At 71.6% G+C, this 45366-nt stretch carries 51 protein-coding genes and 5 tRNA genes; 40 read left to right on the forward strand and 16 right to left on the reverse strand.

Features of this window, described 5'->3' with window-relative positions; genetic code table 11:
- The first annotated feature begins 86 nt into the window (after positions 1–86).
- Positions 87–377: an HNH endonuclease signature motif containing protein gene (locus PKE79_RS15655; protein ID WP_271174642.1), complete on the forward strand. Its 291-nt coding sequence runs from the start codon at positions 87–89 to the stop codon at positions 375–377.
- 24 nt (positions 378–401) lie between these two features.
- Here PKE79_RS15655 and PKE79_RS15660 read toward each other — a convergent pair.
- A protein-coding gene (locus PKE79_RS15660) for an IS3 family transposase (RefSeq protein ID WP_271174689.1) occupies positions 402–1675 on the reverse strand; the annotation gives its coding sequence in 2 pieces (ribosomal slippage) (positions 402–1405 and positions 1405–1675; 1275 coding nt in all).
- 132 nt (positions 1676–1807) lie between these two features.
- On the opposite strand from PKE79_RS15660, the gene PKE79_RS15665 reads away from it, so the two are divergent.
- From PKE79_RS15665 to PKE79_RS15675, 3 genes are all read left to right on the forward strand, one after another.
- Complete coding sequence (locus PKE79_RS15665; RefSeq protein ID WP_271174643.1) at positions 1808–2338, forward strand: GNAT family N-acetyltransferase; 531 nt, start codon at positions 1808–1810, stop codon at positions 2336–2338.
- Between the two features lie 20 nt (positions 2339–2358).
- Entirely contained in the window at positions 2359–2982 is a 624-nt protein-coding gene (locus PKE79_RS15670; protein ID WP_271174644.1) for a metallophosphoesterase family protein, read from the forward strand.
- 80 nt (positions 2983–3062) lie between these two features.
- Positions 3063–3509, forward strand: a complete 447-nt coding sequence (locus tag PKE79_RS15675) for a hypothetical protein (protein ID WP_271174645.1) — start codon at positions 3063–3065, stop codon at positions 3507–3509.
- Between the two features lie 267 nt (positions 3510–3776).
- Here the strand turns inward: PKE79_RS15675 and PKE79_RS15680 are convergent.
- The 3 genes from PKE79_RS15680 to PKE79_RS15690 form a co-directional block, all read right to left on the reverse strand.
- Positions 3777–3849: transfer RNA gene (locus PKE79_RS15680), tRNA-Phe, on the reverse strand.
- Between the two features lie 65 nt (positions 3850–3914).
- A tRNA-Asp gene (locus PKE79_RS15685) sits at positions 3915–3988 on the reverse strand.
- A gap of 44 nt (positions 3989–4032) precedes the next feature.
- Positions 4033–4105 (reverse strand) — tRNA-Glu (locus tag PKE79_RS15690).
- A 209-nt stretch (positions 4106–4314) separates the two neighbouring features.
- Here PKE79_RS15690 and PKE79_RS15695 point away from each other — a divergent pair.
- On the forward strand, positions 4315–5820 hold the full coding sequence (locus PKE79_RS15695) for a M23 family metallopeptidase (protein WP_271174646.1): 1506 nt from the start codon (positions 4315–4317) through the stop codon (positions 5818–5820).
- A 64-nt stretch (positions 5821–5884) separates the two neighbouring features.
- Here PKE79_RS15695 and PKE79_RS15700 read toward each other — a convergent pair whose 3' ends face one another.
- Positions 5885–6421: an inorganic diphosphatase gene (locus PKE79_RS15700; RefSeq protein WP_271174647.1), complete on the reverse strand. Its 537-nt coding sequence runs from the start codon at positions 6419–6421 to the stop codon at positions 5885–5887.
- A 119-nt stretch (positions 6422–6540) separates the two neighbouring features.
- Between PKE79_RS15700 and tilS the strand changes: the two genes are divergently transcribed.
- From tilS to lysS, 13 genes are all read left to right on the forward strand, one after another.
- Positions 6541–7563 carry a tRNA lysidine(34) synthetase TilS gene (gene tilS, locus PKE79_RS15705; RefSeq protein WP_271174648.1) on the forward strand — a complete coding sequence of 341 codons (1023 nt, stop codon included), beginning with the start codon at positions 6541–6543 and terminating at the stop codon, positions 7561–7563.
- Positions 7560–8756 carry a hypothetical protein gene (locus PKE79_RS15710; protein ID WP_271174649.1) on the forward strand — a complete coding sequence of 399 codons (1197 nt, stop codon included), beginning with the start codon at positions 7560–7562 and terminating at the stop codon, positions 8754–8756. The genes tilS and PKE79_RS15710 overlap by 4 nt, the downstream gene beginning before the upstream one ends.
- Positions 8757–8766: 10 nt before the next feature.
- Positions 8767–9318: a hypoxanthine phosphoribosyltransferase gene (gene hpt, locus PKE79_RS15715; protein ID WP_271174690.1), complete on the forward strand. Its 552-nt coding sequence runs from the start codon at positions 8767–8769 to the stop codon at positions 9316–9318.
- Between the two features lie 99 nt (positions 9319–9417).
- Positions 9418–11421 carry an ATP-dependent zinc metalloprotease FtsH gene (gene ftsH, locus PKE79_RS15720; protein ID WP_271174650.1) on the forward strand — a complete coding sequence of 668 codons (2004 nt, stop codon included), beginning with the start codon at positions 9418–9420 and terminating at the stop codon, positions 11419–11421.
- A gap of 11 nt (positions 11422–11432) precedes the next feature.
- Positions 11433–12044, forward strand: coding sequence for a GTP cyclohydrolase I (gene folE / locus PKE79_RS15725; RefSeq protein WP_271174651.1), 612 nt, complete (start codon positions 11433–11435; stop codon positions 12042–12044).
- Positions 12041–12832, forward strand: a complete 792-nt coding sequence (gene folP / locus PKE79_RS15730; RefSeq protein ID WP_271174652.1) for a dihydropteroate synthase — start codon at positions 12041–12043, stop codon at positions 12830–12832. Before folE ends, folP begins: the two co-directional genes overlap by 4 nt.
- Positions 12833–12850: 18 nt before the next feature.
- Positions 12851–13213 carry a dihydroneopterin aldolase gene (folB, locus tag PKE79_RS15735; protein WP_374727764.1) on the forward strand — a complete coding sequence of 121 codons (363 nt, stop codon included), beginning with the start codon at positions 12851–12853 and terminating at the stop codon, positions 13211–13213.
- Complete coding sequence (folK, locus tag PKE79_RS15740; RefSeq protein ID WP_271174654.1) at positions 13210–13761, forward strand: 2-amino-4-hydroxy-6-hydroxymethyldihydropteridine diphosphokinase; 552 nt, start codon at positions 13210–13212, stop codon at positions 13759–13761. The genes folB and folK overlap by 4 nt, the downstream gene beginning before the upstream one ends.
- Positions 13758–14243: a DUF3180 domain-containing protein gene (locus PKE79_RS15745; RefSeq protein ID WP_271174655.1), complete on the forward strand. Its 486-nt coding sequence runs from the start codon at positions 13758–13760 to the stop codon at positions 14241–14243. The genes folK and PKE79_RS15745 overlap by 4 nt, the downstream gene beginning before the upstream one ends.
- 82 nt (positions 14244–14325) lie before the next feature.
- On the forward strand, positions 14326–14904 hold the full coding sequence (locus PKE79_RS15750; protein ID WP_374727780.1) for a PH domain-containing protein: 579 nt from the start codon (positions 14326–14328) through the stop codon (positions 14902–14904).
- The gene (locus PKE79_RS15755; protein WP_271174656.1) at positions 14901–16553 is read left to right on the forward strand and encodes a PH domain-containing protein; all 1653 of its coding nucleotides are present in this window, start codon (positions 14901–14903) and stop codon (positions 16551–16553) included. Before PKE79_RS15750 ends, PKE79_RS15755 begins: the two co-directional genes overlap by 4 nt.
- Positions 16554–16558: 5 nt before the next feature.
- The gene (locus PKE79_RS15760) at positions 16559–17263 is read left to right on the forward strand and encodes a DUF2520 domain-containing protein (RefSeq protein WP_271174657.1); all 705 of its coding nucleotides are present in this window, start codon (positions 16559–16561) and stop codon (positions 17261–17263) included.
- Between the two features lie 69 nt (positions 17264–17332).
- Positions 17333–18850 (forward strand): lysine--tRNA ligase, encoded by a 1518-nt coding sequence (lysS, locus tag PKE79_RS15765; protein ID WP_271174658.1) that lies wholly within the window; start codon positions 17333–17335, stop codon positions 18848–18850.
- A gap of 2 nt (positions 18851–18852) precedes the next feature.
- Here the strand turns inward: lysS and PKE79_RS15770 are convergent, their stop codons facing one another.
- Positions 18853–19980: a DUF4192 family protein gene (locus tag PKE79_RS15770; RefSeq protein ID WP_271174659.1), complete on the reverse strand. Its 1128-nt coding sequence runs from the start codon at positions 19978–19980 to the stop codon at positions 18853–18855.
- Between the two features lie 145 nt (positions 19981–20125).
- Here PKE79_RS15770 and PKE79_RS15775 point away from each other — a divergent pair, with 145 nt between their 5' ends.
- Genes PKE79_RS15775 through PKE79_RS15785 form a run of 3 tightly spaced genes read left to right on the forward strand, consistent with a single transcriptional unit; the run spans position 20126 to position 23008 of the window.
- Positions 20126–20314 (forward strand): hypothetical protein, encoded by a 189-nt coding sequence (locus tag PKE79_RS15775; RefSeq protein ID WP_271174660.1) that lies wholly within the window; start codon positions 20126–20128, stop codon positions 20312–20314.
- Positions 20315–20357: 43 nt separating this feature from the next.
- Complete coding sequence (locus PKE79_RS15780; protein ID WP_271174661.1) at positions 20358–21335, forward strand: TIGR03557 family F420-dependent LLM class oxidoreductase; 978 nt, start codon at positions 20358–20360, stop codon at positions 21333–21335.
- On the forward strand, positions 21332–23008 hold the full coding sequence (locus PKE79_RS15785; protein ID WP_271174662.1) for an alpha-amylase family protein: 1677 nt from the start codon (positions 21332–21334) through the stop codon (positions 23006–23008). Before PKE79_RS15780 ends, PKE79_RS15785 begins: the two co-directional genes overlap by 4 nt.
- A gap of 52 nt (positions 23009–23060) precedes the next feature.
- On the opposite strand, the gene PKE79_RS15790 is transcribed toward PKE79_RS15785, so the two are convergent.
- On the reverse strand, positions 23061–23474 hold the full coding sequence (locus PKE79_RS15790; RefSeq protein WP_271174663.1) for a CBS domain-containing protein: 414 nt from the start codon (positions 23472–23474) through the stop codon (positions 23061–23063).
- Positions 23475–23643: 169 nt separating this feature from the next.
- Between PKE79_RS15790 and PKE79_RS15795 the strand changes: the two genes are divergently transcribed.
- The 7 genes from PKE79_RS15795 (at position 23644) to cls (ending at position 30170) form a co-directional block, all read left to right on the forward strand.
- The gene (locus PKE79_RS15795; RefSeq protein ID WP_271174664.1) at positions 23644–24795 is read left to right on the forward strand and encodes a type III polyketide synthase; all 1152 of its coding nucleotides are present in this window, start codon (positions 23644–23646) and stop codon (positions 24793–24795) included.
- Positions 24795–25502: a methyltransferase domain-containing protein gene (locus tag PKE79_RS15800; protein WP_271174692.1), complete on the forward strand. Its 708-nt coding sequence runs from the start codon at positions 24795–24797 to the stop codon at positions 25500–25502. The genes PKE79_RS15795 and PKE79_RS15800 overlap by 1 nt, the downstream gene beginning before the upstream one ends.
- Complete coding sequence (locus PKE79_RS15805) at positions 25499–26611, forward strand: FAD-dependent oxidoreductase (protein WP_271174665.1); 1113 nt, start codon at positions 25499–25501, stop codon at positions 26609–26611. The genes PKE79_RS15800 and PKE79_RS15805 overlap by 4 nt, the downstream gene beginning before the upstream one ends.
- Before the next feature lie 91 nt (positions 26612–26702).
- Entirely contained in the window at positions 26703–27155 is a 453-nt protein-coding gene (locus PKE79_RS15810) for a DUF4383 domain-containing protein (protein ID WP_271174666.1), read from the forward strand.
- The gene (locus PKE79_RS15815) at positions 27155–27670 is read left to right on the forward strand and encodes a transglycosylase SLT domain-containing protein (protein ID WP_271174667.1); all 516 of its coding nucleotides are present in this window, start codon (positions 27155–27157) and stop codon (positions 27668–27670) included. The genes PKE79_RS15810 and PKE79_RS15815 overlap by 1 nt, the downstream gene beginning before the upstream one ends.
- The gene (locus PKE79_RS15820; RefSeq protein ID WP_271174668.1) at positions 27667–28647 is read left to right on the forward strand and encodes a cation efflux transmembrane domain-containing protein; all 981 of its coding nucleotides are present in this window, start codon (positions 27667–27669) and stop codon (positions 28645–28647) included. The genes PKE79_RS15815 and PKE79_RS15820 overlap by 4 nt, the downstream gene beginning before the upstream one ends.
- A 62-nt stretch (positions 28648–28709) precedes the next feature.
- Complete coding sequence (cls, locus tag PKE79_RS15825) at positions 28710–30170, forward strand: cardiolipin synthase (RefSeq protein ID WP_271174669.1); 1461 nt, start codon at positions 28710–28712, stop codon at positions 30168–30170.
- A gap of 4 nt (positions 30171–30174) precedes the next feature.
- Here cls and PKE79_RS15830 read toward each other — a convergent pair whose 3' ends face one another.
- The gene (locus tag PKE79_RS15830; RefSeq protein ID WP_271174670.1) at positions 30175–31173 is read right to left on the reverse strand and encodes a diacylglycerol/lipid kinase family protein; all 999 of its coding nucleotides are present in this window, start codon (positions 31171–31173) and stop codon (positions 30175–30177) included.
- Between the two features lie 58 nt (positions 31174–31231).
- Between PKE79_RS15830 and serS the strand changes: the two genes are divergently transcribed.
- The 8 genes from serS (at position 31232) to PKE79_RS15870 (ending at position 37203) form a co-directional block, all read left to right on the forward strand.
- The gene (serS, locus tag PKE79_RS15835) at positions 31232–32497 is read left to right on the forward strand and encodes a serine--tRNA ligase (RefSeq protein ID WP_271174671.1); all 1266 of its coding nucleotides are present in this window, start codon (positions 31232–31234) and stop codon (positions 32495–32497) included.
- Positions 32494–33342 carry an HAD family hydrolase gene (locus PKE79_RS15840; RefSeq protein ID WP_271174672.1) on the forward strand — a complete coding sequence of 283 codons (849 nt, stop codon included), beginning with the start codon at positions 32494–32496 and terminating at the stop codon, positions 33340–33342. The genes serS and PKE79_RS15840 overlap by 4 nt, the downstream gene beginning before the upstream one ends.
- 93 nt (positions 33343–33435) lie before the next feature.
- Positions 33436–33520: transfer RNA gene (locus PKE79_RS15845), tRNA-Ser, on the forward strand.
- A 60-nt stretch (positions 33521–33580) separates the two neighbouring features.
- A complete protein-coding gene (locus PKE79_RS15850) occupies positions 33581–34900 on the forward strand; it encodes an LCP family protein (RefSeq protein WP_271174673.1) in 1320 nt (439 codons plus the stop codon).
- A 13-nt stretch (positions 34901–34913) separates the two neighbouring features.
- The gene (locus PKE79_RS15855; protein WP_271174674.1) at positions 34914–36197 is read left to right on the forward strand and encodes an LCP family protein; all 1284 of its coding nucleotides are present in this window, start codon (positions 34914–34916) and stop codon (positions 36195–36197) included.
- A 64-nt stretch (positions 36198–36261) separates the two neighbouring features.
- Positions 36262–36354, forward strand: a tRNA-Ser gene (locus PKE79_RS15860).
- Between the two features lie 142 nt (positions 36355–36496).
- Complete coding sequence (locus PKE79_RS15865; RefSeq protein WP_271174675.1) at positions 36497–36994, forward strand: pyridoxamine 5'-phosphate oxidase family protein; 498 nt, start codon at positions 36497–36499, stop codon at positions 36992–36994.
- A 17-nt stretch (positions 36995–37011) separates the two neighbouring features.
- A complete protein-coding gene (locus PKE79_RS15870) occupies positions 37012–37203 on the forward strand; it encodes a hypothetical protein (RefSeq protein WP_271174676.1) in 192 nt (63 codons plus the stop codon).
- A gap of 3 nt (positions 37204–37206) precedes the next feature.
- Here PKE79_RS15870 and PKE79_RS15875 read toward each other — a convergent pair whose 3' ends face one another.
- Positions 37207–37683 (reverse strand): hypothetical protein, encoded by a 477-nt coding sequence (locus PKE79_RS15875; RefSeq protein WP_271174677.1) that lies wholly within the window; start codon positions 37681–37683, stop codon positions 37207–37209.
- Between the two features lie 39 nt (positions 37684–37722).
- On the reverse strand, positions 37723–37923 hold the full coding sequence (locus PKE79_RS15880; RefSeq protein WP_271174678.1) for a hypothetical protein: 201 nt from the start codon (positions 37921–37923) through the stop codon (positions 37723–37725).
- A gap of 161 nt (positions 37924–38084) precedes the next feature.
- Between PKE79_RS15880 and PKE79_RS15885 the strand changes: the two genes are divergently transcribed.
- Positions 38085–38228 carry a hypothetical protein gene (locus PKE79_RS15885; RefSeq protein ID WP_271174679.1) on the forward strand — a complete coding sequence of 48 codons (144 nt, stop codon included), beginning with the start codon at positions 38085–38087 and terminating at the stop codon, positions 38226–38228.
- Here the strand turns inward: PKE79_RS15885 and PKE79_RS15890 are convergent.
- Positions 38192–38407 carry a hypothetical protein gene (locus PKE79_RS15890; protein ID WP_271174680.1) on the reverse strand — a complete coding sequence of 72 codons (216 nt, stop codon included), beginning with the start codon at positions 38405–38407 and terminating at the stop codon, positions 38192–38194. The genes PKE79_RS15885 and PKE79_RS15890 overlap by 37 nt on opposite strands.
- 25 nt (positions 38408–38432) lie before the next feature.
- On the opposite strand from PKE79_RS15890, the gene PKE79_RS15895 reads away from it, so the two are divergent.
- Positions 38433–38966 (forward strand): CGNR zinc finger domain-containing protein, encoded by a 534-nt coding sequence (locus PKE79_RS15895; protein WP_271174681.1) that lies wholly within the window; start codon positions 38433–38435, stop codon positions 38964–38966.
- Between the two features lie 9 nt (positions 38967–38975).
- On the opposite strand, the gene PKE79_RS15900 is transcribed toward PKE79_RS15895, so the two are convergent.
- The 4 genes from PKE79_RS15900 to PKE79_RS15915 all read right to left on the reverse strand — a co-directional run bounded on the left by PKE79_RS15900 (position 38976) and on the right by PKE79_RS15915 (position 42018).
- Positions 38976–39488, reverse strand: a complete 513-nt coding sequence (locus PKE79_RS15900) for a hypothetical protein (RefSeq protein ID WP_271174682.1) — start codon at positions 39486–39488, stop codon at positions 38976–38978.
- Positions 39485–40666 (reverse strand): serine/threonine-protein kinase, encoded by a 1182-nt coding sequence (locus PKE79_RS15905; RefSeq protein ID WP_271174683.1) that lies wholly within the window; start codon positions 40664–40666, stop codon positions 39485–39487. Before PKE79_RS15905 ends, PKE79_RS15900 begins: the two co-directional genes overlap by 4 nt.
- A 6-nt stretch (positions 40667–40672) precedes the next feature.
- Positions 40673–40936 carry a DUF6458 family protein gene (locus PKE79_RS15910; RefSeq protein WP_271174684.1) on the reverse strand — a complete coding sequence of 88 codons (264 nt, stop codon included), beginning with the start codon at positions 40934–40936 and terminating at the stop codon, positions 40673–40675.
- A gap of 161 nt (positions 40937–41097) precedes the next feature.
- Positions 41098–42018, reverse strand: coding sequence for an aldo/keto reductase (locus tag PKE79_RS15915; protein WP_271174685.1), 921 nt, complete (start codon positions 42016–42018; stop codon positions 41098–41100).
- Positions 42019–42095: 77 nt separating this feature from the next.
- Between PKE79_RS15915 and corA the strand changes: the two genes are divergently transcribed.
- Positions 42096–43094, forward strand: coding sequence for a magnesium/cobalt transporter CorA (gene corA / locus PKE79_RS15920; protein ID WP_271174686.1), 999 nt, complete (start codon positions 42096–42098; stop codon positions 43092–43094).
- Here corA and PKE79_RS15925 read toward each other — a convergent pair.
- The gene (locus PKE79_RS15925; RefSeq protein ID WP_271174687.1) at positions 43072–44571 is read right to left on the reverse strand and encodes a hypothetical protein; all 1500 of its coding nucleotides are present in this window, start codon (positions 44569–44571) and stop codon (positions 43072–43074) included. The two genes, corA and PKE79_RS15925, sit on opposite strands and share 23 nt — an antisense overlap.
- Positions 44572–44651: 80 nt before the next feature.
- On the opposite strand from PKE79_RS15925, the gene PKE79_RS15930 reads away from it, so the two are divergent.
- Entirely contained in the window at positions 44652–45215 is a 564-nt protein-coding gene (locus tag PKE79_RS15930) for a TetR/AcrR family transcriptional regulator (RefSeq protein ID WP_271174688.1), read from the forward strand.
- Positions 45216–45366: the final 151 nt, after the last annotated feature.

Here is a 45366-nt window from a genome sequence, read left to right on the forward strand (position 1 = left end):
TCCGACGCGCTTCCCGCGCCACCTTGTCGATCGCCAAGTGCGTGCTTCCTTTCGTAAGGAGAACCAGCACCCCTTACACACACCATTTGACACGCTCCCGGTTCCCGGGCTGCTCGCGCCCGGCCCCGGGGTGCGAGAAGGACCATGTCCGGGAGTACTCCCGCGGCGGGCCGACGAGCGCGGAGAACCTCGAGGCCCTGTGCCGGCCGCACCACTACCTGCGGCACCACACGAGGTGGTCTCCGCGGGCGCTCGAGGACGGCGGCATCGAGTGGACCAGCCCGCTCGGGCACGTGTACGTCACCGAGCCCGAACCCCGAAGACGACACCACGCCATCCACGACCCCCAGCCCCCACCCGAACCCCCACCCTTCTGAACCGTCCCCGGTTCTCTGCCGCTCCTATGCGGGTGCCAGCACCGGGTGGGATGGCGTTTCGAGGTCAGCGTAGTGGACGGCTTCGAACTCCTCGGGAGGGACGTCCCCGAGCGTGGAGTGCAGGCGTCGATGGTTGTACCAGTCGACCCATTCGGCGGTGACCCATTCCACGTCGTCGACGGTCCGCAGCGGCCCGTTGCGGAATGGGGAGTCGTCGCGGATGGCTTCGTTCTTGAACAGCCCGATCGTCGACTCGGCGAGGGCGTTGTCGTAGGCGTCGCCGATCGACCCGATGGACGCGGCTATGCCCTCGAGGGCGAGGGTCTCGGCGAAGCTGATCGAGGTGAACTGGCTGCCGGCGTCGGAGTGGTGCACGAGCCCGTCACCGGCGGGGTGACCGGCACGGTCGCGCCGCCAGAGACCCATCCGCAGCGCGGTGGTCACCAGCGGGGTCGTCTTGCTCGTGCTGGCATACCAGCCCACGATCGTCCGGGAGAAGCAGTCGATCACGAAGGCCACGTAGACGAACCCGGCCCAGGTGCGCACATACGTGAAGTCCGCGACCCAACGCCGATTGGGTGCCTCGGCGGAGAAGTCCCGCTCCAGCAGGTCCGGCGCGCGCTGCGCGTTCCGATCTGGGATCGTCGTCCGCACGCGCTTGCCTCGCACGAGCCCGCCTATGCCGAGTTGCCGCATCAGCCGGTCCACGCGCCGCTTCGACACGGCCAGACCGCGTCGCCGCAGGAGCGCGGTCATCTTCCGCCGGCCATACATCGACTCCGGCGTCGCCTTCCCGTTCTCGTCGACGCGAGCGGCGAGGATCGCGTCGATCACCGCCGCGTCCTCCAGATCGCGGTTGCTGGGCTGGGCAGTCTTCCAGGACCGATAGGTTCGCGCGGCGACCTGCACGCCCTGCTCCCGCAGGACATCGCAGATCGACTCGACCGCGCAGCCCTTGGCGCGCTGCTCGTCGATGAACGAGACGATCAGCGCTTTCGGGGGTCGAGCTCCCCGGCGAAGAAAACCGCCGCGTCCCGCAGGATCGCGTTGGCCTCACGCAGCTCGCGGTTCTCGCGCTCGAGCTTGCGGATCCGCTCCGACTCGGTCGTGCTGACCCCCTGCCGGTCGCCGGCGTCGACCTGCGCCTGCCGCACCCACCGGCGCAAGCTCTCAGCGCCGAAACCGAGCCGCTTCGACACCGTCTCACACGCGGTCGTGAGGTTCGGGTACTCATCGAGGTGATCGAGCACGAGCCGGATAGCGCGCTGCTTCGTCTCCTCCGGAATCCTCTTCGGCATGATCATCATCTTCCTTCCAGACTCGAAAGGAAGCGGCATCAAACCGGGGACGGTTCATTCTGAGACACCCAGCCCCCACCATCCGCCACGCGCGCCTTTGCGTGGGTAGCCCGGATCTGCTGTGCTGGGCGGATGGCGATCACCCTCATGCGACCCACGCTGGAGCTGTTCGACAGCTGGTCGGCCGCGATCGACGAGTTCGGCGGCGTGCATGTGGATGGGTCGGGGCTGACGCCGCCGACGTCGGGAGACCGGGCGACGTGCGAGAAGCTCGTCGCCAAGGCCGCGGAGATCGCGGACACCTCGCGCGTCCTCCCGGGCGGTCTCGTGCACAACGACCTCTACTGGATCGTCGACGAGGGCGAGGTCGTGGGCTTCGTGTCGTTCCGGCATGCTCTGAACGACTACCTGCGCCGGGTCGGCGGGCACATCGGCTATTCGGTCCGCCCCTCCCGCCGACGGCGTGGCTACGCGTCGCGGGGGCTCGCTCTCGCGCTCGAGCGTGCGCGCGAGATCGGCCTCGATCGGGTGATGCTCACGTGCGATGACGACAACGTGGGCTCCGCGCGGACGATCGAGGGCGCCGGGGGAGTGCTCGAGGATGTCTCGGATCAGTCGGCGCACGGCCATCCGCTGCTGCGCCGGTACTGGATCGAGCTGTAAGGCGGAGTAGGCGGGTTTCGGTGACCTTCTTCGCCCCCGATGGCGGCTTCGACTTCGACGTGGTCGATTTCGTGACCTCGGACACGCATTTCGGGCACGCTCGCATCAGCGAGCTGGCAGGGCGGCCCTTCGACGCGGTCGAGACGATGGATGCAGAGCTCGTCCGGCGGTGGAATGACGCCGTCGCTCCGAACGCGGTTGTGCTGCACCTCGGGGATGTCGCGCTCGGCCCGATCGAGCAGAGCCTCGAACTCACGCGCAGGTTGCACGGACGCCGTTGGCTCGTGCCGGGCAACCACGACCGCGTCTCATCGGCGACGCAGACGAAGCGGGCGATCGAGCGCTTCCGGCCGATCTACGAGGACGCGGGCTGGACGGTGCTTCCAGAGCTGCTGATCGGGGAACGTCATGGACGGCCGCTGCTCGCATCGCATTATCCGTATCGCGGCGACTCGACGGAGACCGAGCGCCATGGGAGGCACCGCCCGGTGGACGAGGGGCTGCCCCTGATCCATGGCCACACTCACGCTCGCGATCGCGGCGCGGATGGCCGCCAGTTCCATGTCGGGGTCGATGCCTTCGGCTTCGCGCCCATCCCGTTCTCCGTCGTCGACGCGTGGCTGGACTCGCTCGAGCGCCTGTGAGAGACGCGTCGCACGCCGGGTGCGCTTGAATCATCGGATGACCGGCGCACACAAGCGGTACGACGCGGCGCGACGAGACCGTGCGCTATCACGAGGAGCTCTATACATCGAAGGCACTCGGAGAGCCCGGATCGTGGCTGGCCAGGCCGCACCGCCTTCTCGCTGATGCCCTTGCTCATCTACCGTGTCGCGGACCGGTCATCGCCTACGATCTCGGCGCAGTCCGTTCTCTCCTGAACCGCATCGAGGCCGCACTCCGGCCAGGTGGCGTGGCCGCGATCGCGATCGTCGCGGACCGTTTTGAGGTCACCGAAGACGGCCGCCGCAGACCCGCCCTCCTGGAGAGCGAGATCTCGAGCCGAGACGCTGACCGTCTGCTTCGCGAGGTCTTTGGCGGTTATGACGTCATCAAGACGGAGCGGAAGCCCACCGAGGTCGCCGAGACACGTGACGGCGAACGCTATGCGCTGCGGTCCACCCTCGTTTCCCGGCTCGCGGTCAAGCCGAGGGGTAGCGAGGGATCGTGACCGGCCGGAGCAGCGCGTTTCGTCTCGCTCCGCTCGCTCAACGACCGGGGGAGGAACTGGCCCTCAACGTCCGGAGGTGGAACCCGCCCTCAACGACCGGGGAGGAGCCCGCCCTCAACGACCGGGGAGGAGCCCGCCCTCAACGACCGGGGGAGGAACTGGCCCTCAACGCCCGGGGCGGAACCCGCCCTCACCAGGGCAAAGCAAAACCCCCGCGATGTAGAAGCTACGCGAGGGTTTCTGGGGTGATTGTAACGATCACCCTTGTGGCTCCGACGGGCGTCGATCCCGTGACCTCACGATTTTCAGTCGTGCGCTCTACCAACTGAGCTACAGAGCCGAGCTGCAGATAACTGCCGCTTCCTAGACGAAAGGCCTTCTCGAAAGAAGGCCCGTCGCTTGGAGCGACCCTGACGGGACTTGAACCCGCGACCTCCGCCGTGACAGGGCGGCACGCTAACCAACTGCGCTACAGGGCCATGAATGTGCTTTCGCACACGATTTTCAATTGTATCAGCTTGAGTGACCCCAACGGGATTCGAACCCGTGCTACCGCCGTGAAAGGGCGGCGTCCTAGGCCGCTAAACGATGGGGCCGCGGTGTGAACCCGGGGCTCACGCTTGCCGACGATCAAGCATACGCAGACGCTCTCCGAAAATCCAAACCGCGCCCGCGCGCCGGGCGTGCCGCGCCGCCGATCCGGGTGAGGATGGCTCTGTTCCGCGCCCCGAAGCGGATCTTTCATAGTGCCAGAAGTGAACGATGTTGCTACTGTTGCGGATGTGATTGGCTGGAGAAGGGTGTGATGGAAGCCGAGAAGAATCTCGCGGAAGAGTGCGGCTGTGCGCCCACCGCCGCTGAGCGACGCATTCTCTGGAACCCCATCTCGCGGCGCAACGCCCTCGTGATGGGCGCGCTCGGCGTCGCCGCCATCGGCGCGGCGACCGCCACGAGCCCCTTCGGCCCCGGTGTCTCCGGCGCGTTCGCCGCGTCGTACAACCCCGACGACTACCCCTCGTGGGAGGACGTCGAGGCAGCCCGCAACAACGAGGCCGCCAAGGCGGCCGAGGTGCAGCGCATCGAGGGCCTCATCGCCGGTCTCAAGCAGCGCGTCGCCGAGACCCAGGCGGCCGCAAAGGCCGCGGCCGACGCCTACTACGCCGCACAGCAGGCCTTCTACGAGGCGGCCTACCGCGCCGACGAGCTCCAGAAGCAGGCTGACGAGCAGGCCGAGAAGGCTGATGCCGCCGCGCTGACCGCGGCCCGCCTCGCCGCGCAGCTCTCGCGCTCGGGCGGAGACGACACCTCGCTCGAGCTCCTCTTCGCCGGCTCGGCCGAGAACGCCGACCAGCTCCTCACGCAGCTCGGCCAGATGGACAAGCTCATCGAGCGCAACGAGTCCGTCTACGCCGAGGCCGCGTCGGCACGCGACTCCGCGCAGTCCCTGAGCGATCAGGCCGAGGTGGCCCGCGCCGAGCGCGACCGCCTGCAGAAGATCGCCGAGGAGAAGATGGTCGCCGCCCAGGAGGCGCAGCAGGCCGCCGAGGCCGCGCTCGCCGACCAGGAGGAGAACCTCATCACCCTCGAGGCGCAACTCGCGGCCCTCAAGGACACGACGAGCAAGACCGTCCAGGAGTACCAGGAGGGCGTCGAGGCCAAGCGGAAGTACGAGGAGCAGCTCCGCCGCGAGGCCGAGGAGCGCGCCCGCAAGGAGGCCGAGCGGCAGCGCGAGCTCCTCCGCCAGCAGCAGCTCGAGCAGCAGCGCCAGCTCGAGCAGCAGCAGCAGCAACAGCAGCAGAACAGCGGCGGTGGCGGCGGCGGCGGTGGTGGAGGCGGCGGCCAGCAGGCACCCGCCGACAATGGCGGCGGGGGCGGCACGACCCAGCCCGGAACGGGCGGATGGGTGCGCCCCAACAACGGCACGCGCACGTCGGGCTACGGCCCGCGCTACCAGATCTGCGGCTCGAGCTACTGCTCGTCGTCCTTCCACGCGGGGGTCGACCTCGCCGCCGGCTGCGGTGCGGGCATCTACGCGGCGCACTCGGGCACGGTCGTCTACGCCGGCTACAACGGCGGCTACGGCAACTACATCCATATCGACAACGGCGACGGCACGGGCACGGGCTACGCCCACATCGTCGACGGCGGCGTCCTCGTCGGCTACGGACAGTGGGTCGAGGCCGGCCAGCTCATCGCGCTCGAGGGCAACACGGGCAACTCGTTCGGCTGCCACCTCCACTTCGAGGTCTACGTCAACGGCGCGACGGTGAACCCGATCGACTTCATGGCGGCGCGCGGCATCTGGGTCTGACCGCCGGACACGCGAAGGGCGCCTGCCGGCCGGCAGGCCCCCTTCGCGTATCCGCAGCGCGGGATCAGGAGCGGGAGTCGGGCAGCTCGCCCTCGCCCTGCGTGCGCGTCTGGCCCTCGTGCTCCTCGAAGCGCTCGAACGCCTCCTTGACGAGGCGCTCGGCCTCGGCGGCGTTCGCCCACTCGTCGACCTTGACCCACTTGTTGGGCTCGAGGTCCTTGTAGTGCTCGAAGAAGTGCTCGATCTCCTTGCGGGTGTACTCCGGGAGGTCGTCGACGTCCTGGATGTGGTCCCAGCGCGGGTCCTTCGCGAGCACGGCCACGACCTTGTCGTCGCCACCGGCCTCGTCGCTCATCTTGAGCACGGCCACGGGGCGGACCTTGGCGCTCACGCCCGGGTAGATCGCGTGGTCGAGCAGCACGAGCACGTCGAGCGGGTCGCCGTCCTCGCCGAGGGTGTTGTCGAAGAACCCGTAGTCGGTCGGGTAGCCGAAGGTCGTGTAGAGCACGCGGTCGAGGTACACGCGCCCCGTGCCGTGGTCGACCTCGTACTTCACGCGGCTGCCGCGCGGGATCTCGATGACTGCGTCGTACGCGCCCATGCGAGTGGTGTCCTCTCGTAAGGAAATCTGACGTCAGCAAGCGTAGCCGCGCCCGCGAGCCGCGACGAAGCGGGGTGCGCGAGGAGGGCGATCCGCCGCGGGCGGACTACCGTTGACGCGTGCTCGATCCCGCCATCGCCGCCGTCCGCCTCGCCGTGCGCACCGCGCTCGCTCCGCTGGAGGGGTCGGCCGCGACCGTCCTCGTCGCCCTGTCCGGCGGCGCCGACTCGCTCGCGCTCGCAGCGGCGGCCGCCTTCGAGGCCCCGCGGCTCGGCCTCCGCGTCGCGAGCGTCACGGTCGATCACGGGCTGCAGGACGGGTCGGCGGAGGTCGCCGCGCGAGCCGCCGAGCAGGCGCGGATGGCCGGGGTGGCGGATGCCCGGATCGTGCGCGTCGAGGTGGTCGCGGAGGGCGGGCCCGAGGCCGCGGCCCGCACGGCGCGCTACGCGGCCCTGCGCGAGGCTGCGGCGGAGACCGGCGCCGTCGCCGTGCTCCTCGGCCACACCCTCGACGACCAGGCCGAGACCGTCCTCCTCGGGCTCGCGCGCGGCGCGGGCGCCGGGAGCCTCGCGGGCATGGCGCCGCGCCGCGACGAGCGCGGACTGGCCTGGATCCGCCCGCTCCTGGCCATCCGACGCGAGCAGACCCACGGCTTCTGCGAGGCCTCGGGGCTCGAGCCGTGGCACGATCCGCACAACGCCGACGCGCGCTTCTCCCGCGTGCGGGTGCGGCGCGCGGTCCTCCCCGTGCTCGAGGCCGAGCTGGGCCCCGGCGTCGCGCTCGCGCTCGCCCGGACGGCCGAGCAGCTGCGGGAGGACAACGAGGCCTTCGCCGAGATGATCGACGAGACGATCGAGGACATCGTCGAGCACATCGAAGCGGGCATCGCGATCTCGGTGTCCGCGCTCGCCGCCAACCCGCCCGCGCTCCGGCACCGGATCATCCGCCATGTCGCGCAGAGCGAGTTCGGCGCGAGCCTCACGCGCACGCAGACCCTCGAGGTCGCGCGGCTCGTCTCCGACTGGCAGGGCCAGGGGCCGATCGACCTCCCGGGCTTCGTCGCCGACCGGCGCGGAGCGCTCATCGCGTTCACGGCCCGCAGCACGGAGCAGGGGAGCGAGGAGCAGGGGAGCGCGGGGTGAGCGGACCGCGCGACACCGAGCCGCTCCCGGTCGGGCCGGCGCTCGCGTTCGCGGCAGGCCTCGCGCGGACGACGGGCGGGGCCTTCGTCGCCTCGGGGATCGTCTTCGTCGTCGTGCTCGTCACGGGCATCATCGGCGAGGAGGCGTACTCCCTCCCGTCGGTGTTCGACGCGATGCTCCGCGCGCTCATGGGCGGCGTCCTCGTCGTCACGGGCGCCGCGCTCCTCGTCGAGCTGCTCCGCGGCATCGCCGAGCGGAGGATGCGGCTGCGCGCGGCCGAGCGCCGGCACGCACAGCCGACCGCGCCGCGCGTGCCGGTCGTCGAGGCGCGGCGCCTCCGCGAGGATCCGTACGGCGGCATCATGGTGCTCGCCTGGTTCGCCGTCGTCCTCGGCCCCGTCACGGCGCTCGTCGACCTCGTCTCGGGCTTCGACTACGACGGCATCGCCCTGCTCGCCGGAGTGGGGATCACCCTCGCCGCGGTCGGGCTCTTCGCGCTGCGCGGCTGGCTCGGCCGGCGCTGGGAAGCGCGGGCGAAGCGCCTGCCGGGGCCCGGCGGCGGCGCGCGGATGGCCCATCCGCGGCCCGCAGGCGCGAAGCGGCGCGAAGGGCGGTGGGCCGCAGCGGGCTTCGCGCTGCAGCTCGGCGCCTACGTGTTCTTCGCCGGCGTCCTGCTGCGTCAGCCGTGCCGCGACTGCGACCCCGTCGACTACGGCGGCGGCCCGATCGAGGGCGTCATCGATGCGCTGGTGAGCGTCGGCGGGGTGCTGATCCTCATCCCGATCGCCCTCCTGCTGCTCTCGACGGTCCCGTTCCTCGTCCGCACCGCGGTCCTCGAGCGGCGGACGCTCCGGGCCGCGCGCGAGGACGCCCTCTCGCCATCCGCGGACGTCGACGCGCAGCTGACCGGAGCCGGCGCGCTCTCGCACCTCGCGTCGGGCCTCACCGTGACCGGCTTCCTGCTCGTCATCCTCGGCGCGACCCCGTGGACCGTGCTCGCGAACGACTCGGCGGGCGACGACGACATCGCGGCGCTCGCGGCCTTCCAGCCGCTCCTCGCCCCCGGCTGGGCGCTCATCGCCGCCGGGCTCGCGGTGGGCATCGCCGGGGTCGTCGAGACGCGTGCGCGCAGGGCCGCGATCCACCGCGCGCTCCCGCAATACGACGTCGGGGTCGCAGCGGAGGAGTCGTAGGATGGCCTCCATGCGTGCTGCCGACATCTCCGGTGACCTCGACCGCGTTCTCGTGACCGAGGAGGAGATCCAGGCCAAGCTCCGCGAGCTCGCCGCGCAGGTCGAGAAGGACTACGAGGGCAAGAAGCTCCTCCTCGTCGGCGTGCTCAAGGGTGCCGTCATGGTGATGGCCGACTTCATGCGCTGCCTCACGCGCGAGGTCGTCATGGACTGGATGGCGGTGTCGAGCTACGGCACGAGCACGAAGTCGAGCGGCGTCGTGCAGATCCGGAAGGACCTCGACACCGACCTCGAGGGCTACCACGTGCTCATCGTCGAGGACATCATCGACTCCGGCCTCACCCTCAGCTGGCTGCTCAGCAACTTCGCCTCGCGCGGCGCCGAGTCGATCGAGGTGCTCGCGCTCCTGCGCAAGCCCGACGCGGCCAAGGTCGAGATCGACTGCCGCTACCTCGGGTTCGACATCCCCAACGAGTTCGTGGTCGGCTACGGCCTCGACTACGCCGAGCACTACCGCAACCTGCGCGACGTCGCCGTGCTCGCGCCGCACGTCTACGCCTGACGTACGCCGTGGGCGAATCCCAGTCGGCGCATAGACGCGCCGGGGTAGCCTGAGACGACTACGCGCTCGTCGCGTCGACGGGAGGAAGTCACCCCAGGTATGGACGTCAAGAAGCTCACTCGCAACCCGCTGATCTACATCCTGCTGGTCGGCGTGCTGCTGATCGTCGGGTTCTCGCTCGTGTCCAACCTGGGCGCCCCGCGCCAGGTGTCCACGCAGGAGGGGCTCGAGCTGCTGGACGGCGACACCGTCAGCAAGGTGCTCATCACGGATGGCGACCAGCGCGTCGACATGACCCTCACGAAGGCCTACGAGGGCGCCACGGACGTGCAGTTCTACTACGTCTCGGCGCGTGCCGAGGAGGTCGTCGACGCGGTCGAGGCGGCGGCTCCCGCCGACGGCTACGACGACGCCGTGCCGCGCGCGACGATCTGGGACAGCCTGCTGTCGCTGGCCATCCCGATCCTCCTGCTCGGCCTGCTCTTCTGGTTCCTCATGTCGAGCGCCCAGGGCGGCGGTCGCGGCGTCATGCAGTTCGGCAAGTCGCGCGCGAAGCTCATGAGCAAGGAGCACCCCGACGTCACGTTCGGCGACGTCGCGGGCGCCGACGAGGCCATCGAGGAGCTCCAGGAGATCAAGGAGTTCCTCAAGGACCCGGCGCGCTTCCAGGCGGTGGGCGCGCGCATCCCGAAGGGCGTGCTGCTGTACGGCCCTCCCGGCACCGGCAAGACGCTGCTCGCGCGCGCGGTCGCGGGCGAGGCGGGCGTGCCGTTCTACTCGATCTCGGGCTCGGACTTCGTCGAGATGTTCGTCGGCGTCGGCGCGAGCCGCGTGCGCGACCTCTTCAACCAGGCCAAGGAGAACTCGCCGGCGATCATCTTCATCGACGAGATCGACGCCGTCGGCCGGCACCGCGGCGCCGGCATGGGCGGAGGCCACGACGAGCGCGAGCAGACGCTCAACCAGATGCTCGTCGAGATGGACGGCTTCGACCCCAAGGTCAACGTCATCGTCATCGCGGCGACGAACCGCCCCGACATCCTCGACCCGGCCCTGCTGCGCCCCGGCCGCTTCGACCGCCAGATCGGCGTGGACGCGCCCGACCTCAAGGGCCGCCTGCGGATCCTCCAGGTGCACAGCCGCGGCAAGCCGCTCGCCGACAACGTCGACCTCGAGGTCGTCGCGCGCAAGACGCCCGGCTTCACGGGCGCCGACCTCGCGAACGTGCTCAACGAGGCGGCCCTCCTCACGGCGCGCTCGAACGCCCAGCTCATCGACGACCGCGCGATGGACGAGGCGATCGACCGCGTCATCGCGGGCCCCCAGCGCCGCACGCGCGTCATGAAGGACAAGGAGAAGCTCATCACGGCGTACCACGAGGGCGGCCACGCTCTCGCCGCCGCGGCGATGAACCACTCCGACCCCGTCACGAAGATCACGATCCTGCCGCGCGGCAAGGCCCTCGGCTACACGATGGTGCTGCCCCTCGAGGACAAGTACTCCGTGACGCGCAACGAGCTCCAGGACCAGCTCGCGTACGCCATGGGCGGCCGCGTCGCCGAGGAGATCGTCTTCCACGACCCCACGACCGGCGCATCCAACGACATCGAGAAGGCGACGAGCATCGCCCGCAAGATGGTCACGGAGTACGGCATGACGACCGCCGTCGGCCCCGTCAAGCTCGGCAGCGGCAGCGGCGAGGTCTTCATGGGCCGCGACATGGGTCACGGCCGCGACTACTCGGAGCGCATCGCCGAGCACATCGACGAGGAGGTGCGCGCGCTCATCGAGCTCGCGCACAACGAGGCGTACGAGGTGCTCAACGCGAACCGCGACATCCTCGACAAGCTCGCCCTGGCCCTCCTCGAGCACGAGACGCTCGATCACGTCCAGATCGAGGAGATCTTCAAGGACATCAAGAAGCTGCCCGAGCGCCCCCAGTGGCTCTCGTCGAGCGATCGACCGGTGTCGGCGCTGCCGCCCATCGATGTCCCGCGCAAGCGCCAGCACGACGGGATCGCCGCGTCGACGACGGCCGAGAGCTCGCCGTCGCAGCCCGCGACCCGGCCGGCGTCCGGTCACGCGCGGCCCGCGACGGCCTGAGGACGCGACGCGTGACCGTCGATCGGGAGCGCGTCGCGGCGCTCACCCGCGAGCTGCTCGTCGCGATCGGGGAGGACCCCGATCGCGCGGGTCTGCGGCAGACCCCGCAGCGCGTCGCCGACGCGTACGCCGAGTTCTTCGCGGGCGTGGGCCAGGACGCCGCCGAGCCCCTCGCGCACACCATCAGCGTCAGCCGCGGCCCCGCGCCGGACACGCTCCCGTCTGGCGCGGTCCTGCTCCGGGGCGTGCGCTTCCGCTCGGTCTGCGAGCACCATCTGCTGCCGTTCATCGGGCACGCCCATATCGCGTACCTCCCCGGTGAGCAGGTGGTCGGCCTCGGCGCGCTGCCGAAGGTCGTCGACGTGCTCGCCGCGCGCCCGCAGGTGCAGGAGCGGCTCGGCGAGCAGATCGCCGACACGATCGCGGGCTCGCTCGACACCCGCGGCGTCGTCGTCGTGCTCGACGCCGTCCACCAGTGCGTGACGATGCGCGGCGGCCGTCAGAGCGACAGCTCGACGGTGACGGTGGCGGCCCGCGGAGAGCTCGCCGAGCCCGCGGCGCGGGGCGAGATCGTGTCGCTCATCGCGCTCGGGGGCGGAATCGCCCACGAGGACCTCGCATGACCTCCATCTGGGGCATCGTCAACGTCACGCCGGACTCGTTCTCGGATGGCGGCGCCCACTACGCGGCCGACGACGCGATCGCGCACGGCCGGCTTCTGCGCGAGGGCGGCGCGACCGTGCTCGACGTCGGCGGCGAGTCGACCCGTCCCGGCGCGGAGCCGGTGGGCGCGGAGGTCGAGATCGCGCGCATCCTGCCCGTCATCCGCACCCTCGCGGCCGACGGCGCCACCGTGAGCGTCGACACCTACCGCGCCGCCACCGCCGAGGCCGCGATCGACGCAGGGGCCGCGATCGTCAACGACGTCTCGGGCGGCCTGGCCGATCCGGCGATCCTCGATGTCGTCGCCGAGCGGGGCGTCGACATCGCCCTCGGCCACTGGCGCGGCCCGTCATCCGACATGTACGCGCAGGCGACCTACACGCACATCGGCCGCGAGGTCGCCGACGAGCTCTCGGCGCGCGCGGAGGCCGCGATCGCCGCGGGCGTCGCGCGCGAGCGGGTCATCCTCGACCCGGGCATCGGGTTCGCGAAGCGCGGCGAGCAGAACTGGGCGCTCCTGCGGGAGCTCGACGCGATCGTCGGCCTCGGGTACCGGGTGCTCGTCGGGACATCGCGCAAGCGGTTCCTCGCCTCGGCGCTCGGCGAGGAGACGACCCTCGAGCGGCGGGATCTCGCGACAGCGGTCACGAGCGTGCTCGCCGTGCAGGCCGGTGCGTGGGGCGTGCGCGTGCACGACGCGGCGGCGACCCGCGACGCGCTCGCGGTCGCACGGGAATGGAAGGGCTGAGGGATGAATCCATTCGACATGATCGAGCTCCGCGGGCTCACCGCGTTCGGGCGCCACGGCGTCTACGAGGCCGAGCGCGCGGAGGGGCAGGACTTCACCGTCGACCTGCGGCTGCACGTCGACACCGCCCGTGCCGCCGAGACCGACGACATCGCCGACACCGTGCACTACGGCGAGCTCGCCGAGAAGGTCGTCGCGATCGTCGAGGGCGAGCCGGTCGATCTCATCGAGACGCTCGCGCACCGCATCGCCGACGCGGTGCTCGAGGACGAGCGCGTGCACGGCGTCCTCGTCACCGTGCACAAGCCGCACGCGCCCATCCGCGCGCGCTTCTCGGATGTCTCGGTCACGGTGCACCGCCTGCGTCAGGAGCGCGCATGACCGCCGGCCGCCGCCCCGACCCGCCGCTGCGCCCCCTCGCGGCGCCGCCCGCGCCTCGCCGCCGTGAGCCCGTGACCGCCGTCGTCGCGCTCGGCGCGAACCTCGGCGACCGCGCGGCAACCCTCGCCGCCGCCGTGCGCGAGCTCGACCGGCTGCCGCTCACGGATCGGGTGGTCTGCTCCTCCGCCCACGAGTCCGTCGCCGTCACGCTGGACGGCCCCGATGCCGAGGCGCCGGCGTACCTCAACGCGGTGGCCCTCGTGACGACGCGCCTCGCGCCGAGCGTGCTCCTCGGGTTCCTGCACGCGATCGAGGAGCGGCACGGGCGTGTGCGCCGCGAGCGCTGGGGCGACCGGACCCTCGACCTTGACCTCGTGGCCTACGGCGACGTCGTCTCCGACGACCCCCGGCTCACCATCCCGCACCCGCGGGCAGCCGAGCGCGACTTCGTGCTCGGCCCGTGGCTCGAGGTCGACCCCGACGCCGAGCTCCCTGGTGCCGGACGCGTCGACGCCCTCCTCGCGCGACTCCGCGGAGCCGCGCCGTGAGGCGGACGAGCCTCCTCGCGCTCCTCGTCGCCGCCCTGCTGGGCGGAGGCGGCGGCTTCCTGCTCGACCACCTCCTCACCTCGTCGGGGCGCTCGACCTTCGCGCCCTCGCTCATGCTGCCCGTGCTCCTCGTGCTCCTGGGCGCCCTGTGCCTCGCGCTCGCGTGGCCCGTGCGCCGCTCGGTGCGCGACCCCGACGCACCGCGCATCGACCCGTTCCGCGCACTGCGGATCGCGATGCTCTCGAAGTCGGCGAGCATCGTGGGGGCCGCGGTCACGGGCGCGGCGCTCGGCCTCCTCCTGTACGGCGCGACGCGTCCTGTGGCCCCCGCGCTAGGGTCGTTGGGGACGACCATCGCGAGCGCGATCGCGGGCGCACTGCTCGTGGGCGCGGCGCTGCTCGCAGAGCATTTCTGCACGCTGCCGAAGGATCCAGATGAGCGACAGCCCGACGACACCCCAGCCGGACTCGAACCAGACTGACCCCCAGACCCCGGCCCCGCTCACGCGCGCCGAGGCGCGCGCGGCCGCAGCCGCGCCATCCGCAACCGCACCGGCCGCAGCCGTGCCATCCGCACCCGCGCCGGAGGCACCCGCCGGACCCGCACAGCCCGAGGTGCTCGACGCCGGCACCTTCACCGCGATCCGCGAGCCCCGCGGCGCCGGCCGACTCGCTCTCGACGGGGCGTGGCATCAGATCTCGCCCAAGTACGTCGTGTCTCAGCTCGTGCAGAACGCGATCTTCCTCGCGATCGTGTGGGCCGCGGCTTTCGTCGTGGCCGAGGTCGCGCGCCTGGGCATGTGGGCGTGGATCGTCGCGGGTGCGATCACGGTCGTCACGCTCCTGACCCTGATCGTGCTGCCGCGGCAGGCGCGCGCGCTCGGGTACATGCTGCGCGACGACGACATCGTGTTCCGCAAGGGCATCCTGTGGCAGCGGATGGTCGCGGTGCCCTACGGCCGCATGCAGCTCGTCGACATCACGCACGGGCCCATGGACCGCGCGTTCGGCATCGCCAAGCTCAAGATGGTGACCGCCGCCGCGACCACGGGCGTGGAGATCCCCGGGATCAGCCAGGCGGCGGCCGAGGCGCTGCGCGACACGCTCATCGAGGTCGCCGAGACCCGCAGGACCGGGCTGTGACCGGTCAGCCTCCCAGCGCGGCGGAGACGGCCGAGGCGCCCGTCCTGCCCGGCGGCGGTTCGTCGTCGCTCGCCGACGGCGCCTGGCACCGGCTCCACCCGCTCACGCCCCTGTTCAAGGGCGGGCTCGTGCTGCTCATCGTCGCGGGCATCGCGATCGGGAATGCGCGCGACCGGATCATCTTCTGGGTCGTCTCCCTCTTCACCCCCGAGGAGGCGCACGTCGAGGACTACGCGGGAGGGGCCCCCTTCGACTGGGTGCTCGCGAACAACCTCATCCTCGTGGCGCTCCTCGCCCTTGTGGGCGTGCTCGCGGTGCTCGTCCTCGCGTTCTGGCTCGTCTGGAGGTTCCAGCAGTTCCGGATCACCGACGAGCACGTCGAGGTGCGCAAGGGCATCGTGTTCCGCTCGCACCGGCGGGCCCCGCTCGACCGCGTGCAGGGCGTGAACCTCACGCGCCCGTTCCCCGCGCGCCTCATCGGGATGGCCAAGCTCGAGGTCGTCGGCGCGGGCACCGACGCGAACGTCGCCCTCGAGTACCTCGCCACCCCGCGCGCGGAGGCCGTGCGCGCCGACATCCTCCGCCTCGCCTCGGGAGCGCGGGCCGCGCGGGAGGCTGCGCGCACCGGGCAGCCGGCGCCGCGCACCAGTGCGCGCGGACAGCTCGTCGGGCACCTCAACGACGGCGTGAGCGGCCTCATCGAGGGGGTCGACCTCTCCGACGTCGCGCCCGAGAGCGTCGTCAAGATCCCCACGGGCCGCCTCATCGGCTCGCAGGTGATCAGCGGCGTGCTGTGGCTGGTGTTCTTCGGCCTCCTGTTCGCCGTCGTCATGGCCTTCCTGCTCCCGATCGCCCTGGCCGACGGCGAGGGGCACATCGTGCTCCTCGGCGCGGGCCTCGGCACCGGCATCCCGCTCGTCCTCACGGCGGTCGCGATCACGTGGGCGCAGATCTCGAAGTCGCTGCGCTACGCGATCGCCCCGACGCCCGACGGTGTCCGCATCACCTACGGCCTGCTCACCACGGTCACCGAGACGCTCCCTCCGGGCCGCATCTTCGCGGTCGAGGTCTCGCAGTCGCTCCTGTGGCGGCCGTTCGGATGGTGGACCATCAAGATCAACCGGATGTCCGGCAAGAGCGCCGCGCAGCAGCAGTCGGGCAGCGCGCAGCAGTTCAACGTCGTCCTGCCGGTCGGCAAGCGCGCCGACGTCGAGCGCGTGCTCGCGCTCATCCTCCCCGACGCCCCGGTCGAGGATCTCCCGCTCGTCTGGGAGCACGGCATCCTCGGCCCGATCGAGGGCGACCCGTACCGCACGATGCCCGCGCGCGCCTGGTGGCGCCGCCCGGTCTCGTGGCGGCGCCACGGATACGCGATCACCGACTTCGGGCTCCTGCTGCGGCGTGGGCGCGTCTGGCGCAAGCTCGCGATCTTCCCCCTCGCGCGGCTCCAGGGCGTCTCGATCGCGCAGGGCCCCGTCGACCGCCTGCAGCGCGTCGCATGGGGGCAGGCGCACACGGTCGCCGGGCCCATCTCCGGCCAGGTCGTCGGCCTCGAGCGCGACGACGCCATCGCGCTCCTGCAGCGCGCGAGCCGCGGGGCGGTCGAGGCGGCATCGCGCGATCACACGCATCGCTGGGGCGAGAGGTAGGGGGCGTGCGACGAGACGGACGTCTGGGGGTCGGCATCATCGGGGCCGGTCGGGTCGGGCCCGTGATCGGCGCCGCGCTCGCGGGCGCGGGCCACGCCATCACCGGCATCACCGGCGGATCCGACGACGATCGCGCGTCGGCCGTGCTGCCCGACGTGCCGGTGCTCGACCCGCTCGAGGTGGTGCGCCGGTCGGAGCTCGTGGTCCTGGCCGTTCCGCGCGCGGAGCTGCCCGGCCTCGTGCAGGGGCTCGCCGACATCGGCGCGTGGCAGATGGGGCAGCTCGTCCTGCACACGGACGCGTCGTTCGGCATCGAGGTGCTCCGCCCCGCGGCCGAGAAGGGCGCCATCCCGCTCGCCGTGCATCCCGCGATGGCGTTCACCGGGACGACGATCGACCTCCGTCAGCTCGCCGCCTCGTACGCCGCCGTCACGGCGCCGCCCGCCGTGCTGCCGATCGCGCAGGCGCTCGCGGTCGAGCTCGGCTGCGAGCCCGTCGTCGTCGCGGAGGACGACCGGCCCGCCTACGCCGAGGCGATCGAGACGGCGTCGGCGTTCTCGCGTCAGATCGTGCACCAGGCCACGGGCCTGCTCCGGGGGATCGGCGTCGAGAACCCGGGCGGCTACCTCTCCGCGCTCGTGCGCTCGACGGTCGACCAGGCGCTCACCGAGGCGACCCCGGCCATCCCCGATCTGCCGCCCGAGGACTGAGCCCGCCCGCAGGGAGCGCCGAGGCCTGCTGACTAGACTTGACGGCAGACTTTCCTGAGGAGCTTTTGCATGTCTGAGACGCCCGCCGAGAACGCCCCCGAGACCGAGGAGGACGTGTTCGAGCAGAAGGCGGTGCGCCTCGCCAAGCGCGAGCGCCTGATCGCCGAGCGCGCCTCCGCCGCGGGCGGCGCCTACCCGGTCACCGTGCCCGTCACGACGACGATCCCGGCGCTGCGCGCGGAGTACGGCGACCTCGAGCCGGGCGCTGAGACGGGCGTGACCGCGGGCGTGGCCGGCCGCGTCGTGTTCAGCCGCAACACGGGCAAGCTCTGCTTCGCGAGCCTGCAGTCGGGCGATGGATCGCGGATCCAGGCGATGGTCTCCCTCGCGAACGTCGGCGACGAGTCGCTCGCGCGCTGGAAGGAGCTCGTCGACCTCGGCGACCACGTGTTCGTGACGGGCGAGGTCATCTCGAGTCGCCGCGGAGAGCTCTCGATCATGGTGACGGACTGGCAGATCGCCGCCAAGGCCGTGCTGCCGCTGCCGAACATGTACACGGAGCTCAGCGAGGAGAGCCGCGTCCGCAGCCGGTTCCTCGACCTCATCGTGCGGGATCAGGCGCGCACGACCGTGCGGGCACGCGCCAAGGTGAACGCGAGTCTGCGCGCCACCTTCGAGCAGCACGACTTCGTCGAGGTCGAGACGCCCATGCTGCAGGTGCAGCCGGGCGGCGCGACCGCGCGCCCGTTCATCACGCACTCGAACGCGTTCGACACCGAGCTGTACATGCGCATCGCGCCCGAGCTCTACCTCAAGCGCGCGGTCGTCGGCGGCATCGACCGGGTGTTCGAGATCAACCGCAACTTCCGGAACGAGGGCGCCGACTCGACCCACAGCCCCGAGTTCGCGATGCTCGAGGCGTACCAGGCGTACACCGACTACAACGGCATCGCCGACCTCACGCAGGAGCTCATCCAGAACGCCGCGATCGCGGTCGCCGGCGACACGAAGGTGACGTGGGCCGACGGCACCGAGTACGACCTCGGCGGGCAGTGGGACCGCGTGCCCATGTACCCCTCGCTCTCGGAGGCCGCGGGCGTCGAGATCACGCCTGAGACCTCGCTCGACGAGCTCGTGAAGCTCGCCGAGGCGAACGGCGTGGACGTGCCCCCGCACGCGACCCACGGCAAGCTCGTCGAGGAGCTCTGGGAGCACTTCGTCAAGCAGCACCTGACGCGCCCGACGTTCGTGATGGACTTCCCCGTCGACACGAGCCCCCTCGTCCGCGAGCACCGCACGACACCCGGCGTCGTCGAGAAGTGGGATCTCTACGTGCGCGGCTTCGAGCTCGCGACCGGCTACTCCGAGCTCGTCGACCCGGTCATCCAGCGAGAGCGCTTCGTCGAGCAGGCGAAGCTCGCCGACCGCGGCGACGACGAGGCCATGCGCATCGACGAGGAGTTCCTCCGCGCGCTCGAGCACGGCATGCCGCCGACCGGCGGGATGGGCATGGGGATCGACCGCCTGCTCATGGCGATCACGGGGCTCGGCATCCGCGAGACCATCCTCTTCCCGCTCGTCAAGTAGCGTCACGGGCGCTCGAACGCCCACGGCGGCAGGTAGCTCGCCTCGAGCATCGACGCGATGATGCTCGCGAGGCCGTGCTCGGGGTCGATCTCGGCCACGAGGGCGACGTAGCGGGCCGCGTGCGTCGCCCGGCCGAGCGCCCAGCTCAGCCAGGCCGCCGCGACGAGCGGGCCCACGCGCGCCTCGCGGGGTGCGGCCGCCGCGAGCCTGCGGACGAGTTCGAGCGCGCGCTCGAGCCGATCGGCGTCGGGTCGCGGGCCCTCGCCCATGAGGCGGACGGGGCCCGTCGGCTCGGCCCGGTGCCCCGCCCGCCAGCGCTCGTTGAAGGCCAGCGTCTCGTACCCCTCCTCGATGTCGGCGCTCCACTGCGAGAGCGCGACGTCGCGGAAGAACGGGCGGTTGAGCGCCCACGCGACCGCGCCGGCGAGGTACGGCTCGAGGGCCTCGACGTCCCATGCCAGGCTCTCCTCGAACACCTCGGGGATCTGCCCGAGGAGGCATGCCGTCGCGAGCGCGCGCGGATGGATGCCGGCGATGCCGCTCTCGTCGCCGTCGCTGCCGAGGGCCGCGCACGCGCGGTCGATCTCGGCGAGCGCGCGGCCCAGGCGCTCCTTCTCGGCGAGGTCGCACGCGGGCAGCTCGGCGCCGTCGCCCTGATCGGCCCGCACGGGTGTCGGCTCGACGCCCTCGGGCAGCGCGCCCTCGAACGCGATCTCGTCGAGAGGGCGCCCGTGCTCGGGCGAGGGGTCGTCGAGGTACGAGCCCCAGCCGTCAGCCGCGACGCACAGCGCGTCGACGACCTCGACACCGCAGTGGTCGGCGCGCTCGCGGAGGTAGCCCATGAACCCCTCGAACGCGATCGCGCCGTCTCGGTCGACGAACGGGTCATCGGTGTACACGACCGCAGCGAAGCGCCCGGCGTCGGGCAGGCGGCACACGATGCCGAGCGCGGTCGCGGCGACCTCTCCCCACGCCTCCTCGTCCTGCGGGAGATCGAGCCGCGCGACGCCGGCGGTGCGCCCGTCGACGATGGGGACCACGACGAGGCTGAGGCGCGGCACGTAGCCGCACACGTGGGGGAGGACCGAGAGGAACTTCTGCGCGGATCGCGCGGGGATGATCGTCGTCATGCTCTGAGGCTCGCGCGCCGGGTGGTCGCGGACCCCGATCAGCCGGGTGCTGTGGAGGCCAGGACGGAGCGCCGCGACGCTGTGCACGCGGCGTCGATCCGCTCACGCCCGGGTTTCTCTCGACCACGCCTCGTAGGATGGGCCCGTGGACAGTTTCTGGGTGGCGGCGCTGTGGTCGCTCGCGCCCACCGTGGCGATCGCAATCGTGTTCTGGCTCATCCTCCGGAACATCCTTCGATTCGACCGCACCGAGCGCCGCACGTACGCCGCGATCGAGGCCGAGGAGCGCGCCAAGCGCGGACTCCCGCCGCGCGCGGACGGCGAAGCGGGCTAACGCCCGGCCGCGAGGCCTGTCAAGGCACTCCCGCGCAGACCGCGTGCGCGCGACCCTGGAGGCCATGTTCATCGGCTACCACGCGTCGCACGAGCAGCTCGCGCCGAGCGAGCTGCTGTCGTCCGTCCAGCTTGCCGAGCGCGTCGGCTTCCACGGCGCCATGTGCTCCGACCATCTCGCGCCGTGGGGCGTCGCGCAGGGGCACTCGGGGTACGCGTGGTCGTGGCTCGGCGCCGCGCTCGCGCTCACGCGCTTCGGCTTCGGCGTCGTCACGGCGCCGGGTCAGCGCTACCACCCTGCCGTCGCCGCGCAGGCGATCGCGACCCTCGCCGAGATGTTCCCCGGGCGGTTCTGGGCCGCTCTCGGCAGCGGCGAGCTCGTGAACGAGCACGTCACGGGCGATCCGTGGCCCGAGAAGGGCGAGCGCGATCGGCGTCTCGACGAGAGCGCGTCGGTCATCCGCCGCCTCCTGCACGGGGAGCGCGTCGACCACGACGGCGCCGTCCGCGTGCACGACGCACGCGTGTGGAGCCTGCCCACCGCGCCGCCCCTGCTCGTCGGGGCCGCGATCTCCCCCGGCACAGCCGAGCGGGTCGCCGCCTGGGCGGATGGCCTCATCACGACGGGCACGGACGCATCGGCGCTCGCAGACGCGATCGGCGCCTACCGCGCGGCCGGAGGGCGCGGCGAGGTGAGCCTCCAGGTGCACGTGAGCATCGCGCGGACCGCCGACGACGCGGCGGCGCTCGCGCGCGACCAGTGGCGTCATGGGGCCGTGACGCGCGTCTCGCCCTGGGATGTCGCGCAGCCCGAGGACTTCGACCGGCTCGCGGCGGAGTCCGACGCCGACCCCGCCGAGTCGGTCATCGCGGGGGCCGAGCCGCACGAGATCGCCGACCGGGTGCGCGCGCTGTGCGCCGGCGTCGACCGTGTCTACCTGCACCACATCGGGAAGGATCAGCGGCGGTTCGTGGAGGAGGACGCCCCCGCGCTCATCGCCGCGCTGGAGGAGGGCTCATGAGGCGGGAGAACATCGCGGACCTCTGGTGGCGGTCGTCGGTCATCTACTGCCTCGACGTCGAGACGTTCCTCGACGCGGATGGAGATGGCACGGGCGACCTGCAGGGGCTCGCCCGCGCGGTCGACTACATCGCCGACCTCGGGGCGGACGTCATCTGGCTCATGCCGTTCTACCCGACGCCGAACCGCGACGACGGCTACGACGTCACCGACTTCTACGGGGTCGACGCGCGCTACGGCACGCACGGCGACCTGCTCGAGGTCATCCGGCTCGCGCACGATCGCGGGATCCGCGTGATCGTCGACCTCGTCGTGAACCACACCTCCGACGAGCACCCGTGGTTCCAGTCCGCGCGCAGCTCCCGGACGTCGCCCTACCGCGACTTCTACGTGTGGCGCGACGAGAAGCCCGAGAACGACGCCAACACGGTGTTCCCGGGCGAGGAGTCGAGCATGTGGGAGTGGGAGCCGCGCACGCGGCAGTACTTCCTGCACAGCTTCTACCGCCATCAGCCCGACCTGAACTTCGGGAACCCGCGCGTGCGCGACGAGATCGCGAAGGCGATCGCGTTCTGGCTGAGTCTCGGGATCGACGGCTTCCGCGTCGACGCGGTCCCGTTCCTCATCGACGTGCCGCACGAGGGCGTCGCCGATCCGCACGAGTACCTGCGCGACATCAAGCGCTTCCTGCGGCGGCGCTCGCCGCAGGCCGTCCTCCTCGGCGAGGTCGGTCTCGATCACGCGGGCCAGGAGCCGTACTTCGGGGCCGGAGGCGACGAGCTCGATCTGCAGTTCGACTTCGAGACGAACGTCGCGATGTACCTCGCGCTCGTCCGCGAGGATCCCGAGCCGATCGTCCGCGCCATCCGGAGTCGCATGGCGCCCTCCTCCGATGTCGGCTGGGCGATCTTCCTCCGCAACCACGACGAGCTCTCGCTCGAGCTGCTCGCCGAGGACGAGCGCGCCGAGGTGTTCGATGCGCTCGCGCCCGACGAGGATCAGCGGGTGTACGGGCGCGGCATCGTGCGGCGGCTCCCGCCCATGCTCGGCGGCGATCCGCGGCGCGTGCGACTCGCGTACAGCCTGATGTTCTCGCTGCCCGGAGCGACCGCGCTGCTCTACGGCGAGGAGATCGGGATGGGCGAGAACCCCGCGCTCGAGAAGCGCCGGGCCGTGCGCACGCCCATGCAGTGGACCGCGCAGGGCGGCTTCTCGACGGCGGAGGCGGCCGAGCTCGTCGCGCCGTTCCCCGAGGGCGGCTACGCACCCGAGCACGTGAACGTCGCCGATCAGCGGCGCGATCCCACCTCGCTCCATCGCTTCATGCGGGCGATCATCGCGGCGTACCGGGCGACGCCCGCGATCTCGTGGGGCGCGTTCGAGGTGCTCGAGCACGACGCGCCGTCCGTCCTCGTCCACCGGATGCGCTCCGACGTGGGCGACGCGCTCTTCGCGCACAATCTCGGCGGAAGCCCGGCGACCGTGCGGATCCGCCTCGACGAGGCCGACGACGCGGTGCTCATCGACCTGCACGGCGAGAGCGCGCCGCTCGAGGTGAGCGACCCCCTCGAGCTCGCGCTCGACGGCTACGGGTACCGGTGGTTCCGGCTGCGCAGGGAGTCCGACATCGGCCCCGACGAGGCGGGGCCGACCGTGCGCGGGCACGCACCCTGAGCGCAGGGGCGCCCCGCACCCGCGGGGAGGAGCGGGCACGGGGCGGATGGCGTCAGAGCGAGATCTGCTCGACCGTCTCCCCGGTCTCGACGGGGGCCAGCGCGAGCGCGATGTCGGCCTGGCTGACGATGCCGACGAGGAGGTGGTCCTCGATGACGGGGAGCCTGCGCACCTGGTGGTCCTGCATGAGCGTGAGCGCGTCGCGGATGTCCTGATCCGCGTCGACCGTCACGGGCTTGCCCTCGGCGAGCTCTCCCGCGGTCGTCGTGGCCGGGTCCGCTCCCTTCGCGAGGCCCTTCACGACGATGTCCCGGTCGGTCAGCATGCCCTTGAGCTTGCCGTCGTCGCCGCAGATCGGCAGCGAGCCGACGTCGAGGTCGGCCAGCAGCCGCGCCGCCTCGGTGAGGGACTCGTGTTCGCCGACGCAGCGCGGCGACGGGGTCATGATGTCGCGTGCCGTGGTCATGATGTCTCCTCTCTCTTCTCATTCCGTGTTCGCGGGCGACGATACGAGGCGCGAGAGCGCCGGGCAGGGCGGTTGACAGATCCGGATCGCGTGATCTCGCGACGAGCATCCCGCGCCGCCCGCGCGCAACCCCCTGTCGCGGGCCCGCGGCCGCGGATACTGTCGCGCCATGACCGTCACACTGACCGGCCTCGCGACCGTCGTGCCGCCGACCGTGCTCCATCAGGACGAGGTGAGGGAGGTGTTCGCGGCGCAGCCGGGGCTCACCCGCCTCTCGCAGCGGATCGTCAGCACGTCGTTCGGCGTCTCGGGCATCGAGCGCCGCTACACCGTTCTCACCGAGCTCGGCGACCGCACGGCCGAGCCGGGCGCCGAGCGCCGCTTCTACGACCCGACCACGGGCGAGCTCGCCTCTCCCGGCACGAAGCTGCGCAACGACATCTACGCGGTCGAGGCGAGCCGTCTCTACGTCGAGGCCGGCCGCGCCGCGCTCGCGCAGCAGGAGGACTTCTCGGCCGAGGATGTCACGCACGTCATCACGGTGTCGTGCACGGGGTTCTACGCGCCCGGGCCCGACTTCGTCGTGGCGCGCGATCTGGGCCTCCCGGCCGACGTCCAGCGCTTCCACCTGGGCTTCATGGGCTGCTACGCGTCCCTCCCCGCGCTGCGGCTCGCGAGCCAGCTCGCGCAGGCCGACCCCGACGCCGTCGTCCTCGTGATCAGCGTCGAGCTGTGCACGCTGCACCTGCGGACCTCGAACGACCCCGACACCATCGTCGCGACCTCGCTCTTCGGCGACGGAGCCGGGGCGGCGCTCGTCACCTCCCGCCCCGTCTCGGCCCACGAGCCCGGCTTCGAGCTCGAGCGCTTCGCGTCGCGCGTCGCGCCCGAGGGCGAGAGCGACATGGCGTGGCGCATCGGCGACCACGGCTTCGAGATGGTCCTCTCCAACGCGGTCCCCGCGATCCTCGGGCAGCACGTGACGGGAGCCGTGCGTCCGCTCTTCGCACCCGAGCCCCGTCTCGAGCGCGCTCTCGACGAGCGGCGGGCGAGCGAGGCCATCCCGCACTGGGCCATCCATCCCGGCGGCCGGAGCATCCTCGACAAGGTCGAGTCGGCGCTCGAGCTGAGCGAGGCGCAGCTGCTGCCCGCGCGCGCCACGCTGCGCGACTTCGGCAACATGTCGAGCGCCACCGTGCTCTTCGTGCTCCGGCACATCCTCGACTCGCCCGCCGCATCGGCCGGCGAGCGCGTCGTCGCGATGGCGTTCGGCCCCGGCCTCACGGTCGAGTCGGCGCTGCTCACCCTGCGGGGCTCGTGATGCCGGGGCGGCTCGCCGTGCGCGACGCCGTCGCGACCGAGCGGATGGACGACCCGCACTGCGACCCGGAGCGGCTCGCGCGGACCTACGCGCGCTTCGGCCTCGTCAACGCGGTCGTCGCGTCGCCGCGAGCGACGTACCGCCGCTGGATCGCGCCGCGCCTGAGGCAGGGCGACGTGCGCCTCCTCGACATCGGCACGGGCGGGGCCGACTTCCCTCGCGCGGTGTGCCGATGGGCTCGCCGCGAGCGCGGCCGGCTCGACGTGCTCGCGATCGACCCCGACCCGCGCGCGTTCGCGTTCGCGGCGCGTGGTCCTCGGGGGCGCGGGCTGCGAGTGCGGCAGATGGATGCGGCGGCCGTGATCGCGACCGGTGAGCGCTTCGACGTGGTCGTGTCCAACCACGTGCTCCACCACCTCTCCGACGCGGAGGTCACCGCGCTCCTCGATGAGTCCGCGCAGCTGCTGCGACCGGGCGGCGTCGCCGTCCACCGCGACATCGAGCGCTCGCGGGGTGCGTACCTCGCGTTCTGGATCGGGACGCTGCCCTTCGTGCCGTTCGTCCTGCGGGGCACGTTCCTGCGCGAGGACGGTCTCACATCGATCCGCCGCAGCCGGACGGCGCGCGAGCTCGCGCAGCTCGTCCCGACGGGCTGGCGCGTGGAGAGGGGATGGCCCGCGCGCGTCGAGGCGGTGCGCGAGGCATGACGCGCGTGCACGACGCCGCGATCGTCGGCGCGGGGCCGGTGGGCCTGCTCGTCGCCGCGTTGCTCGCGCAGGGGGGCGCCGACGTCGTCGTCCTCGAGCGGGCGCAGGCGCCCTCCGCCAGCACGCGCGCGATCGGCATCCATCCGCCCGGGCTCGCGGCGCTCGACGCGGCGGGCGTCGGCGACCGCGTCCGCGGCGAGGCGGCGCTCGTGCGCGGCGGCGAGGCGCTCCGCGACGGCCGGATGCTCGGCGCGCTCGCGTTCGACGAGCCCGTCCGCACCCTCCCTCAGCACCGCACGGAGGCCCTCCTCGTGCAGCGCCTGCGCGCGCTCGACCCCGGCGCGCTCCGTCGCGGCGAGAGCGTGCGGGGCCTGCGCTCCGTCGCGGACGGCGTCGAGCTGCGGACGGATGACGGCATCGTGCGCGCCCGTGCCGTCGTCGGCGCCGACGGCACGCGCAGCGCGGTCCGCACGGCCGCGGGGATCGGGTGGGAGCGCCGCGATCCCGACACGCGGTGGGTCATGGGCGACGCCGACGACACGACGGGGCAGCCCGAGACGGCGCTCCTCCACCTCGAGCGCGAGGGCGTCGTGGAGTCGTTCCCGCTCCCGGGCGGCCGACGCCGATGGGTCCTGCGCGTCGACGACGACACGGGCCCGGAGACGGCGGCGGGCTTCGCGGCCCTCGTGCGCGAGCGCATCGGCGTCGACCTCGAGGGGCTGGAGGAGCCGAGCCGATTCGCCGCGCGGCAGCGGATGGCGCGCGCGTTCGCGCGGGGACGGATCGCGCTCGTGGGCGATGCGGCGCACGAGATCAGCCCGATCGGCGGGCAGGGGATGAATCTCGGATGGCTCGACGCGCTCGCGCTCGCCGAGGCCTTCGCCGCGGCCCGCGCGCGGGGAGCCGAGGGGGAGGAGCCCTGGGCCGGCTGGGCGGAGGAGCGCAGGGCCGCCGCGCGCCGCGCGATGCGCCGAGCCCGCTTCAACATGGCGATGGGCGCGCCCCGCGCCGGCGCGGCGCTCGCGGTGCGCGACGTCGCTGTGCGCGCGCTCTCATCCGCGCCCTTCCGCGGAGCGCTCAGCGCGGCCTTCACGATGCGCGGACTTTGACGCGGCGGCGCGGTGTCAACCCCCTGCCGCGGGTGCGCCGCGCGCGGTTGCCTGGGGGAACGGCAATCACAGCAGCAGAGGAGACACAAGAATGAGCGACAGAACCGTGAACAGGGTCCGATACGCCGGCACGGCCATCCAGAAGGCCGCGCTCGTGTTCGGCATCGTGTTCCTGCTCGTCGGCATCGCCGGGTTCATCCCCGGGATCACGACGGGGACCGACCAGCTCGAATTCGCCACGCACACGTCCGGCGCGATGCTGCTGGGGATCTTCCAGGTGTCGGTCCTGCACAACCTCGTCCACGTCATGTTCGGCGTCGCCGGGCTCGCGCTCGCCGGGTCGGCGCCGGGGTCGAAGGGCTACCTCATCGTGGGCGGCGCGCTGTACGCGGTGCTCTGGGTGTACGGCCTCGTCGTGCCGCACGACCACGCGGCGAACTTCGTCCCCCTCAACGCAGCGGACAACTGGCTCCACCTCGTCCTCGCGGTGGCGATGATCGCGCTCGGCGTCTTCCTCGGGCGGGACGCGCGCAACCGGATCTGATGTCCAGGCACGCGCGAGCCGCCGTCCGCCGTGCGCGGGCGGCGGCTCGCGCGCTGTGCGCGGGGCTCGCCATCGGCGCGCTCCTCGCGGCGCCCGGATGCGGCCTGCGCGTTCCGGAGGACCCCGACGGCACGCTCGACCGCGTGATCGCGGACGGCGTGCTCGAGGTCGGGGCGACGGACGAGGAGGGCCTCGTCGAGGAGGGGCCGGGCGGCGCGGCGGAAGGGCCCCTCGCCGACCTCGCGGAGGGGTTCGCCGACGAGGTCGGGGCGCGCGTGGAGTGGACATGGGCGAGCGAGGAGTCCCTCGTGGGCCTGCTCGAGCGCGGGAGCATCGACCTCGCGGTCGGCGGCTTCACCGATCAGACGCCGTGGGTCGACCGGGTCGGCGTCACGCGCGGCTACCCCGGCGTGCCGGGCGCCGAGGGGCGGTCGATCGTCATGCTCGTCCCGCTTGGCGAGAACCGGCTCCTGTCGGCGCTCGAGAGCCACCTCGACGAGAAGGTCGGCGGATGAGCGAGACCTGGCGGCGCTTCGGCCGCGCCGACCTGCCGGATGAGCAGCGCGGCGCGCTGCGCAGCGCCGTCCGCTGGGAGATCTTCACGATCTGCTACACGACGGTCACGATCGCCCTCGTCGCCCTCGTGGTCGGCAACTCGCAGGCCATGCGGACCGCGTGGATCGAGGACATGCTGTCCCTCATCCCCCAGCTCGCCTTCCTCGTCGCCCTGCCGTTCGTGCGCAGCGCGCCCTCGCGCCGGTACCCCTTCGGCAAGCACCGCGCGATGGGCGTGGGCCACCTCGTGGCGGGCGTCGCCCTGCTCACGGTCGGCTTGAACCTCGCGGTCGAGGCAGTCGTCGGGCTCGCCTCTCAGGAGCATCCGACCATCGGCACGGTGCGGCTCTTCGGCCACACCGTCTGGCTCGGCTGGCTCATGGTGGCCGTGATGGTCGTCATCGTCGTCGGCCCGGTCTTCCTCTACGGCCCGGCCAAGGCGCGCCTCGCGCCTGTGCTCCACAACAAGCTGCTGTACGCCGACGCCGACATGGCGAAGGCCGACTGGCACACGAACGCGGCGTCGATCGTCGGCGTGCTCGGCGTCGGCATCGGCATCTGGTGGCTGGACGGCGCCGCGGCCCTCTTCATCTCCGTCGGCATCGTGTGGGACGGCGTGCGCAACACCCGCTCCGCGGTCGTCGACCTCATGGACCGCCGCGCGCTCACCTACGACGACGCGGCCCCGCATCCGCTCGCGGCCGCGGCCGTGACGCGGCTGCGCTCCCTGCGCTGGATCGAGGACGCCGCCGTGCGCATGCGCGACCAGGGGCAGGTCCTCCACATCGAGGCCTTCGTCATCCCGCGTCGCGGCCGGGTCGCCGTCGACCGGCTCGTGCGCGCGTCGCAGGCCGTGGCGGCGCTCGACTGGAAGATCCGCGACGTGCAGGTCATCCCCGTCGACGTGCTCCCCGAGGAAGCCGACCCGGCGCGCTGAGTCGGCGCGGCGCGGGGCTCGGTCCCCGCTTCGCTAGGCTGGCGGGGACGAGGAGGATGCCGATGGACTGGTGGGCGAATTCCGCGTTCTGGTTCGGTGTCTACACGGTCGTCGACATCATCGTCCGCATCCTCGCGCTCGTCGTCGTGCCCGGCAACCGCAAGCCGACCTCGGCGATGGCGTGGCTGCTCGCGATCTTCCTCCTGCCGATCCCGGGCATGCTGCTCTTCCTCCTCATCGGCAACCCGCGTCTGCCGCGCAAGCGCCGCAGGATGCAGACCGAGATCAACGCCGTGCTGCGCGAGGCGAACGAGCACCTCGAGCGCGGGACGCTGCGGCCGCACGAGCCGGAGTGGTTCACGTCCCTCGTCCGCATGAACCGTGAGCTCGGCGCCCTTCCGCTCTCGGGTGACAACGGCGTGCGCCTCGTCACGGGATACCAGGAGAGCCTCGACGAGATGGCCGAGGCCATCCGCTCGGCCCGGCGCTACGTGCACGTGGAGTTCTACATCCTCAAGTCGGACCGGTCGACGGAGAACTTCTTCCGCGCGCTCGAGGAGGCGTGCGCGCGCGGCATCCCCGTGCGCGTGCTCATGGACCACTGGGCGAACCTCTCCAAGCCGCTGCATCGCCGGACGCGCGACCGCCTCGAGCGGATGGGCGCGGACTGGCACTACCTCCTTCCGCTGCGGCCGCTTCACGGCCGCTGGCAGCGCCCCGACCTGCGCAACCACCGCAAGCTGCTCATCGTCGACGGCGAGGTCGCGTACCTCGGCTCCCAGAACGTCACGGACGCGAGCTACAACGTGCGCGCGAACATCAAGCGCGGCCTGCAGTGGGTCGACCTCATGGTGCGGCTCGACGGGCCCGTCGTCTCGAGCGTCGACGCGGTCTTCCTGAGCGACTACTACAGCGAGACCGGCGAGACGCCGGCGGGCGTCGACCTGCGCGAGATGGACGCCGGGTCGGGCGACCTCGACTGCCAGGTGGTGCCCTCGGGACCCGGGTTCGAGGTCGAGAACAACCTGCGCCTGTTCCTCGGGCTCATGTACGCGGCGCAGGAGAAGATCATCATGATCAGCCCGTACTTCGTCCCCGACGAGGCGCTCATGCTCGCCGTCAGCGCGGCGGTCTCGCGGGGCGTCCGGGTCGAGCTCTTCGTGTCGGAGATCAGCGACCAGGCGATGGTGTTCCACGCGCAGCGGAGCTACTACGAGGCGCTGCTGCGGGCCGGCGTGCGGATCTACCTCTTCCCGCCGCCGTACATCCTGCACACGAAGACGCTCTCGATCGACGACGAGGTCGCCGTCATCGGATCGAGCAACATGGACATGCGCTCGTTCGGCCTCAACTTCGAGGTCTCGCTGCTCGTGCGCGGCGAGGAGTTCGTGCAGCAGCTGCGCCGCGTGGAGGACGACTACCGCGACCGCAGCACGCGGCTCTCGCTCGTGGACTGGGTGCGCCGGCCGTTCGGGAGCCGGGTGCTCGACAACCTCGCGCGGCTCACGTCGGCGCTGCAGTGATCGGTCAGAGCCGGTCGGTCGGGTGCCCCTTCGGCACGGCCATGAGCAGGGCGCCCTTCTCGATGCGGCAGTAGACGCGCGTCGCCTCGCCGAACTCGTCGCCGTCGAGCTCGACCGGCTGCACGTCGACCGACGCGGTCTCGATCCCCTCGCCGCGCAGGAACCGCACCGACGTGTCCCTGCGTCGCTCGACGACGCGGCGGCCGAGCCGAGAGCGCCGCAGGACGGAGTTGTCCCACCACACCTTGCGGAAGACCCCGAGCCATCCGAAGGGGCCGGATGGCTGGATGATCGCGATGTCGAGCTGGCCGTCGGCGACCGAGGCGCCGGGGATGAGCTCGATGCCGGCCGGGAGCGCGCCGCAGTTCGCGAAGAGGACGCTCTGCACCTTGGCCGCGTGGAGGCGGCCGCCGTCGAGCTGGTACACGACGCGGAACGGCTCGGCGCCCGGGAGGGACCGCGCGGCGCCGTCGACGTAGGCGACCCAGCCGACCTGCTTCTTCAGCTTCGCGTTCGTGTTGGCGATCATCGCCGCATCGAGGCCGATGCCCGCCATCACGACGAAGGCGTGGTCCTCGACGGCGCCGTCGGGGCGGCGCAGCCGCGCGATGCCCAGGTCGATCGCGACCGTGTCGCCGTCGACCGCGGCCCGCACCATCTCTGCCGGGTCGGCGAGGGGGAGACGGAGGTTGCGCGCGAGGAGGTTGCCCGTGCCGCTCGGGACGATCGCGAGCCGCACCCCCGTCCCGTTCATCGCCTCGGCGACCGCGCGCACCGTGCCGTCGCCGCCCGCGACGAGCACGGCCGAGACGCCCTCCCTGAGCGCCCGTCGCGTCGCCTCCTGCCCCGGATCCTCGATCGTCGTCTCGAAGATGAGCGGCGGAAGCCATCCCGCCTCGTGGGAGACGAGCGCGACCGCCGACCGGAGGGCGTCGGACGAGGCGACCTTGACCGGGTTGTAGACCAGCGCGGCCCGCTGCGCGGAGGCGGCGGGGGCGGTCATGGTCACACTCTAAGTGGGGGCGGCGAGCCCGGGCGCGCCCCGCGCCTAGACTCGTAGGGTGATCGACCCCGTACTCCTCCGCGAAGACCCCGAGCTCATCAAGCGTTCTCAGGTCGCGCGCGGCAGCTCGCCCGACACGGTCGACGCGGCCCTCGCCGCCGACGCGGCGCGCCGTGCGGCGATCACCGCGTTCGAGGAGCTGCGCGCCGAGCAGAACGCGTTCGGCAAGACCGTCGCGAAGGCCCCCAAGGACGAGAAGGCCGCGCTCGTGGCGCAGGCCAAGGAGCTCGCGGACCGTGTGAAGGCCGCCCAGGCCGCCGCGAACGACGCCGAGGCCGCGTTCCGCTCGGCGATGGACGCGATCCAGAACGTCGTCATCGAGGGCGTGCCGGAAGGCGGCGAGGACGACTTCGTCGAGCTGCGCCGCGTGGGCGAGATCCCCGCGTTCGACTTCGAGCCGCTCGATCACCTGGCGCTCGGCGAGAAGCTCGGCGCGATCGACATGGAGCGCGGCGCGAAGGTCTCGGGTGCGCGCTTCTACTTCCTCACGGGCATCGGCGCGCGCCTCGAGCTGGCGCTCATGAACTACGCGCTGAACACCGCCCTCGAGCACGGGTTCACGCCGATGATCACGCCGACCCTCGTGCGGCCCGACATCATGGCGGGCACGGGCTTCCTCGGCGCCCACGCCGACGAGATCTACCGTCTCGAGGAGGACGACCTCTACCTCGTGGGCACGAGCGAGGTCGCGCTCGCCGGATACCACAAGGACGAGATCCTCGACCTGCAGGGCGGTCCGATCCGCTACGCCGGATGGTCCACGTGCTACCGCCGCGAGGCGGGCTCGCACGGCAAGGACACCCGCGGGATCATCCGCGTCCACCAGTTCAACAAGCTCGAGATGTTCGTCTACACGGCGCCCGAGGACGCGGAGGCCGAGCACGAGCGCCTGCTCGCGCTCGAGGAGCAGATGCTCACCTCGCTCGGCCTCGCGTATCGCGTCATCGACGTGGCGGCGGGCGACCTCGGCTCGAGCGCCGCGCGCAAGTTCGACACCGAGGCCTGGGTGCCGACGCAGGGCGCGTACCGCGAGCTGACGTCGACGTCGAACTGCACGACCTATCAGGCGCGACGTCTCGACATCCGCCACCGCCCCGAGGGCGGCCGCACGCAGCACGTCGCGACGCTGAACGGCACGCTCGCGACGACCCGCTGGATCGTCGCACTGCTCGAGACGCACCAGCGCGCCGACGGCTCGGTCGTCGTGCCCGAGCCGCTGCGCCCCTACCTCGGCGGCCTCGAGGTCATGGAGCCGATCGCGTGACGATCCCCGCGCCCGAGGAGGAGCGCCTCTTCATCGCGCTCGACATCGACGGAACGGTGCTGCTCGAGGACGGCTCGTACAGCCCCGGCGTCGAGGAGGCGGTCGCCGAGGCCGCCGAGCGCGGGCACCTCGTGACGCTCGCGACCGGGCGCAGCTGGGAGTCGACCCATCCCGTGATGACGCATCTCGGCATCCTGCCGCCGTACGTCGTGTGCGCGAACGGGGCGACGATCATGTCGCGCGACCCCGATGACCCGACCGGGTACATTCGCCACACGATCGAGACGTTCGATGCGACCGAGGCCCTGCGGTTCATCCGCGAGCACCTCCCCGGCGCGAATTACATGGTCGAGCTCGCCGACGGCACGCGCCTCTTCACGGAGTACATGGACGACTGGGACCTCAACCGTCCCGGCGCGCGCCACGTCGCGTTCGACGAGATGCTCGGCCTGCAGGTGACCCGCGTGGTCGTCGTCTCTCCCGAGCACGACGGCGACGAGTTCAACGCGTTCGTCGAGCGGATGGGGCTGCAGCAGGTGACCTACTCGGTCGGCTGGTCCGCGTGGCTCGACATCGCGCCGCAGGGCGTCAACAAGGCGACAGCGCTCGAGAAGGTGCGCGAGTGGCTCGAGGTCGACCCCTCGCGCGTCGTCGCGATGGGCGACGGCCGCAACGACATCGAGATGCTCACCTGGGCGCACGAGGGCGGCGGTCGCGGCATCGCGATGGGCCAGGCGCCGGACGAGGTGCAGGAGTGCGCGACGCAGCTGACCCTGCCCGTCGAGGGCGGGGGAGTGGCCGCCGCGCTCTCGGAGCTGGGCGCCGCGACGTCCACGATCGCGTGAGGCGCTGACAGGGCTCGCCCAGGGACCGCGTCGACAATAGCGGGAAGGCCGGTCGACTAGACTCGACGCCAGTCCGCGCGCGAGCGGGGGCACGGAGGGTTGTCCGAGCGGCCGAAGGATCCGGTCTTGAAAACCGGTGGGCAGCAATGTCCCGTGGGTTCGAATCCCACACCCTCCGCAGAGCGGGGCGCGCGCCCCGAGGTCGGAGCACCGTTCGTCCCAGCCCGAGAGGACTCGAGTGAGCGAGACCCCGAAGCACACCGTGCGGCGCACGATCGCCCGCCACGGGCAGCTCTCCTCGCCCGGACCGGTGCAGCAGCTGCTGCGCGTGCTCGGCGTCGCCCTCGCCGTCGTGATCGTGAGCGCGTTCGGCGTGGTCGGCTACGCCGCGTACGACTTCGGCGCGACCTTCAGCGCGGACGCGGTCGTGCTCGAGGGGCAGGAGGCCGCCCCGCCGGACATCGGCGAGCTCGACAACAAGGGCGTGAACATCCTCTTCGCGGGTCTCGACGCGTGCGAGGAGGAGTACAAGCAGTACTTCGGGAACGGTCGATGCCCTGAAGGGTCTGAGTACGACCCCGAGTCGCGGGAGCAGGTGCTGAACGACGTCAACATGCTCGTGCACATCTCGCCCGAGCCGCGTCGCGTGACGGTCGTGAGCTTCCCCCGCGACCTCATGGTCGAGGGGCCGGAGTGCACCGACCCGCAGGGCGACGTCGCCTCCGCGCTCTCGCGCACGCAGCTCAACGAGGCGTACTACCGCGGCGACCTCGGCTGCATCGTGAAGACGATCGAGGAGCTGTCGGGCCAGACGATCGACTACGGCGCGACCGTGACGTGGGGTGGCGTGATCGAGATCACGAACGCGATCGGCGGCGTCGACGTGTGCGTCGGCGGAGAGGGCATCTACGACGAGCACACGGGCCTCGAGATCCCGCCGTCGGAGAAGTACACGCTCGTGGGCGTCGAGGCCCTGCAGTTCCTCCGCACGCGCTACGGCGTGGGCGGCAGCGACCTCAACCGCATCAGCAACCAGCAGGTGTACATGTCGGCGCTCGCGCGCAAGCTCACGAGCGAGGAGGTGCTGTCCAATCCCAGCACGCTGCTCACGCTCGCGCGCACGACGCTCGAGAACGTCGACCCGTCGTCGAGCCTGACGAACCCGGTCACGCTCGTGCAGATCGCGATGGCCGCGAAGGACGTGCCTCTGCAGGACTTCACGTTCGTGCAGTACCCGGTCGTCGACGACCCGTACGACAGCAACCGCGTCGCTCCGGACTACGCCTCGGCCGAGGCGCTGTGGGCGGCCCTCGAGCAGAACGTCCCGCTGCAGATCACGGGCGACACCGGCGGCGGCGCCATCCTCGCGGAGGGCGAGGAGGGAGCGGAGACCCCCGCTCCCGAGGACACGCAGGCGCCCGTCGAGACCACGACGCCCGAGACGCCCTCGATGACGGAGACGCCGGCCCCGACCGACACCCCGGCGAGTGGCGAGCTGAGCGCCAACGTGCACGGCTCCGACGCGAGCCAGGTCACCTGCTCCAACGGCGTCGGCTGAGCCGGACACGCGGATGGCGCAGCGGCGGGGCACGATCGCGCAGCACGGGCTGCTGCGGACGCCAGGGCCGATGCGGCAGCTCGTCCGAGTGCTCGGCGTCGCGCTCACGGTCGCGCTCGTCAGCGGCGCGGGTGTCGCCGCCTACGCGGCGTGGGACTTCTCCTCGGCGTGGAGCGAGGACGCCGTGGTGCTCGACGGGCAGGAATCGGCGCCGCCCGACATCGGAGCACTCGACGACGAGGGCGTGAACATCCTCTTCGCCGGGCTCGACGCGTGCGAGGAGGAGACGAAGCATCTCTTCCCGGGGCGGTGCGACCCACGCGTGACGTACGACGAGACCACGCGCGCGAGCGCCCTCAACGACGTCAACCTGGTGATGCACATCTCGCCGGAGCCGCGCAGGGTCACCGTCATCAGCTTCCCTCGCGACCTCATGCTCAGCGCGCCCGAGTGCTCTCTCCCTGAGGGCGGCACCGCGCCCGCTGTCGATCGCATCCAGCTCAACGAGCTCTACCAGCGGGGCGACATCCCGTGCGTCGCGAACGCGCTCTCGGCGCTGTCGGGGCTGCAGATCGACTACGCGGCGTCGATCACGTGGGGCGGCGTGATCGAGATCACGAATGCGATCGGCGGCGTCGAGGTGTGCGTCGGCGGCAAGGGCATCTACGACGAGAAGAACACGGGTCTGGCGCTCGCACCCGGTCAGCACACCCTCGTCGGACAGCAGGCGCTCGAGTTCCTGCGCACGCGCGAGGGCGTCGGCGACGGGAGCGATCTCGGCCGCATCGGCAACCAGCAGGTGTACATGACCGCGCTCGTCCGCACACTCATGAGCGACGCGGTGCTGCGCGACGCCGGGAGGGTCCTCTCGCTCGCGCGGACGACGCTGGAGAGCGTGCGTCCGTCATCGAGCCTCACCGACCCCGTGAAGCTCGCGCAGATCGGGATGGCCGCGGCGGACGTCCCGCTCTCCGACTTCACCTTCGTCCAGTACCCGGTCGTCGACGACCTGTACAACAGCAACCGCGTCGCGCCCGACGAGGCGTCCGCAGAGGCGCTGTGGACGGCGCTCGCGCAGAACGTCCCGCTCGAGATCACGGGTGACACGGGCGGCGGCGCCGTCCTCGCCGAGGGCGAGGAGACGCCTGTTCCGGAGGAGACGCCCGCATCCGGGGCGCCCTCGGCCGCGCCGACGCCCGCCCCCGCCGGCACACCGGCGAGCGGGGAGCTGGGTGCGAACGTGCGCGGGTCGGATGCGAGCCAGGTCACCTGCTCGAACGGGCGGGGCGTGCTCTGAGCCGCGGTTCGCAGCACCCCCTCGGACCCGTTAGGATGGTCTACGTGTCTGCGTGCAGGCACCTGGAGACGTCGCATAGTCAGGCCTAGTGCACCACCCTGCTAAGGTGGAGTCCCCTTTAAGGGGACCGAGGGTTCAAATCCCTCCGTCTCCGCCAGAGAAACCCCCTCGCGACGAGGGGGTTTCGTCTTCTCCGCACCTCCGATGCCACAGCCCGGTGACCCTGTCAACCGAGTGCGCCCGGCGACCCGCGCGCGTAGCGTCGCACGTAATCCCACCTCGAGACGACGGAGGAGCACATGCAGGAGACGCCGCACGCGACCGATGAGGACCTCGCCCGCATCGCCGGGATTGTGAAATCCGCCAAGATCGGGCTGCTCACGACCACCAGTCCCGAGGGGCAGCTCCACAGCCGCCCGCTCGCCGCGCAGGACGTCGAGTTCGACGGCGACCTCTGGTTCTTCACCCAGGACCCGAGCGAGAAGGTGCGCGACATCGCCGTGCACCCCGCCGTGAACGTCGCGTTCGAATCGGGCAAGGGCTACCTCTCGGTCGCCGGCACCGCGGAGGTCGTGCACGACCGGGCGAAGGTGGACGAGTACTGGACCCCCGCGGTCGAAGCCTGGTTCCACGAAGGGCGGGAGGATCCGACCGTCGCGCTCATCCGCGTGCGCGCAGAGTCCGCCGAGTACTGGGCGACGGATGAGCCCGGCATCGTGTCGGCGTTCAAGATCGCGAAGGCCGTCGTGACGCGCACGCAGCCCGACGTCGGCGAGAACCGCGCCGTCGAACTCTGAATCGAGAGGAGCACATCATGGCGGATGCCCAGAGCCAGCCCGAGGAGAGCGTCGACGAGGAGGCGGCCGACACCATCCTGGACGACCCCAGCACGGAGAAGGACCCGGGTGAGGAGCCCAAGGCGCCTCAGCCGCAGGAGGGGGAGCCGAGCCACCACGCGGTCGGCATCGGCGTCATCGACGCGGAGATCCCGGGCGAGGAGGAGTAGTCCTCACCACGCGGCTCGGCGCCCCACGGCGGCGAGCCGCGTGAGCGCGTCGGCGGGATGTCTCAGCAGGGCGCGAGACTCGGCGGACGAGGTCAGCACCTCGACGATGCGCTGCGCCGAGCGCACGTGCGACCGCCGGTAGCCGGCGATGTAGTGCGGGTCGACCTCCCACGTCACCTCGTCGCCCGAGGTGACCGTGAGGACGACCGGATACCGCTCGACCTCGCCCAGCGGGCTGACGTCGCCGAGCACGGCGAGCAGCAGCGAGCCGACCGTCTCCTGCATTCCTGGCCACGGCCAGATCGTGGTGGGCGGGCTGAAGCGCAGGGCGCGGATGTCCGACCATCGCAGCACGGCCCTCGGCGCGTCTCCGACGCACTCCGCGACTCCGTCCGCGCGGAGCCGGACGTGGCGCGCGGCGACGTCGCCGATCGCGAGGCCGTCGGGGGTCGCGGTGAGGGGGCCGTGTCGAGACGCCATGCGTCGATCCTCACACGGCCCCCGCCGCCGCCGCCGATGTCAGGGGAGGTCCTCGACCTCCACCCGGTCGTCATCGTCCTCCGCATCGTCGCGCCCGGGGCCGCGAATGGCATCGGGCGGCACCTCGCCGTCGCTCGAGCCGAGCCCGGGCGCGCCCTCGTCGGGGAGTCGGCCGGGGTCGCTCACAGCGTTCTCCCGCGCGAGGTCGGAATCGGACGTCTTCTTCTCTTCTGCGCTCATGTCGAGATCCTCGCGCGGACGGGCGGATGGCGCGAGGGCGTTGACAAGCTCGGGATGCGCGGCGACGCCTTCGCGCTATCGCCAGACGGCCCGCGGCGCAAGGGGATGACGTCGCCCGGTCGCCTCCCGCAGGGTGGAGAGGACCCGACGAGGAGGACACCATGGGCAGGGAAGACGAGATCAAGCGCCAGGAGGACGAGGGCGAGTACACCGACGTCGAGGAGCCGGACGGCGAGCGACGGCCCGACCGGGTCATCGAGGAGCCCGGTCAGTACACCGACGTCGACCGCGACGAAGAGGTCTGAGCGGTCGGCATGACGGCGCCCGGAGCGAGCAGGTCGACACGTCGGGCGCCGCACCGCGTGCACCGGACGTAGAGGACGACGCCCTCGGACGTCGGATGGCGCGACTCGGTGCGCCATCCGTGCTCGCACGTGCGCGCGGTCGCGAGGTCGACGAGGTGCTGGCTGCGCGGGGAGGTCATGCGACCAGCGTGATGTAATGCTCTTATGCATCTCAACCCTTACGGCGAGTACGCGGTGCTCCTCGCGGCGTCGCTCGCGAACGCATGGCCGCACGATCGCGCGGGCATCGAGAGCCGCACGCGCGACTTCGGGATGACGATGCCGTTTCCCGAGCGCCCCGATGACCACGCCGCGACGCGCGCGGTGATCGACCGCTGGCTCGCCGTGGTCGACGCGGATTCGCCGGATGAGCGCGCACGTCTGCTGAACGAGCTCATGAAGGAGGCGACCGCGTACCCGCGTCTGACCGACCATGACGGCGAGGGATGGCACCTCCACTACCGCGACGACGACCAGTCGCTCGCGCACGTGCTGCTCGCCGTCATCTCCGTCGGGACCGCTCTGCACCTGACGAGCCGCGGGATGACCCGGCTCGGGCGGTGCGCCGCGGGCCGCGCGCCCGGCGATCCGTGCCGCAACGTCGTCGTCGACATCACCCGGAACGGCCGGCAGCGCTACTGCTCCGTCCGCTGTGCGAACCGCGACGCCGTGCGCCGCCATCGCGCCCGGCTCCGGTGAGCGTCGAGGCTACTTCTTGCCGTTGCCCTGGCCGCCGTTCCCGCCGCCCTGATTCCCGCCGCCCTGATTCCCGTTGCCCTGGCCGCCGTTGCCCTGGCTGCCGTTCCCGCCGCCTTGATTCCCGTTGCCCTCACTCCCGTTGCCCTCGCCCTCATCGCCGTCGCCACCGTCGCCGGCGCCGTCCTCGGCAGGCGGGTCTGACGGGAGGACAACCGGCTCCTCGCTCGGAGTCGGCGTCGGAGACGGCTCGGCGAGCCGCTCGAGGTCGGCGCGGACGGCGTCGATCGCCTCCCGGATGGCGACGGCGCGCGCCGCGTCGATCCGCCCGTCCACAAGGGCCTCGTCGACGTCGGCCTCGAGCCTGTCGAGAGAGGCGAGCGCCCCCGCGGCGTCGCCGTCCGCGGCCTGCTCGGCGACGGTCGCCACGGCGTCCTGGAACGCGGCGGTCGGGGTGTCGGAAGGCGCACAGCCGGTCAGGACGACGGCTGCGACGATCAGGGTGGGGAGTAGGAGGCGCCTCATGGCGTGACCGCCTCCATGAGGTCGTCGAGATGGCCGCGCAGGGGCTCGTCGAGCGCGGGCAGGGCGGGCGGCACGGGTTCCTCCTGCGGGAACATCGTCGGCGCGCCGAGCGCCAGCGCGAGCGCGATCAGGGCGACCGCCGTCATCACCGCGACCATCGCGAGGATGCGCCGAGGGCGCCGGCGCGGAGCCGCGGCCGGCGGCTGAAGCGTGCCCAGCGGGATCGCGGCGGTCGGCGCAGGGCGGGACGGCAGGGGCGCGGTCGCCTGCGCGACGGGGAACGGCCGCGTCTCCTGCTCGTGGACGGCGGCCGACCGCGGCGTGAGCGGCTCGCTCGGGTCGGCCGCGATCTCCCGCGCGGCCGCGGCGACCTCGCGCGCCGTGGGGCGCCGCGCCGGGTCGCGGTAGGTCATCGCGGTGAGCAGGACGCGCCATCGCGGATCGAGCTCGTCGGGCATCTCCGGCTCGCCCGCGATGCGCGAGGCGAACAGCTCCTGCGCCGTGCCCGAGGGGAAGGGGTGGCGGCCGATGAGGAGCTCGAGCAGCATGAGCCCGAGCGAGTAGATGTCGGATGCGGGGGCCGGCTGCATGCCGCGGACCTGCTCAGGGGAGAGGTACGCGGCCGTCCCGATCGTCGTTCCCGGCGTCGTGATGCGGCTCGAGTCGAGCAGGTAGGCGATCCCGAAGTCGGCCAGCGTCGCCGCGCTCGTGATACCCGGCAGCTTCGGCGCCCGCATGAGCACGTTCGACGGCTTCACGTCGCGGTGGACGATGCCGGCGTCATGGACGACGGCGAGCGCGTCGGCGAGCGCGACCGCGGTCTCGGCGACCTCCCGCCCCGAGAGCGGGGCTGCGGCCATCCGATCGCGCAGGGTCGGGCCTTCGACGTACTCCATCACGAGGTACGGATGGTCGTCCTCGTCGACATGCGCGTCGAACAGCGTGACGAGGGACGGATGGTTCAGGGCTGCGAGCAGGCGGGTCTCCGCGAGCCGACGCTGTCGCGACTGCGGATCATCCGGCATCGGGCGGAAGAGCTTGACGGCGACGTCGCGGCCGAGCAGCTCATCGCGCGCGCGGTAGACGGTGGCCATGCCGCCGGCGCCCACGCGCGCGATGAGCCGATAGCGGCCGTCGAGCACCTCTCCCGTGACGGGCTCGTCGAGGAGGTCGGACATGCGCGCTCAGGCGAGCGGCTCTCCGTTGTCCGTCGTCCGCCGCGTCGTGATCTGCTCGCCGCTGGCCGGGTCGACCGCCGTGCGCTGAGTGGAGACGGCGCTGCGGCGACGGAGCATGAGGACGAGGCTGATGAGGAAGACGACGGCACCGGCAGCCATGAGGATGTACCCGATGAGGGTGAGGTCGACCGCTCCGCCGAGGTCCACGTTGATGGCGAAAGCGATGATCGCGCCGATCGCGATGAGGGCGATTCCGGATCCGATTCCCATGGTCGTGCTCCTTCCAGGCGCTGGGCCCTGCGGCCGCTGACGGACGGGCTCGGGTGGCTCGTCACCGCGTCAGCGGGTTCCTTCAGGTGTACCGTCCGCGTCGTCCTGGCGTCTCGCGGTTGACACGGCGGCGACGGGACGGTAGCCGTGCACGCCGGGCATCAGTCCTCGACGGTCGACGGCGGCGTGCCGAGCTTCTCGAGCTCGGGCCAGAACTCGTCCGGCACGTGCGTCGCGCAGAGCTCCTCGAGCTCGGCGATGCGCTCGGGCCGGCCGACTCCGACGACCGTCGAGTGGACGCCGGGATGCCGCAGGGAGAAGTGGAGGGCGGCGGCCGGGACCGAGAGCTTCCATTCCGCGCAGAGCTCGCGCACCCGGGCGAGCCACGCGAGCAGATCGGCGGGCGCCTCGCGATACGCGTAGCTCGTCGACGTTCCGGCGAGAAGCCCGCCGCCGAACGGCGCGGCGTTGAAGACGCCCATGCCGCGCTCGTTGGCCTCCGCGATGAGCTCCTCGGCGCTGCGGTCGACGATCGTCATGCGGTTGTGGGTGAGGACGGCGTCGAAGATGCCCGTCCCGACATACGCCTTCTCGAGGCTGATCTCGCCGACGGCGATGCCGATCGCCCCGGCCAGACCCTGCTCGCGCAGCTCGATCATCCCCTGGACAGCTCCGCCGGGCGCGAGCGCCTCCTCCACCGTGACGGCCCACGGGTCGTGGAGGTGCACGAGCGGGAACCGCTCGAGCCCGAGCTTCTCGACGCTCTCCTCGAAGGAGCGCCACACGCGGTCGCGGTCGAATCGTCCGTCCTTCCCGACGTCGACCTTCGTGACGATGCTGTGGCCATCCGCGAGCCCGCCTCGGGCATCCAACGCCCGCCCGAGCACCCGCTCGCTCTCGCCGCCCGCGTAGTTGTTCGATGTGTCGACGACCGCGAAGCGGGAGGACAGCATCGCCTCGGCGACCTCGAGCGGGTCGGAGGCCGAGCGCTGCGGATCGCCCAGCGACGAGGCGCCGAGCGTCACGGGGCTCACGACGAGAGGAGTCGCGCCGAGCGGGCGAGGGTCGAGCACGGATGACATGGGGCCTCCATCGGTCGCAGGTGTCCCCACCAGCATGGCGCACGGGTCCGCGGATGTCTGCCGCCCACAATGGACTCGTGCCCATCATCGACAACGCCGTCTACGTCGACGGGCGGCGCATCGCCGACCCGGCGAGCCTCGACCAGACCTTCGAGTACATGCGCGACCAGAAGGGGATGGGCTGGATCGGCCTGCTGCGCCCGACCGACGACGAGCTGATGACCGTCGCGGCCGAGTTCGAGCTGCACGCGCTCGCCGTGGAGGATGCGCGCAAGGGGCACCAGCGCGCGAAGCTCGAGCGCTACGGCGACACGCTCTTCCTCGTGCTGCGGCCCGCCTGGTACATCGACGAGACCGAGACGGTCGAGTTCGGCGAGCTGCACGTGTTCGTCGGGCCGGACTTCGTGCTCACGGTCCGTCACGGCGAGGCTCCCGACCTCTCGCGCGTCCGGCAGCGGATGGAGGCCGATCCGGCTCTCCTCGCGCGCGGGACCGAGGCCGTGCTCTACGCCATCCTCGACGAGGTGGTCGATCAGTACACCCCGGTCATGCGCGGCGTCGAGAACGACATCGACGAGATCGAGGACGCGCTCTTCACCGACACCGCGACATCCCTCTCCCGCCGGATCTACGAGCTGTCCGGCGAGGTGATCGCATTCCAGCGCGGCACGCAGCCGCTCGACGGCATGCTCGCCGGCCTGCTGCGCGGAGGCGAGAAGTACGGTGTCGACCTCGAGCTGCAGCGCCTGCTGCGCGACGTGCACGATCATGTGCTGCGTCTCAACGACCGCATCGCGTCCTTCCGGGCCATCCTCGACAACGCGCTCACGGTGCACGCGACGATCGTCACGCAGCGGCAGACCGAGACGTCGCTGCAGCAGAACGAGCAGGTCAAGAAGATCTCGGGGTGGGCTGCGATCCTCTTCGGCCCGACGCTCATCGGCGGCATCTACGGCATGAACTTCGATCACATGCCCGAACTCCACTGGGCGTGGGGATACCCGCTCGCCCTCGCGCTCATGGCGGCGACGAGCGTCACCCTGTGGGCGCTGTTCAAGTGGCGGAAGTGGATGTGAGGACGACCGTGGCGTGCGGCTCGAGCCGCAGCGTGTCGCCGCACTGGAACCTCGCGATGCCGTCCGTGCCCACGTGGACATGCTCGCCGGATCCGCCGGACATGCCGGTGCCCGACAGATCGAGCTCGATGGGCTCATCCCACTTGCTGACCAGGAGCAGCGACCTCCTGCCGTCGGGGCGCATCAGGCCCTGCGCGTGCAGACGCGCGTCGGGGAATCCGGGGTAGCCCGTCGACGTCGGCACCGCGCGATCTCCCGGAGCGAAGTGGCGCAGGAGGAGCTGCGTCACGGCATACCGGGCGTTCGGCTCGCCGGTCTCCCAGTCGAGGAGCGACGTGCCGGGGATCATGCCGGGGTAGTCCATGAACTCCGCGATGCCGAGCAGGTCGATCCCCATGGGCAGCAGCCGCGCCCAGAGGTAGGCGTGGACCGACCCGCTGAGGGCCCAGTAGAACGCCGGGATCTGCGGAGCGGGGTTCATGATGTCAGCCGGGTACGTCCCGATCTCATTGAGGAACATCCGCGCGCCCGGCGCCAGGCGCCGCGCGATGGACTGGATGTACGCCACGCTCTCCACGAAGGCATCGGCCTGCGCGAAGAAGGTGCTGCGCCACGTGCTCGGGTCGGCGTTGCCTTCCGGCCCGAACGGGTTGACGATCTCCGGCGACGCATAGAAGTGGCACGAGAAGGCGTCGATGGGGATGCCGTCCTGGTGATTCGCGGCGTCGAGGAAGTGCCAGAAGTACTCGGGGTCGTGGTGCACGTGACTGAGGGACAGGCCGATGAACTTCATCTCGGGGTCCAGGGGCTGCAGCCGCTCGACCACGGCGTCGTACAGCCGGGTGTAGACCTCGGGCGGCATGCGCCGGTTGAGGTCGGGCTCGCAGAGCACCTCCCAGTACGCGAAGCGGTATCTGTGGCCCGACTCGTGCCAGCGGCCGAGCTCGTCGGTGAAGCCTCCCGCGATGTACCAGCTGGCGAGTCGGAAGAAGTAGTCCGCGACCTCGGCGAGCGTCTCGTCGCGGAAGTCCGATCCCTGCTCGTACTGCCAGTGGATCTCGTCGGGGTCGCGCGAGACCACGACGTCCTCGGCGCCCTCGAACATCCAGTGCGGGATGGTCGCGAAGTTCGCGACGACCGGTCGCCCCTCGGCCGCGGCCATGAAGTCCTCGACGAACGGATCGAGGTGCGAGAAGTCCCATGAGGTGGTCGTCTCGGTGGGCGGCTCCAGGGCGGGCACGGAGAGCACCGGATGCGAGAACCAGGGGAGGAAGCGCGCGCAGTCGGCCTTCAGATCGCGGAGAGCCGCGAACGCGCGATCGTGGATCGGCGACTCGCGGCGGAGGGGCGGTGCGGCCCAGAGGTGCGTGGTGAGAACCGTCTGGTTGACGTGGAACGCGCCATCCCACGACACCGTGACGGGTACGGCGATGCTGCCGGCGTCGGGCGACACGGGCGGGGTCTGCTCTGCGGACATGAGGCTCCTCGAGAGTTTGATACGTGCGTCTTATACGTATGTATAGCACGCCCGTACAGGGTGCGCCGTATGCTCGAGGAATGGGGCAACGTGAAGCGCTTCTCGCGGGAGCGAAGCAGTGCCTGGTCGAGCGCGGGTACGCGCACACCACGGCGCGCGACATCGTGGGCGTCACTGGGGCCAATCTCGCTGCGATCGGATATCACTTCGGCTCGAAGGACGCTCTGCTCAACGCCGCCGTCATCGAGACCTTCGAGGAGTGGGGCGATGCCGTCGCCAGCAGTGTGACCGCCGACCTCGACGGCGGCCCGGGGCGACGCCTCGAGCACTTCCTCGCCGGTCTGCTCGCGGCGGCGCCGGGTAAGCGCAGCGTCCTCGTCGCCAGCGTTCAGGCCTACGCCCAGGCGGAGTTCGCCGAGGAGGTCCGCAGGCAGCTTCTCCGCATCTATGCGGAGAGCCGCCGCGACCTCGCCGCGCTCGTGCTGGAGGTCGACCGGGACGAGGTCTCCGCGGACGACGCCCGCACCGTGGGTTCGCTTGCGCTCGCCCTCATCAACGGCGTGATGCTGCAGTGGATGCTGGACCCCTCGGCCACTCCGTCGGCGGAGGAGCTGTCGCGTGCGATCCGGGCGGTCGCGGCGTAGGTCCGGTCGACGGTCGCGTCGGTTGCATGGCCATCGTCTTTATCTCCGAATGTGGAGTTATCCACAGTTTGGGATTGTTCGGTGGAATGTCCGATGGGGTGGGTAGTGTGGGGGTATGTCGAGGACGATGCCGCGGGAGGATGCGGGGGTG

It is taken from the genome of Microbacterium barkeri (assembly GCF_027921765.1).
Lineage (GTDB): Bacteria > Actinomycetota > Actinomycetes > Actinomycetales > Microbacteriaceae > Microbacterium > Microbacterium barkeri.

What these genes read in the sequence shown, in the direction of transcription:
- PKE79_RS15665 (WP_271174643.1), top strand. Translation starts at nt 1,808, where the DNA reads ATGGCGATCACCCTCATGCGACCCACGCTGGAGCTGTTCGACAGCTGG.
- PKE79_RS15695 (WP_271174646.1), top strand. Translation starts at nt 4,315, where the DNA reads ATGGAAGCCGAGAAGAATCTCGCGGAAGAGTGCGGCTGTGCGCCCACC.
- PKE79_RS15700 (WP_271174647.1), bottom strand. Translation starts at nt 6,421, where the DNA reads ATGGGCGCGTACGACGCAGTCATCGAGATCCCGCGCGGCAGCCGCGTG.
- hpt (WP_271174690.1), top strand. Translation starts at nt 8,767, where the DNA reads ATGCGTGCTGCCGACATCTCCGGTGACCTCGACCGCGTTCTCGTGACC.
- ftsH (WP_271174650.1), top strand. Translation starts at nt 9,418, where the DNA reads ATGGACGTCAAGAAGCTCACTCGCAACCCGCTGATCTACATCCTGCTG.
- folP (WP_271174652.1), top strand. Translation starts at nt 12,041, where the DNA reads ATGACCTCCATCTGGGGCATCGTCAACGTCACGCCGGACTCGTTCTCG.
- folB (WP_374727764.1), top strand. Translation starts at nt 12,851, where the DNA reads ATGATCGAGCTCCGCGGGCTCACCGCGTTCGGGCGCCACGGCGTCTAC.
- folK (WP_271174654.1), top strand. Translation starts at nt 13,210, where the DNA reads ATGACCGCCGGCCGCCGCCCCGACCCGCCGCTGCGCCCCCTCGCGGCG.
- lysS (WP_271174658.1), top strand. Translation starts at nt 17,333, where the DNA reads ATGTCTGAGACGCCCGCCGAGAACGCCCCCGAGACCGAGGAGGACGTG.
- PKE79_RS15770 (WP_271174659.1), bottom strand. Translation starts at nt 19,980, where the DNA reads ATGACGACGATCATCCCCGCGCGATCCGCGCAGAAGTTCCTCTCGGTC.
- PKE79_RS15785 (WP_271174662.1), top strand. Translation starts at nt 21,332, where the DNA reads ATGAGGCGGGAGAACATCGCGGACCTCTGGTGGCGGTCGTCGGTCATC.
- PKE79_RS15790 (WP_271174663.1), bottom strand. Translation starts at nt 23,474, where the DNA reads ATGACCACGGCACGCGACATCATGACCCCGTCGCCGCGCTGCGTCGGC.
- PKE79_RS15795 (WP_271174664.1), top strand. Translation starts at nt 23,644, where the DNA reads ATGACCGTCACACTGACCGGCCTCGCGACCGTCGTGCCGCCGACCGTG.
- PKE79_RS15800 (WP_271174692.1), top strand. Translation starts at nt 24,795, where the DNA reads ATGCCGGGGCGGCTCGCCGTGCGCGACGCCGTCGCGACCGAGCGGATG.
- PKE79_RS15805 (WP_271174665.1), top strand. Translation starts at nt 25,499, where the DNA reads ATGACGCGCGTGCACGACGCCGCGATCGTCGGCGCGGGGCCGGTGGGC.
- PKE79_RS15810 (WP_271174666.1), top strand. Translation starts at nt 26,703, where the DNA reads ATGAGCGACAGAACCGTGAACAGGGTCCGATACGCCGGCACGGCCATC.
- PKE79_RS15815 (WP_271174667.1), top strand. Translation starts at nt 27,155, where the DNA reads ATGTCCAGGCACGCGCGAGCCGCCGTCCGCCGTGCGCGGGCGGCGGCT.
- PKE79_RS15820 (WP_271174668.1), top strand. Translation starts at nt 27,667, where the DNA reads ATGAGCGAGACCTGGCGGCGCTTCGGCCGCGCCGACCTGCCGGATGAG.
- cls (WP_271174669.1), top strand. Translation starts at nt 28,710, where the DNA reads ATGGACTGGTGGGCGAATTCCGCGTTCTGGTTCGGTGTCTACACGGTC.
- PKE79_RS15830 (WP_271174670.1), bottom strand. Translation starts at nt 31,173, where the DNA reads ATGACCGCCCCCGCCGCCTCCGCGCAGCGGGCCGCGCTGGTCTACAAC.
- PKE79_RS15855 (WP_271174674.1), top strand. Translation starts at nt 34,914, where the DNA reads ATGGCGCAGCGGCGGGGCACGATCGCGCAGCACGGGCTGCTGCGGACG.
- PKE79_RS15865 (WP_271174675.1), top strand. Translation starts at nt 36,497, where the DNA reads ATGCAGGAGACGCCGCACGCGACCGATGAGGACCTCGCCCGCATCGCC.
- PKE79_RS15870 (WP_271174676.1), top strand. Translation starts at nt 37,012, where the DNA reads ATGGCGGATGCCCAGAGCCAGCCCGAGGAGAGCGTCGACGAGGAGGCG.
- PKE79_RS15875 (WP_271174677.1), bottom strand. Translation starts at nt 37,683, where the DNA reads ATGGCGTCTCGACACGGCCCCCTCACCGCGACCCCCGACGGCCTCGCG.
- PKE79_RS15880 (WP_271174678.1), bottom strand. Translation starts at nt 37,923, where the DNA reads ATGAGCGCAGAAGAGAAGAAGACGTCCGATTCCGACCTCGCGCGGGAG.
- PKE79_RS15885 (WP_271174679.1), top strand. Translation starts at nt 38,085, where the DNA reads ATGGGCAGGGAAGACGAGATCAAGCGCCAGGAGGACGAGGGCGAGTAC.
- PKE79_RS15890 (WP_271174680.1), bottom strand. Translation starts at nt 38,407, where the DNA reads ATGACCTCCCCGCGCAGCCAGCACCTCGTCGACCTCGCGACCGCGCGC.
- PKE79_RS15895 (WP_271174681.1), top strand. Translation starts at nt 38,433, where the DNA reads ATGCATCTCAACCCTTACGGCGAGTACGCGGTGCTCCTCGCGGCGTCG.
- PKE79_RS15900 (WP_271174682.1), bottom strand. Translation starts at nt 39,488, where the DNA reads ATGAGGCGCCTCCTACTCCCCACCCTGATCGTCGCAGCCGTCGTCCTG.
- PKE79_RS15905 (WP_271174683.1), bottom strand. Translation starts at nt 40,666, where the DNA reads ATGTCCGACCTCCTCGACGAGCCCGTCACGGGAGAGGTGCTCGACGGC.
- PKE79_RS15910 (WP_271174684.1), bottom strand. Translation starts at nt 40,936, where the DNA reads ATGGGAATCGGATCCGGAATCGCCCTCATCGCGATCGGCGCGATCATC.
- PKE79_RS15915 (WP_271174685.1), bottom strand. Translation starts at nt 42,018, where the DNA reads ATGTCATCCGTGCTCGACCCTCGCCCGCTCGGCGCGACTCCTCTCGTC.
- PKE79_RS15925 (WP_271174687.1), bottom strand. Translation starts at nt 44,571, where the DNA reads ATGTCCGCAGAGCAGACCCCGCCCGTGTCGCCCGACGCCGGCAGCATC.
- PKE79_RS15930 (WP_271174688.1), top strand. Translation starts at nt 44,652, where the DNA reads ATGGGGCAACGTGAAGCGCTTCTCGCGGGAGCGAAGCAGTGCCTGGTC.